55 protein-coding genes and 1 pseudogene (2 of these 56 only partly in view) are annotated in these 56,841 nt (G+C 60.2%); 29 read left to right on the top strand and 27 right to left on the bottom strand.

Features of this window, described 5'->3' with window-relative positions:
* Positions 1–323, bottom strand: the 5' portion of a protein-coding gene (locus ALII_RS0115160; RefSeq protein ID WP_152529644.1) for a hypothetical protein. 181 nt of this gene lie to the left of the window's left edge; the window shows 323 of its 504 coding nt (coding positions 1–323); it begins with the start codon at positions 321–323; its stop codon lies off the left edge, out of view.
* A 606-nt stretch (positions 324–929) separates the two neighbouring features.
* On the opposite strand from ALII_RS0115160, the gene ALII_RS0115155 reads away from it, so the two are divergent.
* On the top strand, positions 930–6,491 hold the full coding sequence (locus ALII_RS0115155; protein ID WP_024588082.1) for a DUF3320 domain-containing protein: 5,562 nt from the start codon (positions 930–932) through the stop codon (positions 6,489–6,491).
* A 94-nt stretch (positions 6,492–6,585) separates the two neighbouring features.
* Here ALII_RS0115155 and ALII_RS0115150 read toward each other — a convergent pair whose 3' ends face one another.
* Together ALII_RS0115150 and ALII_RS0115140 are read right to left on the bottom strand one after the other, a co-directional pair.
* On the bottom strand, positions 6,586–8,532 hold the full coding sequence (locus ALII_RS0115150) for an AAA family ATPase (RefSeq protein WP_024588081.1): 1,947 nt from the start codon (positions 8,530–8,532) through the stop codon (positions 6,586–6,588).
* A gap of 334 nt (positions 8,533–8,866) precedes the next feature.
* Positions 8,867–9,445 (bottom strand): PIN domain-containing protein, encoded by a 579-nt coding sequence (locus ALII_RS0115140; RefSeq protein WP_024588079.1) that lies wholly within the window; start codon positions 9,443–9,445, stop codon positions 8,867–8,869.
* Between ALII_RS0115140 and ALII_RS0115135 the strand changes: the two genes are divergently transcribed.
* Positions 9,444–9,674, top strand: coding sequence for a hypothetical protein (locus ALII_RS0115135; RefSeq protein WP_024588078.1), 231 nt, complete (start codon positions 9,444–9,446; stop codon positions 9,672–9,674). The genes ALII_RS0115140 and ALII_RS0115135 overlap by 2 nt on opposite strands.
* Positions 9,675–10,108: 434 nt before the next feature.
* Here the strand turns inward: ALII_RS0115135 and ALII_RS22725 are convergent, their stop codons facing one another.
* Genes ALII_RS22725 through ALII_RS23310 form a run of 7 tightly spaced genes read right to left on the bottom strand, consistent with a single transcriptional unit; the run spans position 10,109 to position 14,595 of the window.
* Positions 10,109–10,279: a hypothetical protein gene (locus ALII_RS22725; protein ID WP_161632270.1), complete on the bottom strand. Its 171-nt coding sequence runs from the start codon at positions 10,277–10,279 to the stop codon at positions 10,109–10,111.
* Between the two features lie 26 nt (positions 10,280–10,305).
* A complete protein-coding gene (sulP, locus tag ALII_RS0115125; protein WP_024588077.1) occupies positions 10,306–12,021 on the bottom strand; it encodes a sulfate permease in 1,716 nt (571 codons plus the stop codon).
* Between the two features lie 28 nt (positions 12,022–12,049).
* Entirely contained in the window at positions 12,050–12,481 is a 432-nt protein-coding gene (locus tag ALII_RS0115120) for a DUF6691 family protein (protein WP_024588076.1), read from the bottom strand.
* A 4-nt stretch (positions 12,482–12,485) separates the two neighbouring features.
* Positions 12,486–12,914 (bottom strand): YeeE/YedE family protein, encoded by a 429-nt coding sequence (locus ALII_RS0115115; RefSeq protein WP_024588075.1) that lies wholly within the window; start codon positions 12,912–12,914, stop codon positions 12,486–12,488.
* Positions 12,911–13,246 carry a metalloregulator ArsR/SmtB family transcription factor gene (locus tag ALII_RS0115110; RefSeq protein ID WP_024588074.1) on the bottom strand — a complete coding sequence of 112 codons (336 nt, stop codon included), beginning with the start codon at positions 13,244–13,246 and terminating at the stop codon, positions 12,911–12,913. Before ALII_RS0115110 ends, ALII_RS0115115 begins: the two co-directional genes overlap by 4 nt.
* A gap of 5 nt (positions 13,247–13,251) precedes the next feature.
* The gene (locus tag ALII_RS0115105) at positions 13,252–14,133 is read right to left on the bottom strand and encodes an MBL fold metallo-hydrolase (protein ID WP_024588073.1); all 882 of its coding nucleotides are present in this window, start codon (positions 14,131–14,133) and stop codon (positions 13,252–13,254) included.
* 39 nt (positions 14,134–14,172) lie between these two features.
* Positions 14,173–14,595 (bottom strand): TIGR01244 family sulfur transferase, encoded by a 423-nt coding sequence (locus ALII_RS23310; RefSeq protein WP_024588072.1) that lies wholly within the window; start codon positions 14,593–14,595, stop codon positions 14,173–14,175.
* A gap of 133 nt (positions 14,596–14,728) precedes the next feature.
* Between ALII_RS23310 and ALII_RS0115095 the strand changes: the two genes are divergently transcribed.
* Complete coding sequence (locus ALII_RS0115095) at positions 14,729–15,985, top strand: MFS transporter (protein WP_029660593.1); 1,257 nt, start codon at positions 14,729–14,731, stop codon at positions 15,983–15,985.
* Between the two features lie 124 nt (positions 15,986–16,109).
* Here ALII_RS0115095 and ALII_RS0115090 read toward each other — a convergent pair whose 3' ends face one another.
* Complete coding sequence (locus ALII_RS0115090; protein WP_029660592.1) at positions 16,110–16,847, bottom strand: L,D-transpeptidase; 738 nt, start codon at positions 16,845–16,847, stop codon at positions 16,110–16,112.
* Between the two features lie 109 nt (positions 16,848–16,956).
* Between ALII_RS0115090 and ALII_RS0115085 the strand changes: the two genes are divergently transcribed.
* The gene (locus ALII_RS0115085) at positions 16,957–17,634 is read left to right on the top strand and encodes a DsbA family protein (protein WP_024588070.1); all 678 of its coding nucleotides are present in this window, start codon (positions 16,957–16,959) and stop codon (positions 17,632–17,634) included.
* Positions 17,635–17,639: 5 nt separating this feature from the next.
* Here ALII_RS0115085 and ALII_RS0115080 read toward each other — a convergent pair whose 3' ends face one another.
* Positions 17,640–18,992: a sensor histidine kinase gene (locus ALII_RS0115080; RefSeq protein WP_024588069.1), complete on the bottom strand. Its 1,353-nt coding sequence runs from the start codon at positions 18,990–18,992 to the stop codon at positions 17,640–17,642.
* A complete protein-coding gene (locus ALII_RS0115075) occupies positions 18,989–19,654 on the bottom strand; it encodes a response regulator (protein WP_024588068.1) in 666 nt (221 codons plus the stop codon). The genes ALII_RS0115080 and ALII_RS0115075 overlap by 4 nt, the downstream gene beginning before the upstream one ends.
* Before the next feature lie 115 nt (positions 19,655–19,769).
* On the opposite strand from ALII_RS0115075, the gene dsbD reads away from it, so the two are divergent.
* Positions 19,770–21,515, top strand: a complete 1,746-nt coding sequence (dsbD, locus tag ALII_RS0115070) for a protein-disulfide reductase DsbD (protein WP_024588067.1) — start codon at positions 19,770–19,772, stop codon at positions 21,513–21,515.
* On the top strand, positions 21,512–22,303 hold the full coding sequence (locus tag ALII_RS0115065; RefSeq protein WP_024588066.1) for a TlpA disulfide reductase family protein: 792 nt from the start codon (positions 21,512–21,514) through the stop codon (positions 22,301–22,303). The genes dsbD and ALII_RS0115065 overlap by 4 nt, the downstream gene beginning before the upstream one ends.
* Before the next feature lie 352 nt (positions 22,304–22,655).
* Here ALII_RS0115065 and ALII_RS0115060 read toward each other — a convergent pair whose 3' ends face one another.
* Both ALII_RS0115060 and ALII_RS0115055 read right to left on the bottom strand, forming a co-directional pair.
* On the bottom strand, positions 22,656–23,105 hold the full coding sequence (locus ALII_RS0115060) for a pseudoazurin (protein ID WP_024588065.1): 450 nt from the start codon (positions 23,103–23,105) through the stop codon (positions 22,656–22,658).
* A gap of 88 nt (positions 23,106–23,193) precedes the next feature.
* Positions 23,194–23,646, bottom strand: coding sequence for a hypothetical protein (locus ALII_RS0115055; protein ID WP_024588064.1), 453 nt, complete (start codon positions 23,644–23,646; stop codon positions 23,194–23,196).
* 87 nt (positions 23,647–23,733) lie between these two features.
* Between ALII_RS0115055 and ALII_RS0115050 the strand changes: the two genes are divergently transcribed.
* Positions 23,734–24,651, top strand: a complete 918-nt coding sequence (locus ALII_RS0115050; RefSeq protein ID WP_024588063.1) for an MBL fold metallo-hydrolase — start codon at positions 23,734–23,736, stop codon at positions 24,649–24,651.
* On the opposite strand, the gene ALII_RS0115045 is transcribed toward ALII_RS0115050, so the two are convergent.
* The 3 genes from ALII_RS0115045 to ALII_RS0115035 all read right to left on the bottom strand — a co-directional run bounded on the left by ALII_RS0115045 (position 24,652) and on the right by ALII_RS0115035 (position 26,568).
* Positions 24,652–25,746, bottom strand: coding sequence for a YeeE/YedE family protein (locus ALII_RS0115045; RefSeq protein ID WP_024588062.1), 1,095 nt, complete (start codon positions 25,744–25,746; stop codon positions 24,652–24,654).
* 65 nt (positions 25,747–25,811) lie between these two features.
* Positions 25,812–26,159 carry a metalloregulator ArsR/SmtB family transcription factor gene (locus ALII_RS0115040; protein WP_024588061.1) on the bottom strand — a complete coding sequence of 116 codons (348 nt, stop codon included), beginning with the start codon at positions 26,157–26,159 and terminating at the stop codon, positions 25,812–25,814.
* Between the two features lie 49 nt (positions 26,160–26,208).
* Positions 26,209–26,568 carry a regulatory protein SoxS gene (locus tag ALII_RS0115035; RefSeq protein WP_024588060.1) on the bottom strand — a complete coding sequence of 120 codons (360 nt, stop codon included), beginning with the start codon at positions 26,566–26,568 and terminating at the stop codon, positions 26,209–26,211.
* Between the two features lie 109 nt (positions 26,569–26,677).
* Between ALII_RS0115035 and ALII_RS0115030 the strand changes: the two genes are divergently transcribed.
* The 13 genes from ALII_RS0115030 to ALII_RS0114970 all read left to right on the top strand — a co-directional run bounded on the left by ALII_RS0115030 (position 26,678) and on the right by ALII_RS0114970 (position 38,355).
* Complete coding sequence (locus ALII_RS0115030; RefSeq protein WP_024588059.1) at positions 26,678–27,412, top strand: cytochrome c biogenesis protein CcdA; 735 nt, start codon at positions 26,678–26,680, stop codon at positions 27,410–27,412.
* Positions 27,413–27,421: 9 nt separating this feature from the next.
* On the top strand, positions 27,422–28,012 hold the full coding sequence (locus ALII_RS0115025) for a thioredoxin family protein (protein ID WP_024588058.1): 591 nt from the start codon (positions 27,422–27,424) through the stop codon (positions 28,010–28,012).
* Positions 28,013–28,190: 178 nt separating this feature from the next.
* The gene (gene soxX, locus ALII_RS0115020; protein ID WP_244437451.1) at positions 28,191–28,607 is read left to right on the top strand and encodes a sulfur oxidation c-type cytochrome SoxX; all 417 of its coding nucleotides are present in this window, start codon (positions 28,191–28,193) and stop codon (positions 28,605–28,607) included.
* A gap of 24 nt (positions 28,608–28,631) precedes the next feature.
* Complete coding sequence (soxY, locus tag ALII_RS0115015; protein ID WP_024588056.1) at positions 28,632–29,087, top strand: thiosulfate oxidation carrier protein SoxY; 456 nt, start codon at positions 28,632–28,634, stop codon at positions 29,085–29,087.
* Between the two features lie 24 nt (positions 29,088–29,111).
* Positions 29,112–29,441 carry a thiosulfate oxidation carrier complex protein SoxZ gene (soxZ, locus tag ALII_RS0115010; RefSeq protein ID WP_024588055.1) on the top strand — a complete coding sequence of 110 codons (330 nt, stop codon included), beginning with the start codon at positions 29,112–29,114 and terminating at the stop codon, positions 29,439–29,441.
* A 94-nt stretch (positions 29,442–29,535) separates the two neighbouring features.
* Positions 29,536–30,357 carry a sulfur oxidation c-type cytochrome SoxA gene (gene soxA, locus ALII_RS0115005; protein WP_244437450.1) on the top strand — a complete coding sequence of 274 codons (822 nt, stop codon included), beginning with the start codon at positions 29,536–29,538 and terminating at the stop codon, positions 30,355–30,357.
* Between the two features lie 145 nt (positions 30,358–30,502).
* Positions 30,503–32,203 carry a thiosulfohydrolase SoxB gene (gene soxB / locus ALII_RS0115000; protein ID WP_024588053.1) on the top strand — a complete coding sequence of 567 codons (1,701 nt, stop codon included), beginning with the start codon at positions 30,503–30,505 and terminating at the stop codon, positions 32,201–32,203.
* 85 nt (positions 32,204–32,288) lie between these two features.
* On the top strand, positions 32,289–33,569 hold the full coding sequence (soxC, locus tag ALII_RS0114995; protein ID WP_152529643.1) for a sulfite dehydrogenase: 1,281 nt from the start codon (positions 32,289–32,291) through the stop codon (positions 33,567–33,569).
* On the top strand, positions 33,553–34,317 hold the full coding sequence (locus ALII_RS0114990; protein ID WP_024588051.1) for a cytochrome c: 765 nt from the start codon (positions 33,553–33,555) through the stop codon (positions 34,315–34,317). The genes soxC and ALII_RS0114990 overlap by 17 nt, the downstream gene beginning before the upstream one ends.
* A 31-nt stretch (positions 34,318–34,348) precedes the next feature.
* Positions 34,349–34,747, top strand: coding sequence for a c-type cytochrome (locus ALII_RS21690; protein WP_161632269.1), 399 nt, complete (start codon positions 34,349–34,351; stop codon positions 34,745–34,747).
* Positions 34,748–34,792: 45 nt separating this feature from the next.
* Positions 34,793–36,067, top strand: coding sequence for an NAD(P)/FAD-dependent oxidoreductase (locus ALII_RS0114980; RefSeq protein ID WP_024588049.1), 1,275 nt, complete (start codon positions 34,793–34,795; stop codon positions 36,065–36,067).
* Between the two features lie 13 nt (positions 36,068–36,080).
* A complete protein-coding gene (locus ALII_RS0114975) occupies positions 36,081–36,623 on the top strand; it encodes a DsrE family protein (protein WP_024588048.1) in 543 nt (180 codons plus the stop codon).
* Between the two features lie 409 nt (positions 36,624–37,032).
* Positions 37,033–38,355 carry a DUF3422 family protein gene (locus ALII_RS0114970; RefSeq protein WP_024588047.1) on the top strand — a complete coding sequence of 441 codons (1,323 nt, stop codon included), beginning with the start codon at positions 37,033–37,035 and terminating at the stop codon, positions 38,353–38,355.
* 270 nt (positions 38,356–38,625) lie between these two features.
* Here the strand turns inward: ALII_RS0114970 and ALII_RS0114965 are convergent, their stop codons facing one another.
* Positions 38,626–40,086 (bottom strand): caspase family protein, encoded by a 1,461-nt coding sequence (locus tag ALII_RS0114965; RefSeq protein ID WP_024588046.1) that lies wholly within the window; start codon positions 40,084–40,086, stop codon positions 38,626–38,628.
* A gap of 554 nt (positions 40,087–40,640) precedes the next feature.
* Between ALII_RS0114965 and ALII_RS0114960 the strand changes: the two genes are divergently transcribed.
* Entirely contained in the window at positions 40,641–41,798 is a 1,158-nt protein-coding gene (locus ALII_RS0114960) for a dsDNA nuclease domain-containing protein (RefSeq protein ID WP_024588045.1), read from the top strand.
* A gap of 33 nt (positions 41,799–41,831) precedes the next feature.
* Complete coding sequence (locus tag ALII_RS0114955; RefSeq protein WP_024588044.1) at positions 41,832–43,556, top strand: hypothetical protein; 1,725 nt, start codon at positions 41,832–41,834, stop codon at positions 43,554–43,556.
* A gap of 163 nt (positions 43,557–43,719) precedes the next feature.
* Here ALII_RS0114955 and ALII_RS0114950 read toward each other — a convergent pair whose 3' ends face one another.
* A complete protein-coding gene (locus ALII_RS0114950) occupies positions 43,720–44,997 on the bottom strand; it encodes a Y-family DNA polymerase (RefSeq protein ID WP_024588043.1) in 1,278 nt (425 codons plus the stop codon).
* A gap of 3 nt (positions 44,998–45,000) precedes the next feature.
* Positions 45,001–45,432, bottom strand: coding sequence for a S24 family peptidase (locus tag ALII_RS0114945; RefSeq protein WP_024588042.1), 432 nt, complete (start codon positions 45,430–45,432; stop codon positions 45,001–45,003).
* Positions 45,433–45,512: 80 nt separating this feature from the next.
* On the opposite strand from ALII_RS0114945, the pseudogene ALII_RS23165 reads away from it, so the two are divergent.
* The 7 genes and pseudogenes from ALII_RS23165 to ALII_RS0114920 form a co-directional block, all read left to right on the top strand.
* Positions 45,513–45,668: pseudogene (locus ALII_RS23165) on the top strand (hypothetical protein); the annotation flags it as partial.
* Between the two features lie 57 nt (positions 45,669–45,725).
* Positions 45,726–46,442, top strand: a complete 717-nt coding sequence (locus ALII_RS0114940) for an SOS response-associated peptidase (protein WP_029660584.1) — start codon at positions 45,726–45,728, stop codon at positions 46,440–46,442.
* Complete coding sequence (locus ALII_RS0114935; RefSeq protein ID WP_029660583.1) at positions 46,439–46,732, top strand: hypothetical protein; 294 nt, start codon at positions 46,439–46,441, stop codon at positions 46,730–46,732. The genes ALII_RS0114940 and ALII_RS0114935 overlap by 4 nt, the downstream gene beginning before the upstream one ends.
* Positions 46,725–46,991, top strand: coding sequence for a hypothetical protein (locus tag ALII_RS21325; protein ID WP_348265985.1), 267 nt, complete (start codon positions 46,725–46,727; stop codon positions 46,989–46,991). The genes ALII_RS0114935 and ALII_RS21325 overlap by 8 nt, the downstream gene beginning before the upstream one ends.
* A 135-nt stretch (positions 46,992–47,126) precedes the next feature.
* Positions 47,127–47,549: an antitoxin Xre/MbcA/ParS toxin-binding domain-containing protein gene (locus tag ALII_RS0114930; protein ID WP_081719006.1), complete on the top strand. Its 423-nt coding sequence runs from the start codon at positions 47,127–47,129 to the stop codon at positions 47,547–47,549.
* Positions 47,550–48,217: 668 nt separating this feature from the next.
* Positions 48,218–49,579 carry a site-specific integrase gene (locus ALII_RS0114925; protein ID WP_024588040.1) on the top strand — a complete coding sequence of 454 codons (1,362 nt, stop codon included), beginning with the start codon at positions 48,218–48,220 and terminating at the stop codon, positions 49,577–49,579.
* Positions 49,580–49,694: 115 nt separating this feature from the next.
* Positions 49,695–50,267, top strand: coding sequence for a DUF6088 family protein (locus tag ALII_RS0114920; RefSeq protein ID WP_024588039.1), 573 nt, complete (start codon positions 49,695–49,697; stop codon positions 50,265–50,267).
* Here ALII_RS0114920 and ALII_RS0114915 read toward each other — a convergent pair whose 3' ends face one another.
* The 6 genes in view from ALII_RS0114915 to ALII_RS22060 are tightly spaced (at most 5 nt apart) and all read right to left on the bottom strand, a layout consistent with a single transcriptional unit that may run on beyond the window.
* Entirely contained in the window at positions 50,268–51,398 is a 1,131-nt protein-coding gene (locus tag ALII_RS0114915) for a PIN-like domain-containing protein (protein WP_024588038.1), read from the bottom strand.
* Between the two features lie 5 nt (positions 51,399–51,403).
* Positions 51,404–51,931, bottom strand: a complete 528-nt coding sequence (locus ALII_RS0114910) for a hypothetical protein (protein WP_024588037.1) — start codon at positions 51,929–51,931, stop codon at positions 51,404–51,406.
* Positions 51,928–53,601 (bottom strand): DEAD/DEAH box helicase family protein, encoded by a 1,674-nt coding sequence (locus ALII_RS0114905; protein ID WP_024588036.1) that lies wholly within the window; start codon positions 53,599–53,601, stop codon positions 51,928–51,930. The genes ALII_RS0114910 and ALII_RS0114905 overlap by 4 nt, the downstream gene beginning before the upstream one ends.
* Positions 53,601–55,922, bottom strand: a complete 2,322-nt coding sequence (locus tag ALII_RS0114900; protein WP_024588035.1) for an ATP-binding protein — start codon at positions 55,920–55,922, stop codon at positions 53,601–53,603. Before ALII_RS0114900 ends, ALII_RS0114905 begins: the two co-directional genes overlap by 1 nt.
* Positions 55,919–56,374, bottom strand: a complete 456-nt coding sequence (locus ALII_RS0114895) for a very short patch repair endonuclease (protein WP_279331687.1) — start codon at positions 56,372–56,374, stop codon at positions 55,919–55,921. Before ALII_RS0114895 ends, ALII_RS0114900 begins: the two co-directional genes overlap by 4 nt.
* Positions 56,358–56,841, bottom strand: partial view of an Eco29kI family restriction endonuclease gene (locus ALII_RS22060; RefSeq protein ID WP_139139294.1) — the 3' portion only. 464 nt of this gene lie beyond the right edge of the window; only the last 484 of its 948 coding nucleotides appear in the window; the start codon falls outside the window, past its right edge; its stop codon occupies positions 56,358–56,360. Before ALII_RS22060 ends, ALII_RS0114895 begins: the two co-directional genes overlap by 17 nt.

The following is a 56,841-nucleotide window of genomic DNA, read 5'->3' as shown; positions in this document are numbered from 1 at the left end:
GCTTCGAGAACAATGCGCCACGCAGGCTTCGCGCCCACGTCGACAGGCCGGCCTAAGACGCTTTCCTTGACCGTAGCCGATGCGTCCGACTGCGCGCGCGCCGAATTTTCGAGATTTGCGAGCAATGTATTCGAGGGGCGCTCTACAGTTTCCTCGCCCGAGGCAATGAGGCCCGCGATGAGTTCAAGCGCGCCGAGCTCCGACAGCGCTTCGTTGACGGCGGCGGTCTTCTTGTACGTTGCTTCGGCGTCAATATCGCGGAGACGCTGTTTCAAACGCTGCGCCGCTTTTATGTTTGCGTGAAGCTTGTCATCGAGTTCCAAAGCGGGCTCTCCATGCGCCATGATTCTACGTAGACCGGCCGAATCACGAAGTCGAGACTGGTCCTTCCGTTTCCATGTCGGTTCGAGCGTTGTCCACAGCTTCCCTTTCGGCATGCGGGACCAGGCGGCATCGGTCGGTCCGGGCGGACAAAGACCGTTGACGTCGATCTGCGGACGGCGTCTCGCGGAACAGCATTCATCGCATTATTTCGCTCAAAGGCGGTCCGCGAAGTTCCCCTAGTCCGTGGCAAAGAAGCGAAGGCAGTCCTGTCCCGTGATCCTCGTTGCGTCAGATATGTCCTCGCGTCCGGGGTGCTCGTCTCAACGCAGACTTCCAGCGGCACTGTGCAAGGTGGAGCGGGAGCATATGCGTTGTATGAGTCATGAGGTTCCGCAGTTAGGTAGCAGGCGACCTGTCAGTCACCTGCCCAATAGCGCAGAGCCTCAACCAAAAGGGAGACGGCGGGTGCCGGCCTGCGCATCAGCATGCCAACCGCATGCCGCGTCCTCGCTCGATCGGTGTCAGGCAGTGTATAAGGCACAGTCCAAGGTTGAATCGCAGCATCGCGTACGATTAGATCGGTCAACTTCCCGCGGGGCCGATAAATGTCAGAAGCCGAAACATCGATCTACCAGAGCAACCTGCCAATCGACGCGAAGCTCGACCGAGCCCGGGCGGAACTACTCGACTTGTCTGCTCGCAATCGATTGCTCAATGTTCCGCGATTCTCGAAATCGGCAAAGACCATAGACGTCGTCGACGAGCGCTCCGACGAGATTTACCGACTTCTGGTCTCGGATGCGAAGGCCCTGACCTTCTCGGCGGGCCGGCCCGACCGCGCGAACGGCGAAGACGTCGGCGACGACGAAGACCTTCCGGCGGTCGACATCGCGTTGCCGGAAGACGCGGACCAGGACTACGACGAGCGGGGTGTCGCCAAGCGTCATGCCGACACAAAACTCCAGACGCGGATGACGCCGCAAGGGCTCCAGAAGCGCTTGCTGGATCTCTATCACGACGCGCGTACTCTCGAGGAAGAGCAGGGCGTCAACATCCTCTTTCTTGCGCTCGGCATGCTCCGGTGGATCGATCCCAACAACAAGGAGAACGTCCGGCACGCGCCGCTCGTCCTCATACCCGTCCGACTGGAGCGGGGAACAGCCGGTGAACGCTTCCGGTTGCGTGCAAGATCTGAGGACATGAGTTCCAATTTGTCGTTGGAGGCTTACCTCGACCGCGTCCACGCTCTGCGGCTGCCTGCCTTTGATTCCGGCGACGAGTTGGATGTCGGGGTGTATTTCGACAACGTCGCGGACGCGGTCTCCACGAAGGAAGACTGGGCGGTTCTCCGCGACGATATCGTTCTCGGGTTCTTCTCCTTCTCCAAATTCCTGATGTACCGCGATCTCGACCCCGGGAACTGGCCCGAAGGCTTCCGGATCACCGAACAGGAAAACATCCGTGCCCTCCTGTCCGACGGTTTCGAAGCGGGAGCGCCGCTGCTCTCCGAGGATGCGGCGATCGACGAACACATCTCACCCGCGGAGATGCTGCACATCGTGGACAGCGACGGATCCCAGACCCTCGCCGTGCATGACGTCAGACGCGGCAGGGACATCGTCATCCAAGGACCGCCCGGAACCGGAAAGTCGCAGACCATCGCCAACGTGATCGCCTCCGCGGTAGCAGACGGCAAGACGGTGCTTTTCGTCGCGGAGAAGATGGCGGCGCTGGAAGTCGTGAAGCGCCGCTTGGACCAAGCGGGCGTTGGCGACGCGTGCCTCGAGTTGCACAGCAACAAGGCAAACAAGCGTATGCTGCTCGAGGAGCTGCGTCGGACTTGGGAACTTGGGTCCCCGCGCGGCGACTTCCCTGCGAACTTGGCGGTGAAGCTTAATGACGCGCGCGACACCTTAAATCTACATGTCGCGCGAATCCATGAAGTGCAGCAACCATCGGGACTGACGCCCTACCGATTGTTCGGAGAGTTGACGAGACTTCGGCAGCAAGGCCAACGTCCGGTAGACCTCGAACTGGACCGCGCGACGCAATGGACGCCGGACGACGTCTCCGATCGCAGGAAGCTTTTGGCCGAACTGGTGCAGCGCGTCGACGAGATCGGACTGCCAAGCCACCATCCATGGCGAGGCGTTGGCCTGGGTATGGTGCTTCCCACGACCATGGAAAGGTTGGTTCCCCGACTCGCAGACCTTCGGACCAAGGTAGCCGCCGTTAGTGATGAAGTGGATCGCGTTTCGAACGATCTCGAACTCGAACGGAAACCCGTGGCATTTTCGGACGTAGCCGCCCTGCGCGAGCGCGCCGAAATTCTCGAGCGAGCTCCGAGCCTTTCCCGCGAGGCGATGGTTGCTGACCATTGGCATTCGCGGGTCGACGAGATTTTGGCCCTCGTTGACGCGGGATTGGACTTTGAGAAGAGGTTCGCGGAGGTGGGCGGTCTCCTGACCTCCGACGCGATCGACACGCCCTTGGAGGATGTCGAGAGCCACCTTAGGTCGCTGCCGCAGGGGTTTGGCCCAGATGCGTTTCTCCGAGCCAGGCGACTGGTTGAGATCGTGCCGGCGCTCAAAGAAGCCTCCGCCCGCCTCGCTTCCGAACTGGGCTCGACGATTGAAGGCCGCAGTCTCGCCGAGATCTATCGCTTGGTTTCTACGGGCGACAGGGTGGCGGCTGCGCCCGATGCCAGCCCTGACGCGTTTGCAGCGACCGTATGGGACAACGGAGTAGAGAAAGCAGCCGATCTCGCCGAGGCGGTCCAGACGCTCGAGCGAGCCCGGACCGCGATCGGTGATAGGTTATCGGACGCCGCGTGGACCGCTGAGGTCGCAGGCGCACGGCAGGCATTGGCGACGAATACCGGCCTTTTCAAAGTGTTCAGTGGCGACTACCGCAGGGCCGTGGCCCTGGCTAGATCGCTACTTCGCGCCCCGACGACGCCGACTGCCGAGATCATCGAATTGTTCGACCAGCTTATGAGGGGCCAGGCTGCGGCAGCGAGGCTCCGGGAAGGAGATGCGCTTGGCCGGGCCGCGTTCGGCTCCGACTGGCGGGGCGAACGATCGACCGCAGAACCGTTGCTGGCGTTGGCCGCTTGGATGCGCACCCTCAAGGGTCTCGGCGCTGAACCGCGCTTGATCGCGGGGCGTTTGGCGGACCGAGCTGCCGTCGGAGCGCGCGCGGCACAAGTTCTGCGGCTTGCAGACGACGTCAAGGGAACGTTGGAGGCTTTCTGGCACGATCTCGGTCCGACCGCAGCGAGCCTGTTCGAGGATGTCGCTTCTCCGGAACGGGCTACGCTTTTGCTCGTGGAGGCCCGCGCTCGCAACATCGTTTGGGCCGACGATGTCTGTAAGTCGGTGATCCGGCACGTGCCTGCGTCGCTGGAGGATAGGATCACCCTACTGAACAAGCTTGCGGCATTGCAGGCTGCCGCATCGGTTCTGAGGGACCGCGACGAGTTGGGGCGGACTGTCTTCGCTCCCCTCTGGGCCGGTCCTGAGACGCAATGGAGTTCGTTAGTGACGGCCGTTGGCTGGATGCAGGAATATGGAGAATTCCGGTATCTGGCCAGCCGTTTGGTTGACCGCCGGGCGCTGGCGGACAAGGCGAGAGGGATCGAGCAGGAAGCTGCCGCCGCAGTCAAGGCACTGCACGACATCGCGGACTCGCTGAATTCCAACGTATCGGGTCTGTTCGAAGTCGCCGATGCGCACGACGTTCCAATCAGCGCCTGCTCCTCCCGGCTCGATGAATGGATTGCAAATACCGAACAACTATCAAAATGGGTATCTTACAGAGATCGCGCAGACAGGGCTCACGCTGCCGGGCTGTCCGCATTTGTCGACGCCCTTTCGGACGGGACACTGTCGACGAACAGCGCCGCCCCGGCCTTCGAAATGGCATACCACGAGGCCTTGCTCGCGGCGTTCGTTGCGGCGGAGCCGGAACTCGGCAGGTTCGACGGAAACCTTCACAGCCAACATGTCCGGGAGTTCGCGAACCTCGACCGCGAACGGATCAAGGCCTCGAGCCTCGAGGTCGTGCGGGCGCACCATCGTCGTATACCATCACGGAACGGCGGGGTCGGACCTGTCGGTATCCTGAGAGGGGAGATGGCGAAACGTAGCCGGCACATGCCGATACGCCAGCTAATGCAACGAGCCGGACCCGCCATCCAGGCCATGAAGCCGGTCATGATGATGAGCCCGCTGTCGGTCGCGCAGTTTCTGACGCCGGGCAAGATGACCTTCGACTTGTTGGTAATGGACGAAGCTTCCCAGATCCAACCCGTCGACGCGCTGGGTGCCATCGCGCGGGCGAAGCAGATCGTCGTCGTCGGCGACGAGAGGCAGCTGCCGCCGACCAAGTTCTTCGCCAAGATGACTGGAGCGCAGGACGACGATGACGAAGACGACGGCGCGAGGGTGGCCGACATCGAAAGTATTCTCGGCCTTTGCAGCGCGCGCGGCCTGCCGCAACGCATGCTCCGATGGCATTACCGCAGCCGCCACCAATCCTTGATCGCGGTATCGAACTCGCAGTTCTACCAGAACAAGCTCTTCATCGTTCCCAGCCCCTATACGGCGGAAGCCGGAATGGGGCTGCGGTTCCACCACGTTCCGGACGGCGTATTCGATTCCGGCAAGACGTACGTCAACGCCGTGGAGGCCCGCACCGTAGCGGAAGCGATCATCCGACACGCGAAGACGCATCCGCAGCTCTCCCTTGGCGTGGCGACGTTCTCGGTTTCGCAACGTCGTGCGATCCAAGACGAATTGGAACTCCTGCGGCGTCTGAATCCCGATACCGAGGATTTCTTCCATTCCCATCCTGCTGAGCCGTTCTTCGTCAAGAACCTCGAAAACGTCCAGGGAGACGAGCGCGACGTCATCATCATATCTGTAGGCTACGCCAAGAACTCCCATGGTTACATGGCGATGCGGTTCGGACCGTTGGGCGCGGAAGGAGGCGAACGCCGCCTGAATGTCCTGATCAGCCGCGCCAAACGCCGGTGCGAGGTTTTTGCCTCTATAACGGATGAGGACATTGACCTGGAGCGGGGGAAAGGGAAAGGCATCTTCGCTTTCAAGCTCTTCTTGCACTACGCCCGCACCGGCCGGCTGTCCATCGCCCAAGCGACCGACCGCGACCCGGACAGCATCTTCGAGGAACAGGTGGCGCAAGCTCTCCGCGGCAGGGGATACGATGTACATCCACAAGTCGGCATTGCCGGGTTCTTCGTGGATCTCGCTGTGGCGGATGCAGAGCGTCCGGGCCGCTACCTCTTGGGTGTCGAATGCGATGGCGCTGCGTACCATTCCGCCAGGTCTGCCCGGGATCGAGACCGTTTGCGCCAAGCGGTCCTCGAGGATCACGGGTGGATCATGCACCGCATTTGGAGCACCGACTGGTTTCAGCGACCGCAAGAACAGCTAGACCGGCTTGTCAAAGCGGTGGAGGCCGCCAAGCTCGAACTTGACGAGCGTGCCGAAGTGGGAGCGATTAATTCGCGCGCTGTCCCCGTAGAAATCGTCACGGTCGACAGGGGGGATGTGACCGAGATCGGGCTCTTCGACGTGGGTGACGCCATCTCCGGAGATCTGGTCGACACTGCCTATATTGAGGCAACGATATCCCGGCCGGGACCTTACGAACTCCACGAGACACCTGTCGGCCGCCTAGCCGACCTGGTCGCCCAGGTGGTGCAGGTAGAGTCTCCCGTACATTCCGACGAGGTGGTGGCGCGGATACGCGATGCCTATGGACTGCAACGTGCCGGTGGTCGGATACAGGCGGCCGTCGAGCAGGCTATCGACCGCGCCGTAGCCCACAGGGGCATCGTCCGCGACGGACGGTTCCTGTCTATAGAGGGATCGCAACCGCAAGTCCGTGACCGCAGCAGCGTGTCGTCGCCGGGATTGCGAAAGCCGGAGAACTTGCCACCCTCTGAGTTGGAGGTTGGGATCGAGCGCGTCGTAACGGAAAACCTCGGCGCTGCGGAGGGCGAAATCGTGTCCACTTTGGCACGGCATCTCGGGTTCAAATCGACGAGCGCCCAGTTGCGTGCAATCATCATCGACGTCGTTTCCGACATGATCGATCGTGGTCGCTTCGTGAAATCCGACGGGCTTATCGTTCATCCATGATGGCGGCGCGAGCTGGACGCGTGCGGATGAGAAGTTCGCGCGCGGCGCTCGCGCTTTCGCTATCTGGACAAGCAACTGGCGATACCTGACCGCGTTATTCAGCCGCCGAACGTCTTGCTCCCCGCCTTGCCCTCGGTCGCACGACGGGTTGCTTTTCAGGGGGCACAATCGCCGCAACTCGAACTCCCGTCATTGTGCCTTCAGCGAGCAGTTCCTGCGCGAGAGCCTCGATCGCCTCGCGCCGATCTCGCACCATGCGAAGAGCTCGCTCGAAACAAGAAGCAGTTAGTTCAGAAACCCATCTGTGAGCAGCGGGATCGAAAGCGAGTCCAGCCGTGCTCGCAGACGTTTCTTCCATAAAGGTGAGCCGATCGCCCAATCCCCACGACCGGTAAGCGGCCGTCGCCAATGCAGTGGCGCGGTGGAGGTCAGATCCCGCCTTCCCGCCGACTCCCGCTGAATGGTCACCGAACAACATCCTCTCGGCCGCCGCCCCCGCCATTAACGTGGTGATTTCTTGCTCGATCCTGGCAAGAGTTCTGCATTCGCTTCGAACGATCTCAAATTCGACAGCGCCTTCCACCTGCGCCTCCACATCCGCTTCGAACCACTCCGGAATTCGAACCTGGCGGATAGCGCCGTAGCCGAGCTGGAGGCCGATGACGGCATGGCCGGCCTCGTGGACCGCGATCCGCCAGCGATAGTCCTTTGGCATGGCAATCCTCTCCGGAAGGGAAGCTTCCAGATCGGCAATGACGGGGAATCTAGACTGTCGCCGTGCCCTTCTGATGGCCTCGCGCGCCAGACGCCCCAGGTCCGCGCCCGAGCGATTTGGCAGCCGCGCGGCGATCGACTCCAGGTCGGGACGGTCGATCTGGTTTCCGAGAAGTCGATGAAGGATCTCCGCGCGGCCTTCCCGGTCCGGAAGCGAAACGCGCACGTGCCGGTCCAAACGGCCCGACCGGGTGATTGCGGCGTCGAGCCTAGCCGGATGGTTGGCCGCTCCGACGACGATCACGCCCTCGCGGCTGTCTACTCCATCCAAGCATTCGAGCAATCCCGCGACTACTTCGGTGCAATATTGCTCGTTGTGGCCGTTGAATTTCGCTCGATCGCCGAACGCGTCGATCTCGTCGATGAAAAGAATCGACGGCGCTTTCTCCTTCGCCGTGGCAAAGGCTTCGCGCATGGATTTCAGAAGGCTGTTTAGATAGCCTGCCGCCTGCCACCGCGCCAAGGATCCTGAAACGAGCTCGACGCCGCACGTGTTGGCCAGGGCTTTCGCGAAGGTGGTCTTGCCGCAGCCTGGCGGTCCGGACAGAAGGATGCCGCGGTCCACGGCCGACCACGGGATCCGGCCTTCCTTCCAGTCTGCTAAGTCTAAGGCCAGTTCCCGGCCCCACTCTTCGGCTTCGCCCATACCCACCAAGTCGTCGAGATATGGTCCGCTTGCCGCCTTCACGGCACCAGCCTCGAACTCGGCAACACATTTACCGGCCTCGGTGACGCGGGAGACGATATCTGCGGCGGAACGTCCGGTTCGCGCGGCGGCATCTAGAATCGGGAAAGGAATCTTCAGTAGCAGTTCGGCCTCTCCGCGCGTAATCGGACCGCGCGAACCCATCTTCCACGCTCCGACGATGTCGCCGGGTTTAACGGGGTCCAGTTCGATTACCGCGTCGGCCGCAAGGGCGACTGCAAGCGGAACAACGTCGCCATGCCCGCATAATGCGACCACCTTATCGGTATAGCTCAGCCAGTCAGTGACATCCTTCGGCCAGCTGTCGTTCTTTTTGTCCCCGATCACGACGACGAAGGGATCTGACCGGCGTCGGGAACCCTGCGGGACTTCGACGTATGCTTCAGCGGCTACTCGATAATGAGTGGCAGTTGCATCCGGAGGTAGCTTAAGGACGACGAGGCCGGCAGAGAAGTGGTTGAAGCGGTGCTGGTTACGCATCGCGCGAGCGACCGCGCAATAGGCAATTGCGGTCGGCAGCGAGGCAGCCAGCCTCGCGATGGCATTTTTAGGCTTTTTCATGGAAACGGTCCTTGCGTGGGCATCGTGCCCGACAGGAAAATGAGCAAGGCAGATCGCGCCTGCAGCTCCGTCAGCTGCGTATTATCCGACCGTAACAAATGGCGGCGCGCGAAGGGCCCATGGGACCGGTCTCCTCTGATACGGAACAAATAAAGAACAAAAATTGACGTGTCAATCCGCAATCGTTTGATACGGTCGCCTCGATAGGCGAGGGACGGCCCGCTTACCTCGGGCTGCTGGACCGGAACGGCGAGACAGGTGGGTCTGGCCCGCTTGGCGAATTCCGGAAGAGTGTTGTCCAACTTGGGATCGAGCTGGGTGGGGAAGTAGGGGGTCAAGAGGATGGCGTCAGCGTCCATTCCCGCACAGGGTTCACGATCCAGTCTCTGAGTCCTGGATGAAACAGGCCGGGCAACGGAAACAACTGGTGGATCGACAAAAAATCCTTAGAATTGAGCGTCGCGATAGGGATGCTTTCGACGATGGATTGCGATGCTATCATGAGATCGAGTCCCATCTTCGGTGCCTTCATCCGAGGGTCCGAAATCCATAGGTGCTTTAGAGCTCTACACCCTGTCATGCGACCATATAATCTAGCGGCGGCGGTGCATAGAAACGGTGTGTGCACGTCCGACGCCAACAACGTCTGCAACCACTCGTCGAGTTGCGCGGCTCTGATTGGGTTGTCGGGTCGTAGCAATTCGATGCCCCGTGACACCTCGACGATGGAGGCTGTCGGCAGTGCAAGCGAGAAATCCTGCAGGGCGGTCAGCCATTCCACGATGCGTAGGTCCGGCCGCTTTTTGGCCAGTTCGCTCACTACGCTGGTATCGAGCAGAAACCTTTGCGCGTCCACACTGCAGGTATCCAGCCTTGCCCCCAAATTGATGCTAGGCGAGGAGGTTTGACGCATGGTTAACGAATCTCCGGACATCCACGCCGCCAAGCTCCAGCGTATCGGTAACGATCAATGGACGTGCGATTCCGGAATCCGGCAGATCGACGATCTACTCGAGGCCGCGCGTGAACGGGAACAATTCGTCGCGCTGAACGGGAAGGTTTACGGCGTAAGGCTTGTCGAGCTTGAGCGAAGGGAGTCTGCACGGACGGTACTCAGTCGAGGCGGGCCGTTGGAAGATTAACCCGTCGCTTGATCGGCGCTGAGCTAGTTTCCGCTTGCAGGTGGCGGGGAACGATCGTTTGACAATGCTCTACCCCATCGGCGAAAACCAAGTTCAACGACGGTGCCAGGGGCTGCTGATATCCCGGGGACCGGCTGTCAATCAGCCGGGGGCTACGGGAAGGTCGCGCCACCCGCCTATTGCAGCCTCGCAGCTCGAGTTGCGCCGTATAGCACTGCCGGAAATGCCGACATAGAATGACGCGTTCAGCCCTGACCGACGCGGCAGTTGACTGGACGCATTTACAGGAAATCCAATCGGCGATGCCGTGAGGCGGGATTGAGGAGCCTCCGGTGAGACCGTAAATGCCCGGATGGGCAAACACCTCATGCCTTGATTGCACAAAGGCCGACGCACGCGCGGGCCTTTGTGCCGTTCACAATGAGCGGTGCTGCTTAGTCGGGGGAATGCGGTGCAAGCTCTTCCAAATAGCCGTTGATCTCCTCGACGAGTTCGGGGTCCGTCTGAACCGTCTGCTGGAGGCTGGGTCTGGTGAGCGAAGCGGGAACGGGGGCGAAGGAAACGGAAACAGCGCCAATCAGGGCGAATGGAATAGTCCTCAGCATTGGAAATCCTTTGCTTTGGAGGGGGTTTAACGAGACCGATCCATACTCTTCACCGCCTCGTACTGGCTGAGGAAGACGTTGCCTGTCAGTTCGGCGAGGAAGTCCGTGCGATTCAGGCGGTCCATGACCGGACCCTTCACCTCAGAAAGGTGCAGGGTGATGCCGGCATCCTTTAGGCGGTGGTTGATCTCCTCGAGGCTTTCGAGCGCGGAGGCGTCGATCATGTTCACGGCCGAGCACATCAAGATGACGTGTTTGAGCTCCGGCCGCTCGGCGACGAGAGCGGAGATGCGGTCTTCGAGGTACCGCGTATTGGCGAAGTAGAGACTTTCGTCGACTCGCAGTGACAGGATTTGCGGCGAGGTTTCCACCTCATGGCGATCGACGTTGCGGAAGTGCTCGGTGCCGGGCACTTGGCCGACAACGGCCATGTGCGGGCGCGACGTCCGGTGGAGGTGGAGGAGCAGCGACAGCGCCACGCCCATGACGACGCCGATCTCGACGCCGAGGAAGAGCGTGCCGAGGATCGTCGCGGCCATGGCCGAGAAATCGACCTTGGAATAGGTCCAGACGCGCTGAATGAGGGCGACATTTACCAGAGACAGGACGGCGACGATGATGGTCGCCGCGAGCGTTGCCTGCGGCAGGTTGGCAAGAAGCGGGGTCAGGAACAGCGTGGCGAGCGCGATGCCGATGGCCGTGTAGATGCCGGCGGCCGGCGTCTCGGCTCCGGCGTCGAAATTGACAACCGAGCGCGCAAAGCCGCCGGTGACGGGATAGCCCGACGAGATCGCCGAGGCGATGTTGGCCGCACCGAGGCCGATCAGTTCCTGGTCCGGGATGATGCGCTGGCGGCGCTTGGCGGCGAGCGTCTGCGCGACCGAAACCGATTCCACGAATCCGATCAGCGAGATCAGGAGTGCTGGGACGGCGAGCATGCGGATGAGCTCGAAATCGAACGCGGGGAGGGCCGGTACGGGCAGGCCTTGGGGAATGGCACCGACGAGGGCGACGCCTTGCGTGCCGAGGTCGAGCATCGTCACGGCGAGGATCGTCGCGGCAACGGCTGCGACTGGCCCGGCCTTCGTTGTGATATCGGCCGTCCGCGGTGATAGGCCGACCGCGACGAGCACTCGCTTCAGGCGCAGTCGCACGAAATAGAGGAAAGCCAGCACCGATGCGCCGAGGATGAGGGTCGGCAAATTAACAGAGCCGATGTTCTCGACGATGCCTATTACGATCTGCGGCAAAGTGTGCCCGCTGGCCGGAATGCCGAGCAAATATTTGAGCTGGCCGGCCGCAATCAGCAGGCCTGAAGCTGTGATGAAGCCGGAAATGACTGGGTGGCTGAGAAAGTTCGCGACGAAGCCGAGCCGGAAGAGGCCCATGGCGATCAGCATCGCGCCCGACAGGAAGGCGAGCAGCATGGCGGCGGCGAGATAGGCGGGTGTGCCCTGCGCAGCGATCTCGCCGATGGCCGAGGCGGTCATCAGCGAGACAACCGCGACGGGACCGACGGCGAGCGTGCGGCTGGTGCCAAACACGGCATAGGCGACCAGCGGCAGGATCGACGCGTAGAGCCCGATCTCCCCCGGCAGGCCTGCCAGCATTGCATAGGCGAGCGATTGCGGGATCAGCATGATGGTGACGATGATCGCCGCGACCATGTCGTTGGTCAGGGTCGCGCGGGAGTAGTGCCTACCCCAGTGAAGGATCGGCAGGTAATCTGCCAGCCGGTTCATTGTCGTGGTCTTTCGGGTGTTGCCCGCGTCAGGCGGTGCGTGGTGCGGCGGTCCCCTCGGCCACCAGGCGCGCAGCCCACATGCCGAGGATCATGGCGGGAATGAAGGCGAGCGTCCCGGTCGCGCCGAGGCCGAGCGCGGTCAGTGCTGGGCCGGGGCAGAACCCGCCAAGCCCCCAGCCGATGCCGAAGATTGCGGGGCCGGCGACGATCCTGGCGTCGATGTCGCTGCGCGTCGGCAGGTGGAATCGATCGCCGACGATAGGCTCGGCGCGCGTCAGCACCAGACGATAACCGACGAAGGCCACCATCACTGCGCCGCCCATGACGAAGGCAAGCGAGGGGTCCCAGGTTCCGAACAGATCGAGGAAGTTAAGGACCTTCGCCGGGTCCGACATGCCGGAGACGACCAGGCCTGCGCCGAAGAGGAGACCGAGCGCGAGATTGACGAGGAAGGACATGGGATCAGGCTCCGATGACGTGGCGGACGAGGAAGACGGTGACGATGGCCGTCGCCATAAAGACGCCTGTGGCGACGATGGAGCGAGCCGACAGCCGCGACAGACCGCAAACGCCATGGCCCGACGTGCAGCCATTGCCCCAGACCGAGCCGAAGCCGACGAGAAGGCCGGCGGCGATCATCAGCGGAATGTTCGACGAGACCGTCTGGCTCACCTCGATGCCGCTGATGGCGATCATGGCAAGCGGTGCGGCGACGAGCCCGACGACGAAGCCGAAGCGCGACAGGAACGCGCCATCGCGATAAGGCGGCAGGAGGCGGCCGGCGATGCCGGAAATGCCCGCGATACGGCCTTCCCACAACATCAGAAGGACGGCCGACAGGCCGATCATCATGCCGCCGACAAGCGAGGCGAGGGGTGTGAACTCGGTCATGGGTTCGATCCTTTGGCCGGCGTCGCGCAGAACATGGCGTGCATCATCGATATGAACTCGGATACGCGGCCGTCTTCGAGCCGGTAGTACATGTGCTTGGATTCCTTGCGGCCGGTAATGAAGCCGGCCTCGCGCAGTTCGGCGATTTGTTGCGACAGGCCCGGCTGGCGGATGCCGAGCGTGTCTTCGAGGTCGCGCACCGAGCGTTCGCCATCGACGAGCGCGCAGACGATCATCAGCCGCGAGGGGTGGGCGAGCTTCTTCAGGAAATCCGCCGCCTCGCTGGCATTGTCCACCATCTCGGCGGTCTCTTGCGACAATTCGCGGGTCATGACGGTCAGTCCCATGCCGCGCCCTCCAGAACGTCGAGGGGGAATTTGAGGTACCGCTGGCCGTTGGCCTCCGGCGCGGGCAGGCGGCCGCCATTCATGTTGACCTGCAACGCGTGCAGGATCAGCTTGGGCATCGGCAAGGTCGCGTCGCGCTTCTCGCGGACGGTGACGAACTCGTCCTTCGAGCGGCACTTCGACATGTGCGTGTTCGCCGCCTTCTGTTCGCCGACCGTCGACTCCCACCGCGGCTCGCGCCCGTCCGGCTGATAGTCATGGCCGACGAAGATGCGCGTCGCGTCAGGCAGGGCAAGAATCTGCTGGATCGAATCCCACAGCCGCGATGCGCTGCCGCCGGGAAAGTCGGCCCGCGCGGTTCCCGAATCCGGCATGAACAGCGTGTCGTGGACGAAGGCCGCATCGCCGATCACGTAGGTGATCGAGGCCAGCGTGTGGCCGGGCGAGAACAGCACCTTGGCATCGATCTCACCGACCTTGAATGTCTCGCCTTCGGCAAAGAGCTTGTCCCACTGCGAGCCGTCGGCGGGGAAGTCGGGCCAGTTGTAGAAGCCCTTCCACAGCCTCTGCACCTCGACCACCTTCTCGCCGATCGCGGTCGGCGCGCCGGTCTTTTCCTTGAGATAGCGCGCGGCGGAGAAGTGGTCCGCATGGGGATGGGTGTCGAGAATCCACTCGACCTCCAGACCGGCTGACCTGACGTAGTCGAGGATCGCATCGGCATTGATCGTCGCCGTCGCGCCGGACTTTTCGTCGAAGTCCAGTACGGGGTCGATGATGGCGCACTTGTGCGTGGCAGGATCGGAAACGACGTACTGCACCGAAAAGGTGCGCTTGTCGAAGAACGCCTTGACATCTGGTCTGTTGCTCATCGTGGCACTCGGTCCGTAATTTGCGTGTTGCGATTTCGTCTATTGATTGTTGGCGTCAAGCCATTTGACCGCGCCCGAAAGGTCGACGCCGAGACGCTGTCCAAGCGGCATGACGTCGTCCTTTGCCATCCGGCCGTCGAGCACTTCGCCGATCGCGTACAGCGTCGCAGAGCGCGTTCCGGTCTTGCAATGGGCGAGGACAGGGCCATCGGCCCGGGCAAGCGCGGCCTGGAAGTCGGTCACGTGACCCAGTGTGATCTGGCCCGGAACGACGGGAACATGCGTGTAGCCGAGCCCTTCGGTTTGCGCGATGCGGCGGTTCTCCGACGATGTGGGCTGGCTTGGCTCTTCGCCGTCCGGGCGGTTGTTGACGATGGCCGCGATGCCCTTGGCCTTGGCCGCAAGGATATCGCCGGCTGTCAGTTGCGGGGCGATGAAGAGCTTATCGGAAACCTGTTTCATGCGTCTCTCCTGGGGGAAGCGGCCGAGCCGTTTGTTTGATGAACCGCATATAAAATCGATTGCAAAAAAACGCAATAGACAATACGAACTTTTTGTTGCGCACATATCCGTACGAGCACGCAGGACCTGAAGCATGATCGAACCGCAAATCGGGATCGTCGCCAACCGCAACCAGTTTGCGCATCAGCTCTTGCAAGTGCTGCTTGTGGGCCTGACGCTCGGCATGGTTCGAACCGTGGTTCCAGCCTTGGCCGAGAGCGAGTTCGAGGTCCCACGCGGTTCGATCCTGCTCTTGTCGTCGTTCGTCGTTGCCTTCGGCCTTGTGAAAGGCGTTTTGAATTTTGTCGCTGGCCGCCTGTCCGAGCGGGTCGGTCGCAGGCCCGTGCTGCTCGCCGGTTGGGTCGCCGCGTTTCCAGTTCCCTTTCTAATCTATTTCGCGCCGAGCTGGTCCTGGATTGTCGCCGCGACCGTTCTTCTCGGCGTCAATCAGGGTCTTTGCTGGTCGATGAGCCAGACAGCAAAGCTCGACTTCACCCGGCCCGACCAACGCGGTCTCACTCTTGGTCTCAACGAATTTGCCGGTTATGCAGGTGTGGCCGCCGCAGGTATCGCCACCGCTTATCTGACCGAAGGCCTTGGAATGCGCACCGGCCTTCTGGTCTTTGGCATCGCCATCATCGCCGCCGGCACTTTACTGACCGTGTTTGGTGTCCGCGAGACGCTGCAGTTCATCCGTCCTTCCGCTGATCGGAATCGGAGTCCTGGCCAGGACGAGCCGCCGCCCGGCACATGGGCGGTGTTCGCACTGATGTCATGGCGGGACCGCCGTTTGGCGGCGTTGTCGCAGGCGGGCCTGGTAGAAAAATTCGTCGATGCGCTTGTTTGGGTTGTTCTGCCCGTCCACCTTTTTGCAAAGGGCGTTCCGCTGCCGCAGATCGGATGGGTCGCGGGAACCTATGGCGTCGTCTGGGGTCTTGCCCAACTCATAACCGGGCCGCTTTCCGACCGGATCGGCCGGCATATTCTCAATGTCGGAGGCATGTGGGTCTGCGCCATCGGAACCGCTCTTATGGTGTTGCTCGAGGGGTTTGCGGGGTGGACCGCTTCTGCTGCCCTCACCGGGTTTGGCATGGCGATGCTCTATCCGAACCTGTCGGCCGCCGTCGCCGATATCGCCGATCCAACATGGCGCGGCTCGGCGATCGGCATCTACCGCTTCTGGCGCGATCTGGGCTACGCGATTGGGGCGCTAGGGTTCGGCCTCGCAGCAAGCCTTGTCGGGACGCTCGATGCGGCGTTCTGGTTCGTCGCAGGCTCCATGCTCGCATCTGGAGCGCTGCTGGCACTGTGGGGCAGGGAATCGCATCCGGGTTTTGCTGCCCCTCGCTGACAGCTGCAGTTCACTTCGGATCCTTGACTTAAGTGCCCGCGTAGCGCCGGCGCGCCATGCGGGCAGCTCGTCCGCCGCCTACGAGTCGCGTCCCAATTATGCAACCCAGAATTTTGGTACCGCCCTAGACCAGCAGGTGCGACATTGTCGGGTCAGGGATCACTACCAAGGGACTTCCGTCGCGCACCGTGTCGTAGAGGTGGGCGACATCTTGATTGACCAGTCGAATACATCCCGACGAGACGGCATTGCCGATTGAGGATGCTTCGGGTGTTCCGTGGAGCCGATAGAGCGTGTCGCGTCCGCCTTCGTGAATGTAGAGCGCTCGCGCGCCGAGCGGGTTATCGAGACCAGGTCCCATGCCACCATTAGCGATTGAATAGGGTTCTAGCTCCGGCTGGCGGGCAACCATGGTGTCGGGCGGCGTCCAGCGCGGCCATTTGCGCTTGTAGGCAACTATCGCCCTGCCAGCCCAGGCAAATCCGTCGCGACCAACGCCGATACCGTAGCGTGTCGCTCGTCCGCCTGGCAGCACATGGTAGAGATATTTGCCGGGGGTATCCACGATGAGCGTGCCCGCGGGTTCGTCTGTCGGATAATCGATTTCCTGACGCCAGAACCGCGGATCGAGCTTCGTCGTGTCGACTGCCGGAATGAGAAACTCCTCGTTCAGCATGGCGGCATACATCAAAGGCGTGGGAGGCGGCGGCGGTGGTGGCGCGGCAACGAGTGCAGACTCGGGTGCTGTCGGCAGCGCCGTTGTGCAGCCGCCCAGGAAAAGCGCGCCCGCGCCGACGAGTAATGCGCGCCTTGGAACGCCAACTCGCTTCAGCAAAGGTGAACAGTCGACAGGGAGTCTCATGCTGGCCTCGATGTTTCTTGATTTTCGAAGCCGTGAGGCCTGCGTCAGCTTAAGCCTGCCTTAAGGGCCATCGTCAGGCTGCGGCACATCGACAACAGGCAGGACAATCATGGACCAACGACGCAACCACGCATGGACAGCACCGCTTCTCGACCGCCCGGCATCCCGCCGCCAGCTCCTTCTCGGCATGGGTGCTGCGGGACTTCTCCTGGCCCTCGGCATCCTTCGCGACCGAGCCTTCGCGCAGGATCTCGATCCAGAGATGGTGCTGAACGATCCGGCTTCGCCTTTGGGCGGCAACCCGAAGGGCTCGCTCAACATCGTCACCTTTTTCGACTACAATTGCCCCTTCTGCCGCCAAGCCAGCAAGCCGCTGGGTGACGTCGTGCAGGCCGACGGAGATATCCGCCTCGTCTACAAGGAATGGCCCATCTTGACGGATGCATCGAGGGACGGCGCTGTGCTCGCGCTGGCCGCGCAGCGGCAGGGCAAGTATGAGACTGCGCACGCCGCGCTGATGGCACAGGAGGGGCGCGCCGACTCGGCTGCGATGCGAAGCGTGGTGGAAGCAACCGATATCGACATGACCCGGCTAGACGCCGACCGTGCGGCGCAGTCAAACGAAATCAATGCACATCTCGACCGTAACCTGGCGATTGCCGAGGCGCTCGGTCTGCGGGGAACACCGGCTTACCTCGTCGGGCCGTACCTCGTCGCATCGGCGCTCGACACGGCCGGCTTCGAACAGGTGATCAAGGATGCGCGGGCGCGCGGAAAGGACGGCTGAGCGGCTTAGCCCTTTTGAAAGTGGAGGGTGGCGCGGAAGCCGCCACGCTTTTCGTTCGCCAGCGTTAAGCGTCCGCCGACGCGCCTCATGATCGTATCCACAATCGCAAGGCCAAGGCCGGAACCGACCCCGTCGCGACTTGCACCGCGCCAGAAGCGCTCGCGGGCGTGCGCCAGATCATAGTCACTCATACCGGGTCCCGCATCGATGACCTCGAAGCGGGATTCCTGACTGGATGACGAAATGACGATCCGCACCCTCCCGCCGGCCGGCGAGTGAAGAACAGCGTTCTCGACGATGTTTCGAAGTGCCGTCGTCGCGAGTGCCCGGTCGCAGGAAACGGTCCGGTCATGAGCGCCCTCCAAATCGATGGTGACGCCAAGGCGCGCAGCAAGGCTTTCCACCGACTGTACGCTATCGCGGACGATTGCCCCGGGATCGGCGGGTGAAATCGTCTCCCGCTCCTCATTCGCGTCGACGGCCGCCAGATCAAGCAGTTGTCGGACCAGCCGCGACGAGCGGTCGACCCCTCCTGCAATCTGTTCGAGGGCGTGTCGGCGGATCTCCGGATCATCCGATGCCAGCGCGATCTGCGCCTGTGTCTTCAGGCCGGCGAGCGGCGTCTTCAGCTCGTGGGCGGCGAAGGCCGTGAAACTCTTCTCCCGCTCCCGAGCACCCGCGACGCGGCCGAATAGACCATTGATAGCATCCAGGGCAGGCCGCAGCTCACCGGGCGCATCGGGTAGATCAACCGGCCGCAGATCGGCGGCGTGTCGCTGGCCCAGCAGACCTGCCATGCGGTCGAGCGGACGCATGCCGCGCTGAACCGACAGCCAGGTCAGGAGGCCTGCGATCGGCAAGACAACCGTCATGGGCAGCAGTGTGCCGGTCATGACATCATTCACCAGCGACTGGCGAACCTGCAGGTTGTCGCCGACCATAACTTGAACACCACGGTCGGAGTTCAGGACCGTGTAGACGCGCCAGGTCTCGCCTTTGATTGTCGTCTGCGAAAAGCCATCATCATTTGATGCCAGGCGTTCACGGGGTGCGGCTTCAGATCGGCCAACAAGCGTTCCAGCCAAGGACCATATCTGGCAGGAGAGCTGATGGCTGTAGGGCTCGTCGGTCATCGTCTCGACTTCGAGCCCTTCAATCGCGCCGGCTGCCGTTGCGATTTCGATCCGATGATCGGTGATCAGGGAATCCACCATGCGGGCGGCTTCGCGCAGCCGGGCATCCAGCACCTGCTCGACACGCGCCTGGGTGCTCCAGTAAATCCACGCCGCCGCGGACAGCCAAACGGCCCCGGTCGTGAGCAGAAGGATCAGCAGCAGTCTGGTGCGCATCGACTTCATGGCTGCTCTGCGCCCACACGATAGCCGATGCCGCGCACGGTCTGGATGACGCCCGCGCCGAGCTTTGCCCTGAGATTGTGGATGTGGACCTCGACCGCATTGCTCTCCACCCCTTCCTGCCAGCCGTAGATCGCCTCCTCCAGCGCCGTCCTGGCAATGACTGCGCCGGGGCGTTCCAAGAGCAGGCGCAAAATGGTGAACTCACGTCGTGTGAGAGAGACGGGCTTGTCGTCGCGCGTGACTGACAGCATGGCGGGATCGAGAACGACATCCTGCCAGGACAAGGTCGCACACGCCCGGCCAGAGCTACGCCGCTGGATCGCGCGCAGGCGGGCGGCCAGTTCGTCAAGATCGAAGGGCTTGCCGAGGTAATCGTCGGCACCCGCGTCGAGCCCGGCAATTCGCTCGCCGACCCGGTCCCGCGCAGTGAGCAGCAGGATCGGCGTTGTGTCGCGCTCGCGTCGTCGTTGTGCCAGCAGGTCGATGCCGGACCCGTCGGGCAGCATGATGTCGAGGACGACCGCCTCGTAGTCGCTCGCGCGCAGGGCTGCATCGGCATCAGCACAAGTCGAAACCGCATCAGGACTGAAGCCGGCGAGCTTCAGTCCGACCGTCAGGCCGTCCAGCAGGATGGGATCGTCCTCGACGATGAGAATGCGCATCGCTTGCGGCGGCTCCTTCCGATTGCAGGGACCGTCTCGACGTGTCTGCTTAAGGCTGCCTTAAGTTGCCCCGCCGAGACGGCACTCCTTCGCAACGAAAGAAGGCTTGATCAAGATGCGGTTCATCCTCTCGGCTCTGATTGCCCTGATCCTCTCAGTGGGCGCTGCCCTTGCGCAGCCGGCTGCGCCGCTCGATGTCGACGAGGCCTTCGCGCTTTCAGTGGCGAGAGACGGGGAAACGTTGATGCTCCGATGGACGATTGCGTCCGGCTACTATCTCTACCGCGACAATGTCCGGATCATTCAAGGCGCGGACGCACTACCGGTCACGATCTCGAAGGGCGTCACCAAGGAAGACCCCGGCTTCGGCACTGTAGAGGTCATCTTCGACGAAGCCGTGGCAACTGTCACGCCAAAGAGCGGCGAACCTCTTCGTGTGGACTATCAGGGCTGCCAGGACGGCGGCATCTGCTATCGGCCAGAGGCGCGTATGATCGCGCCGGACACGCTCGAGGTCACAAACGCCGTCAGCGGCTTCGGCGCGCCGGCGATTGCCGACGATTCGTTGGCTGCAGCAGGCATCGCAATCGCGGACGACGGCGGGGAAGCATCCTCAATCCTTGAAAGCAGCAGTGTCTTCTGGGTCACGCTCAGCTTTCTTGGCTTCGGTCTGTTGCTGGCCTTCACTCCTTGCGTCTTCCCGATCTATCCGATCGTCATCGGCATGCTCGGCCGCCAAGGCGAACGGACAAATGCCCGCCGCGGCTTTGTCCTGTCCACCACATACGTCTTCGGTCTGGCGCTTGCCTTCGCGATCGTCGGTGCCGTCGTCGGCTGGAGCGGCCAGAACATCCAGTTCGCCCTGCAGTCGCCGCTAACCACCGTGGCAGTCGCCGTGCTGTTCCTCATCCTCGCCAGTTCCATGTTCGGTGCCTTCGAGCTTCAGCTGCCGAGCGCGTTCACCTCCCGATTCGCGGGACGAAGCGGCGGCGGCTCGCTCGGATCGGCTGGCGCATTGGGATTCACCTCGGCGCTGATTGTCGGGCCTTGCGTGACCGCGCCGCTGGCCGGCGCGCTGGTCTACATCGCACAGGACGGCGACTGGCGGCTCGGCGCGCTGGCGCTGTTCGCGCTGGGCTTCGGCAAGGGCCTGCCCCTCATCGTCATGGCTACTTTCGGTGCCGGGCTGCTGCCGCGCGCCGGACGGTGGATGGAGGAGATCAAGCGTCTGTTCGGCTTCGGCTTCATTGCCATGGCGATTTGGGTTGCGACGCCGCTACTGCCCTTGGCGATGGATCTGTCGCTCTATGCGCTGCTCTTGATGGTCGCCTCGGTAGACCTCGTGCTGCGGATCTCGTCGCGTCGGGCAAAGATGGCCGGCATGGGCCTCACCCTCGTTGCATGCGTACTGGTTCTCGGCGCGCTCGATGGCAGCGGCAAGCCCATGCAGGCCCTGGCGAGGATTGCGCTTCGCTCCACGCCGCCTGTCCAGTCGGACCTCGCCTTCACGACGACGGCATCGCGGGAAGGCCTTCTTCATGCTTTCCAAGTAGCCGGCGAGAGGGCGCAGCCGATGATGCTCTACATCACGGCCGACTGGTGCGTGATCTGCCGTACGATCGAGCGGAAGGTGTTCCCGGGCGAAGGGGTCGCCGCAGCGTTGGAGGGCGTTCATCTCGTAAAATTCGATGTCACCGAATTCGACGCGGCCGCGCAGTCTGTTCTGGACGAACTGAACGTCGCCGGTCCGCCGACCATGATGTTCTTCGATCCCGCCCGGCGGGAACGGCAAGGGACGCGGCTTATCGGAAGCATGGGGCCATCCGACCTCATCGACTCCGCGACGGCACTCAAGCGATGAATGCCGTCACGATCGGACCGTTCATGCTGTCGGTCGACCGGCTCGTCGCGCTCGCGGGCATACTCGTCTTCATCGTTGTCGCGTCGGTCGCAGCGCGCAAGGCCGGCCCCGGCGTCGCCCAATGGTCGACGAGGGGGCTGGTCATCGGCATCATCGCAGCGCGGATCGCTCATGTCGCCTTCAACTGGAGCACGTTCGCGAAAGACCCTTGGCGTGCCGTGGCCGTCTGGCAGGGCGGGTTCTACTGGCCCGCCGGCGTTCTCGCCGCGATCGTCCTTCTGCTGGTCGAGGTCAGGGACACGCGTGGACGAATCGCAGGTCTTGCCGGCGTGGCCGTTGGTCTCTTCGTATGGAATGCCGCCTCGGTCCTGACGTCAGGCGTCGATCCGGTGCCGCTGCCAGGCAACCCGCTACAGTCCCTCGGTGGAGAAGCCGTCTCGCTTCCCGAACTCACCGGAAAACCCATGGTGATCAACCTGTGGGCGACATGGTGCCCGCCCTGCCGTCGCGAGATGCCCATGATGGCCGAAGTCGCGGCGTCGACTAATGACGTCACTTTCGTATTCGCGAACCAAGGCGAGGACGCGCCCCGCATCCGCCGCTACCTCTCGCACGAGCGTCTGCTGTTGCCTAACGTCCTGATGGACGGCCTCGGCGAACTTGGCCGGCACTACGGTGCGCCGGGGCTGCCTGCGACGCTGTTCGTCGGTGCAGATGGCAGGCTGGTCGACATTCATCTAGGAGAGATATCGCACGAGGCGATGCTCCGGAAGGTGGATGACCTTTGACGACAAGATTTGGAGTGTTGGACGTGCGGGTCAGCATCCAGTCGTATCGTCGGGTTTCGTCCGAGCCTGTCGCCGCCAGACATATCAGTGGCTAGCACCCTCAGCTAACTGTAAGTCGATTGTAAGCGGCCATCCTCCCTCAGGCAGCATGTACGCTGAATTGGCAGAGGCCGAGCTTGCATGTGGGATGGCAAGGGGGCGCAAAGTCGCTGACAGCCGTGACGGCCTGAACCAAGGACGGAAATCGATTTCCGACTTAGCCTGAAGTTGCTCATCTCGATGGCGATCCGGCAACTGCGCAATGAAAAAGGCGGCACGAATGCCGCCTCGTATTGCAATATGGTGCAAGGATTCAGCTTCCAGCCTCGATTTCGGCGAAGATCTTTTCAGCCACCTGCTTGGCCTTGCCCGGATATCGCAGTTTCTTGACGTCTTCGAGATTGGTCGGCTCGCCTACGACCACCGCTCCGATCATGCCCATGCCGAAATGCGGCGTGCACTGATACATGTAAACGCCTTCAGCGTTGACAGTCACCGTAATCTCTTCGTTGACCTTGCCCTTCCACTCTTCAGCACCTTCCGGTACGCCGTCCTTGATCGTTGCCGAGTTGTGGCTCTTGTCGGTGGGTATGAACTTGATCGTGTCGCCCGGCTCAGCCATTACGACAAGCGGTTCGAAGACCATCATGGTCCCGTCGGAACCCTTGTTGAGCATCTTCACCTCGTGCTCCGCGGCATTGGCCACCACAGGCATGGCGAACGCCAGAGCGAGGCCGATCGCATAGACAGATTTCAATTTCATTCCTCCCAATTGCCGCGCAACGCATATGCGTTGCTTCGGATAGAAACATTGCAATAATAGCATGTATGGTCAACCCGCGACGCCCGATTTAGAAGCCTTCGGCTGCTTCCTGGGCGATTTCATCGAGCAAGGCATTTACTTCGTCGCGGCCCGGACCAGCTGGCAAAGGGCGGTATCCGACGACAATTTCACTTGGCTTTTCCTCTGCTTCGTAGACGAAGAGCACGTACGGGCAGAAGGCGATGTTCGACAAATCCTCTTCCATCGTCTTGCGCGAGACGACGGCCGAACAGAATTGGATGAACTCCGCGTTCGAATAGAGAGGCTTTTCGGCACCCACGTCCCCGGCTGTCCGCGTCAGCATGTCCCCAATCTGTCCGTGATAATCGACGACGTAGCCTCGATTGACGACAGCGTCTTCGAGGCTTGCCGCGACGTCCTCGTAGGGCTGATCGCTGGTGTAGGTTTTCGCAGCGTCCTTTGCGTGGGCACCTACGAGGCCAGCAAGCAAGCCGGCGATTGCGATAAGATGGATACGCATCTCTGAACCTTCCGATCGTTGGACAAGCTTAAGGCTAGCGCGGCCAACTCAAATATGCAAAAAATTAAATATGTAGGGAGGACTGGGATGCGACTGACACGCAGGAATGTGGTGACGGGCTTGGCAACGACAGGCTTGTGGACGATGACTCCCGCGCTAGCAGGTCGCGCGCAAGCGCAGCTTCTGACCGTTGGCGACGGGGAGTTGATGACCATCAGCGACGGGAAGCTACAGTTGCCGATCGCCTTTTCGTTCCCTGAGGCCCCGCAGGACGAACTTGTCTCCTTGCTCGCGGCCAACGGCATGCCGGAAGACATGCTGCAACCCGACTGCAACGTGACCCTCCTGCGATCTGGCGATCGATTGGCGATTTTCGACGTCGGCGCTGGCACGAACTTTATGCCCACGGCTGGAGAACTACTCGCCAATCTGGAAACCAAGGGTATCGACCCCACCGACATCACCGACGTCGTCTTCACCCATGCCCACCCCGATCATCTGTGGGGATTGACGGACGACTTCGACGAACTCGTTTTCCCCGAAGCCAGCTACCACATTGGGCGGGCAGAGTGGGACTATTGGTCTGCAGAGGATACGCTGGAGAAAGTACCGGAAAACATGCAGGCTCTTGTCGTCGGTGCGCAAAACCGATTCGAGGTCGTCGCCGATCGTATCAATTTCATAGCACCCGGTGACGAAGTCTTGCCGGGCGTGGAGGCCATGGACACGAGCGGGCACACGCCGGGCCATCTATCCTTCATCGTGCATGGATCAGACCCTGTCATCATCTTGGGCGATGCGCTGTCCAATTCCATCATTTCCGTGCAGCAGCCGGACTGGCCGGCAGGAATGGATCAGGACCCGCAGAAGGCGATCGAGATGCGCAATGTGCTGCTCGACCGACTGGCAACGGACCGAATCCAGCTGATCGGATATCACTTCCCTCACCCAGGCGCGGGGCGAATCGAGAAATCGCAGACAGGTTTCATATACGTCGAGGCATGACTATTCCGCTGGTTCGACGCCGTGCAATCGGAACGCAGAAAACGGTGAGCCCTCGAGAAGGTAAGAGAGGCCGAGCCGCGCACCGATCGCGATCGACAGCAAGACGAAGGGCGCTGATACAGCCAGTGTCGAAACGGCCGAGATGCCTTGCCCGATCGTACATCCCATGGCGAACACGCCGCCGATGCCCATGAGAGTGCCGCCGAGTAGATGGCGACTGAGTTCACGTGCATCGTCACACGCTTCCCAGCGGATGTCACGCCTCAGGAACGCGCAAACAGCCGCGCCGACCGCGACCCCGATGACCAGCCCGACCCCGTAGTCGGGATAAATACCCGTGAATGCGATCGCCTGGAGGAGGGCGTCTGCAACGGGGACGACGAACGAGCCGGATTCAAGCTGAACGATATCGAAGGAGTGCTGCGAGGCAAATGTTGTCGCCCACCAGCCGAACGTGATGACCAAGCCAATGACGGTCCCTGTGATCATCGATCCAGCTTTTCGTCTGTATCGCGGGTCGGCCAGGATCCACGACAGCATGGCGATGAAGACGATCGCGGCGACGATGAGATTCACGTCGCGGCCGGCAAGCGTGCTGAGGATCGCACCAAGCGACTGGCCACCTACCGAGGACAAATCGTAGGCATTCTGGTCTGAGGCCACGACGCGAAACTGCGCCAAAAGTCCCTTCTGAGTGCTGAGCGCTGCGAGGCCCAAGACGATAAGCACGATCAGTGACCTGAGACTGCCACCGCCCAATCGCACCAGTGCACCGAAGCCGCATGTTCCCACCAGTGCCATTCCGACCCCGAAGGCAAGGCCTCCAGCAATTGCACCGACGAGCGCCAGGTCCGACCGAACGTAAAAGCTCGACGACGCGTCGACATATCCAGCGGCCTGAAGAACCTGCGTCGAGATCAAAGCTATGGCGGCAGCGAGCGCCCAGGTGCGCAGGCCCGAGCTGTCCCCCGCATACCAATGGCGTTCGAATGCCGACATGGTGCAAAAATGGTTGCGCCTTGCCGAGAAGCCCATGATGCCTCCGCCGAGGATACCGGCCAAGACGAGAAACCACGGCGATGATGCCAATTCCATGCAATCCTCCCTAGGCCGCGGGGCCGTTCGACTTAACCGCGCCCCTGCAAGCGCGATCCGTCCCGTCAGTTCGCCGATCGCACCGGCGCGCAAAACAGGTCGTACAAAGTGGAAATGACTGACGACACTTCTGTGCTTGCGATGGAGTAGTAGATTGTCCGCCCATCGCGGCGCGTGTTGACCAGGCGGTCGAAGCGCAGCCGTGCGAGTTGCTGCGACACGGCAGCTTGGGGCATCCTCATGATGTCTTCCAACTCGGAAACGGATTTCTCACCCTCCGCGAGCAGGCAGAGAATGAGCAGCCGGTTCTCGTGGGCCAGTGCTTTAAGAAGTTCGCTTGCTTTACGCGCCTGATCGAGAAGTTTCTCGAACTCCTCGGGCGTCTGGTCGGCACTCAGCTTGGGCAGGCTCATCAAGTCGTTCCGCAAATATGCAATTTCGGGCATCGAAGTGCTCCTGCCGTCAGTTGCCATCGGGCAAGAGAGCAATCATCTCGCCGATACGGTACCAGAAAAACTCGTCACCCACATAGCCTCGAAGCCGGGCTATTTCCTTCCCGTTTGCCATGAGCACGAAGGTCGGCGTGAACCGTTCCTTTTGCACACCCGCCAGATCCTCGGGCCAGGGTTCGGTTATGTCGACGCGGCGCAGCGGAGCGCGTTTGCCTTCATCGGTTTTTGGCCAGGCCGGCGCTATTTCGGCATCGAACTGCGCGCACCAGACACAGCCAGGCTGCTCCAGCATCAAAAGCTCCGCGGCACGAAGGGGAGCTATGTGAAGCATGATTGCTGCGAGCAATACGCTGGTCCAGATCAGGCGCATGACGGACTCCAGTTCAGATATGGATTGCCATATATATTGTTTATTGCATACTTGGCTTCAGGTCGAGAGGAGCGGAGGCACCTGATGTCTTCGACGACCGAGGAGTCAAATGCTCGATATCAGCCTTGGCGGCGCGCTCGTTGCCGGTCTTCTGTCATTCGTTTCGCCGTGCGTATTGCCGCTGGTGCCGCCTTATCTCGCTTGGCTTGCCGGCGTGAGCTTCGACGAGTTGCGTACCGAAGAGCCTGGTAGCGCACAGCGGCGGCGCATCGTAATGTCGGCACTGGCCTTCGTCCTTGGATTCTCTACGGTTTTCATCGCGCTGGGCGCAACCGCGAGCGTTGTCGGCCAGACGATCGCGCAGCATTTTGATACGCTGGCCATGATCGCAGGCGCTTTGATACTGATCATGGGCCTTCATTTTCTGGGGGTCTTCCGAATCGCGTTTCTCTATCGCGAGGCCAGGGTGCAGGTTGCGCGCAAACCGGCCGGGCTCGCCGGCGCGTACCTTATCGGGCTTGCGTTCGCTTTTGGATGGACGCCCTGCGTTGGCCCTGTCCTCGCCGCCATTCTTTTCGTCGCTGGCAGTGAAGGAACCGCGGCGCGGGGGGCTCTGCTGCTTGCGGTCTATTCCTTGGGAATTGGCATTCCGTTTCTTCTGGCGGCCGCATTTGCCAGCCGCTTCTTGAATTGGGCAGCGAAATTCAAGCGACACATGGAAACGGTCGAGAAGGCGATGGGTGGATTGCTGGTCATGACCGGCATCCTCTTCATGACCGGGCAGATGTCGGTCATCTCATTTTGGCTTCTGGAGACCTTCCCGGTCTTTCAAACCATCGGATAGGAGGTTCGCATGCTGAAATCGACGATCGGCCTGGCTTTGGTGGCATTCTTCGCCATTTCGCCTGCCTTCGCGAGCGAGGTCGGGGAGGACGGCCTGCACAAGCAATCGTGGTTTTCCATGACCTTTCGCGACATCGCCGAGGATATCGAGCAGGCGCGGTCGGAGGGCAAGCGTCTGGTGATCACGTTCGAGCAGCGCGGCTGCATATACTGCGCCAAGATGCACGACGAAATCCTGTCCGACGCCGAAGTTCGGAATTACCTCGAAGAGAACTTCATGATCGTCCAATATAACATGTTCGGTGACGAGGAGGTGACTGACCTTGACGGCGAGACGTTGACCGAGAAGACCGCATCCCGAAAATGGGGATACGTCTTCACGCCGACCATCGTGTTCCTTCCGGAGGAGCCGCCTTCAGACGGCACGACTGTTCGCGACGCCGCAGTCGCTACCATGCCCGGAGCCTTCGGGAAATGGACGTTCCTCAACATGTTTCGCTGGGTCAACGAAAAGGGCTACGAAAGCGACGAGCATTTCCAGACCTACCACGCGCGGATCATCCAGGAACTGCGCTCCGAAGGTCGGCTAGATGCGGAATAATGGTGCGATCAGCCAAGACACATTCAAGAATTCATATTTTTCGATTGATTGGTCGGAGCCACGTCGCTATCGTTCCAAGCGGAGGATCGGGCGCTCGTCGTCCGAGGTTGATGGAGGAGCCTGCATGCTGAGTGAATTGGCAAAGCCCCTGATGGCGGCCGTGTTCGTGTTTGCTGCCATGGCTGCGCAGGCATCGGCACAGGAAGTCGCTCCAGCCGACGTCAAGATCGCCGACTACGCTATCAGCGACCCATTGACAGGCTCAGCCGGCGATGCCGCCGCAGGTGCCAAGACGTTCGCCGACAGGGGGCTGGGAAATTGCCTTGCCTGTCACGCTGTGTCGGCGCTCGAAACGGAACAGTTCCATGGCAATGTCGGTCCTGCTCTCGACGGCGTCGCCGACAGGTGGAATGCCGAGGAACTGCGGGCAATCGTCGTGGATGCCAAGCAGATCTTCTCCGAAGAAACCGTGATGCCAGCGTTCTACTCGCTCGATTACGGCATCACGCCGCGCAAGGATTTGGTCGGCAAGACCATTTTGACGGCACAACAGGTCGAAGACGTTGTCGCTTATCTGGCGACGTTGAAAGAATAATTTGAGATGCGAAAGGAGACTCAAATGATGATGACCCGACGCCGCGTGCTGGCGCTTGCAGCCGGAGCGGCAGCACTGCCAGTGCTACAGCTATTGCCGACATCGGCTTTCGCTTCGGTTGAAGAGACACAGAAGATGATCGACGACTTCGCCGGCGGTCAAGAGTTGCAGAGTGGCAAGCTCACCTTGACTGCGCCGGAGATCGCCGAGAACGGCAATACCGTGCCGATCACTGTCGAAGTCGAGAGCGCAATGGAAGGGGACGACTTGGTCCAGTCGGTTATGATACTCGCCGAAGACAATCCCCGACCGGAGGTTGCAACGTTTAATTTCACCGCCATGAGCGGTACGGCGGCCGCCACGACGCGGATGCGTCTTGCGAAGACGCAGAATGTCGTTGCCCTCGCCAAGATGGCCGACGGCACCGTCTACATGGACAAGAAAGAAGTGAAGGTCACGATCGGCGGCTGCGGCGGCTGATCGGCATCACGGAGGATAGTAAAAATGTCAAATGCACCCAGGCCCCGCGTCAAGGTTCCGAAGACGGCTTCGGCAGGCGAAGTTATCGCCATCAAGACGCTGATCAGCCACGAAATGGAATCGGGACAGCGCAAGGACAAGGATGGAAACGTCATCCCGCGCAAGATCATCAACAAGTTCTCCTGCGCGTTCAATGACCAGGAAGTTTTTTCCTGCGATCTCGATCCCGCTATCTCGGCCAATCCCTACTTTGAGTTCAACGCGAAAGTGCCCGAGAGCGGCACGTTCAAGTTTACTTGGGTCGATGATGACGGTTCGGTTTACGAAGACGAGCAGAAAATCGAAGTGAGCTGACCATCATCGCGCGGCCAATGGGCCGCGCGTCTGGTCCTCAAAGGGAGGAGTTCGCTTGGAAAAGCTCGCGCTTGCCGCCGGGACGGCGTTGTGTCTGGCAATCACTGGATTCGTCATCGTTACGGCGTCGGCGGACCCAGTCGATGATACGCTGGAGATCGACGGTGCCGAGATGATCACCCGAGCGCCCGCCCCGGAAGGCCATCCCTTCGACGAGGTCTTGTCCGGCTGGTTGTTCCGCGAAGCAGAGACGCGTGCCACGCAGGAAGATTCCTTCGAAAATCCGGGAATGCTGGCTGTCGAACGCGGCGCGGAAATTTGGGAAACGGTCGAGGGAACCGCGGGCCAGTCCTGTGCATCCTGTCATGAGGATGCGTCAGTCACGATGGCGGATGTTGGTTCAACCTATCCGAAGTGGGACGCCGATAGCGGCAAGCCAATCAATGTCGAAGGTCAGATCAACAAGTGCCGCGTCGAGAACATGGGAGCGGAGCCCTATGCGTTTGACGCTGAACCGCAGTTGTCCTTGACGGCGTTCATCAAGCATCAGTCTCTCGGCAAACCCGTAGCGATTGATCTGTCTGAAGGCGAGATGCAGGAGTGGTGGGAGAAGGGTAAGGAGTTCTACTACACCCGCACCGGCCAGCTCGATTTTTCGTGCTCGTCCTGCCACGAAGCGTCCATGGGCAAGTACATCCGCGCCGACCATTTGAGCCAGGGACAAGTTAACGGCTTTCCCACATATCGGTTCAATACCGGCGGCATGGTTTCATTGCACAACCGATTCCGCGGCTGCATCCGTGATACCCGTGCGGAGATGCCCGCAGCGTTTTCCGACGAGTTGATGGCGCTTGAGACCTACGTCACCTGGCGCGGGACCGGACTGTCAGTCGAAACGCCGGCTGTCAGGCAATAGATTCGCCGCCGGGGGCGCGCTCCCGGCCAATTTCCGAAGATTGTCGATCGGGAGAACGCTTACGCTTGTTCGCGTATGCGCGGCTCTCTCTCATTTCAAGTCGCCATTATGGACCTTTTCCAAAAGAGGTCCGAGGAGTTATGCGATGGCCTATTCCCGCCGTGATTTCCTGCAGTTTTCCGTAAGTGCCTCGATGGCGCTCGCAGCAGCCGGCCACTTGGGCAACCCGACGCGCGCAATTGCGCAACAACGCCTGACGCAGGATGATCTACTGCGTTTCGACAGCAAGGGTCAGGTGACCCTGCTGCACTTTACCGATGTCCACGCTCAGCTTGCGCCCGTCTATTTCCGGCCGCCCGACACCAATATCGGCGTCGGCGACTATGCCGGCATTCCGCCGCACCTCGTCGGCGAGGAGTTCTTGAAGGAGTTTGGCATCGAGCGCGGCACCCCCTTGGCGTATGCGCATACCTTCGTGGACTATGTCGATCTTGCGCGCAGCTATGGCCGGCTGGGAGGTCTCGACCGGACGGCGACGCTCGTCAAGGCCATTCGCGCCGATCGTGGAGACGACAAAGTCCTCTTCCTCGATGGCGGCGACACATGGCAGGGCTCGTTCACGTCCCTAAAGACCAACGGTCAGGACATGATCGAGTGCATGAAACTTCTCAAGCCCGACGCCATGACGGGCCATTGGGAATTCACCTTCGGCTCCGAACGCTTTCTCGAGATGGTCGAGGCGATGGGATACCCCTTCCTTGCCTCGAACGTCTTCGACAGCGAATGGGACGAGCCGGCCTTCGACAACACCGCTTATTTCGAAAAAGGCGGGGTCAGCGTGGCCGTGATAGGCCAGGCGATGCCCTACACGCCGATCGCCAACCCTCGATGGATGTTTCCCGAATGGTCCTTCGGCATCAGGCCCGAAGTGCTGCAGCAGAACATCGACGCCGCACGCGAGCAAGGTGCCGAGGTCGTGGTCCTGCTGTCTCACAATGGCTTCGATGTCGACCGCAAGCTTGCCGGCATTTTGAGCGGCGTCGACGTCATCCTGACCGGACATACCCATGATGCCGTTCCGGTCGCGCTCGAGGTCGACGGCACCCTCATCATGGCGTCGGGCTCTCACGGTAAGTTTCTCGGTCGGATCGACCTTGAAGTCGCGAACGGCAAGGTGACTGGCTACAGCTCGTCGCTCATTCCCGTCTTCTCTGACGTGCTCGAGCCGGATGCGGAGATGGCTGCCAAAATTGCCGAGTTCCGCGACCCCCACAAGGCCGAACTTGAACGCGTTCTGGCCCGCACGGATTCGCTTCTTTACCGTCGCGGCAATTTCAACGGGACGTGGGACGACCTGATCTGCCAGGGCATTATCGAAGAACGCGACACCCAGATCTCGCTTTCGCCCGGCTTCCGGTGGGGAACGACGCTTCTCCCCGGTGACGATATCACCATGGACGATCTCTACACCGAAACGGCGATGAGCTACCCCCAGGTTTACCGGAACGAGATGACCGGAGCGCAGCTCAAGGAGATCCTTGAAGACGTCTGCGACAATCTCTTCAACAAGGATCCCTTCTTCCAGCAGGGTGGCGACATGGTTCGAGTCGGCGGCATGTCCTACACCTGCGCCGTCAACGAAACGATCGGCAACCGAATTTCGGATTTGCGTCTGACAGCGACCGGCGAGCCGCTGGACGCCTCGTCGACCTATGTCGTCGGCGGATGGGCTTCGGTCAATCAGGGCGTCGAAGGCCCGGCGATCTACGACCTCATGGAATCCTATCTGACGCGCCTCGGTACGGTGAATGTGCCGGACGAACGATCCGTAAAGGTCGTCGTCTGAACGGACGATGTCTGATCTTGACGGGCTCGGCATTACATATACAAATTCATATGTAAGAATGGATCACATGACTCGGGAGGAGCCGATGGACGGTCCCGCAAGCACCAAGAGCGCATCGCGGCGCAATTTTCTCAAGGGCGCTCTGACTGGCGGCGCGGCTATTGCAGCCAGCACGGCTCTCGTCGGCAGAGCCGGCGCGCAGAGTGATCCGCTGGTCACCGATGTCCAGGACTGGAACCGATATCTGGGCGAGGGGGTCGACGCGCGCCCCTACGGTACGCCTTCGCAGTTCGAGGAGCATGTGGTTCGGCGCAACGTCGCTTGGCTGACGTCCGACCCCATCTCGTCGGTGAACTTCACGCCGCTTCATGAACTCGAAGGAATTATCACGCCGAACGGACTATGCTTCGAACGTCACCACGCGGGCATCGCCGAAATCGCGCCTGCCGACCATCGGCTGATGATCAACGGCCTCGTCGATCAGCCGCTGATCTTCACGATGGACGACCTGAGGCGGTTTCCGCGTGAGAACAAGGTCTACTTCCTCGAATGCGCTGCCAACTCCGGCATGGAATGGCGCGGCGCGCAGCTCAACGGCTGCCAGTACACCCACGGCATGGTCCACTGCGTGATGTATACCGGTGTCAGCTTGCGCACGATCCTTGAGGAAGCCGGCGTCAAGGCAAACGGAAACTGGGTGCTCGCCGAGGGCGCGGACGCATCTGCTATGACGCGGTCGATCCCCATCGAGAAGGCGTTGGACGATTGCATGGTAGCCTTCGCCATGAACGGGGAGGCGCTGCGCCCCGAGCAGGGTTACCCGCTGCGGCTTGTCGTCCCCGGCTGGGAAGGCAATATGTGGGTCAAGTGGCTCCGCCGCCTCGAGATCGGTGACCAGCCCTGGCATCATCGCGAAGAAACTTCGAAATACACGGACCTCCTGTCGAACGGGAAGGCACGCAGGTTCACCTGGGTGATGGAAGTCAAATCCGTCATCACCAATCCCAGCCCGCAGGCTCCGATCAAGCACGGACGCGGGCATACGGTTCTGTCCGGCCTCGCCTGGTCGGGCAACGGCACGATCAAGCGGGTCGATGTCACGACCGACGGCGGGCGCAACTGGCACGAGGCCAGAATCGACGGCCCGAGCCTGCCAATGGCGCTGCATCGCTTCTACTACGAGTTCGACTGGGATGGCTCGGAGCTCTTCCTGCAGTCGCGGGCGATCGACGACAAGGGCTTCGTGCAGCCGACGAAGGATGAACTTCGGTCGGCGCGCGGGCCAAACTCGATCTACCACAACAACGGCATCCAGACCTGGCATGTCGACAGCGACGGAGTGATCGAAAATGTCGAAATTTCGTAATCTACTCGTCGTCGGCGGCATCGTTCTTGGAACGGCCGCTGCATTTGCCCAGGCGACGGAAACTGCGGACGAGCCTGCGGCAGAACAGTCGTCGACAGAGGCTCACGAAAACGCGACCGACGTCATGGCTAGCGGCGCTGGAAGGAACTTCGAGCTCGGACGTGTTGCGACTGACGACGAAGTCGCCGCATGGGATATCGACGTGCGTCCGGACGGTCAGGGATTGCCGGTCGGGCGCGGAACCGTGGAGGAAGGCATTACCGTCTATGACGAGCAGTGTGCCGCATGCCACGGGGATTTCGGCGAGGCAATCGGCCGCTGGCCGGTGCTGGCGGGTGGGCAGGGAACGCTCGAAGACGACCGCCCGGAAAAGACCGTCGGCTCCTACTGGCCGTATCTGTCGACCGTCTACGACTACGTCAAGCGCGCGATGCCCTTCGGCAATGCAAGGTCTTTGTCCGACGACGAAGTCTATGCGCTGACTGCGTACATCCTCTACCTGAACGACATCGTCGATGACGAGGTGTTCGAACTCTCCAACGAGAACTTCGCCGATATGCGACTGCCAAACGAGGACAATTTCATCGATGACGACCGGCTGTCCGAGCCGCATTACGCCGAGAATCGCGAGCCGTGCATGCAGGACTGCATCGAGGGTAAGGCCGAGATCACCATGCATGCAGCTGTGCTCGACGTGACGCCGGATGCTGGCGACGGCGAGGAGGCCCCAGCAGCGGGTATCGATTGATGCAGCCGCTGTTCGGCTTTGGGAGGAGCGGGTGAAACTCTCGTCATTGAAAAACCTGGCAAAGGGCAGCGGTGCGGCGACCGCTGCCCTTTTTTGCATCGTGATGACCCCTGTGCCCGCCCTTGCCGACGAGGAAGCCGCGCGCCTGCTCGAAGCAGAGCACCAGGTCACACGCATTCTCTCAACAGCCGGCGACCCTGCTTTCGGGGCGTACCTGGGAGGGGAGTGCGCCACCTGCCATCAGCAATCGGGAAGTGGTTCCGGCATTCCACCCATTACCGGGCTGCCGGCCGACTACACCGTCCAGGCACTGGTCGAATATCGACTTGGAATCCGAACCAACGAAGTCATGCAGTTGATGGCAAAGCGGCTTGCCGACGAAGAGATCGCTGCCTTGGCGGCCTATTTCGCGCAGGAGGAAGCGCAGTAGCCAAGCGGTCGACGGAACATTCTAGCTCACCATGGGAGGTTTGAGATGAGCAGACTGACGAGACGGCAATTTGGATTGATTTTGGGAGCGTCCACGGCGACGCTCGCACTACCAGCCTACCTGCGCGCGCAGGAAAAGCCGAAGGTCGTGGTCATCGGCGGCGGGGCGGGCGGGGCGACGGCGGCAAAGTATCTCGCCAAGGATTCTAACGGCGCGCTCGACGTGACGCTGATCGAGGAGAATGACGAATTCACGACCTGCTTCTTCTCCAACCTTTATCTCGGCGATTTCCGCGACTGGGATTCGATTACCCACTCCTACGATGAACTCGTGTCCAGGTACGGCATCAAGAAGGTCACGGATCGCGCGACGGCGATTGACCGCGAGGCCAAGACCGTGTCGCTCGGCGACGGTTCGACCGTCCCCTATGATCGTCTCGTCGTCTCACCCGGCATCGACATCATCTACGATTCTGTGCCGGGCTACTCCGAGGCTGCTGCCGAAATCGCGCCGCACGCGTGGAAGGCCGGTCCGCAAACCCGCCTTCTCAAGGAGAAGCTGGACGCACTGGAAGAGGGGCAAAACATCGTCATGCTTGCTCCCCCAAATCCCTACCGCTGCCCGCCCGGTCCCTATGAGCGCGTATCCATGATGGCACATGTCCTGAAGGAAAAGGGTCTGACCGGGTCGAAAATCTTCGTCATCGACCCGAAGGAGAGCTTCTCAAAGCAGGCGCTGTTCCAAGAGGGCTGGGAGAAACACTATCCCGGAATGGTCGAATGGTACGGCCCGGACGTGCATGGAGGTGTCGTCGGTGTTGATGTCGAGGCCGGAACGGTGGAAACGGACCTCGACACCTTCGAAGGCACACTGCTTAATATCGTCCCCGCCCAGCGCGCCGGCACGATCGCGATCGATGCTGGCCTTGCGGGCGAAAATGGGTTCTGCCCGATCGACGCCGCGTCGATGCGCTCGACCATGGACGAGGCTGTTTTTGTCATCGGCGACGCATCGATTGCAGGCGACATGCCGAAGTCGGGGTTCTCGGCCAACAGCCAGGCAAAGGTCGCAGCGCTTCACATCCGTGCAGACTTGACGCAGTCGCAGACGTTTCCGGCCCGCTATTCCAATACGTGCTGGTCGCTGATCGAGACGGATGACGGCATCAAGGTCGGCGCGAATTACGAACCGAAAGACGGCAAGATCACGTCGATCGAAGGGTTTGTCAGCCAATCGGGGGAGGATGCCGAGCTCCGCAAGTCGACCTATGAGGAGTCGATTGGCTGGTACGAAGGCATCGTTGCGGACATGTTCACCTGAAGGAGTTGAGCGAATGAAGCGAGTAGCAATGGTGATGCTGGGCATCTGCTTTGCCGGCATTGGAGCGGTTTCCGCGATGGCGGGCCCGGACGACCCGTCATCTTTCGATCCGGTGAAGTACGAGGCGCAAAAAGTTCTTTACGACTGGAACTACGACGCGCCCGAAGATGGGATCAGGGCCCTCGGTTTCATACGCAACCACCTGAAGGCTATGGACGAGTATGGCGACCGCGAGAATTCCAAGGTCGTTATGGTCGCACATGGCAACGAACTTCATGCCTTCTCCCGCCTCAACAGGGAGGCGTATCCGGAAGCTTACGATGCATTGAAAGAAATCGCCGATGCTGGCGTCGAAATCCATGTCTGTGCAAATGCTGCACGGGGGCGGGGCTATGCGCCCGAGGACTTTTACGACGTGATCACCGTCGTCCCAGCTGCCGTGATCGACATCGCAAAATACCAAAATGAGGGATACAGCTATATGTATCCTCAACTCACTTCGAAGATGACAAGGGACGATGTCGTAGCAAAGCATCCCGAGCTATCGATGCAGTAAAAGTCTGCAGGCCCCGCGCGGCAATGCAGCGCGGGGCCTGTGATTTTGATGCCCGCGCACGGCAAAGGTTTTCGGATCGGCGCGAGCTGTGACGGCGCGCCACTTTCAATCGGGGCAACGAGAGAGGCTCACGCGGTCTACCGCAGGACAGATCATTGGAAATGTGCGTGACCGCAAAGCTGATTTGACCGTTGTCACATGGCCGATTTGCCAGTTTCGATCGGCAGAGTGAGTGCCTGCATGAGCGATCGAAGGCATCGACCAGCGAAGCCGCGACTGATGCCGAGCCATAAACATTTCCGGTTTGGGCATCAAAAGCGTGAATGAGGAATAGCCCCCGGTGTCATGCCTGCAATTTCCGGCTGGTGAGACGTGCGGGTACCCGGTCTTGTAGGGAGGCGTTGACACCATGAACCGCGTTTTCGCTGATACCGTACGGAGCGACCGTTCGGAAACTCTTGTTGCAGGCTTTAACCCGCATCCCGGTCGATCGGCCGCGGTCGGAGAAGTGCACTCTCGCCCACACCCGTTGCTTCCTGCTCCACGAACACTGGTGCAGTTGGCATTTGCGACTGAGGGCGGCGCTGTCGTGGATACCGCGGTGGTCGCCCAGTTGTGCCGCAAAGAAAATCTGTCGCCGCCAGAAAGGACGGCAAGGCACCGCACGTTTATGCTGAAAAAGGGGAACCTCCACTGGGAAAGGCACAGTGAATTTTCGACTTATCTTTGGGACGCGCCGCCGCTGGGTGTCAACGATTGGAAAACCGGGTCACCATTTGATACAGGCTTCAATCCACCAGGAACCGTGATGTCCGGTGTGCGATTGGAGATCTTAGCGCTCGAAGGGAACGAGCCGCTACCCCCCCTGGATATCGATCCGGAGAGCATTTGCCACGCGCTCGTCGAGGACGGCAATGCCGAAATACTGACTGATTTTCGACAGGATGCAGACGGTCTCACGCGCCTCTTCATGATTGATAGGGGATTGAACGAAAGCAGACGAGGTGCATTGGCGCAGCGTCTTATCGAGATCGAGACATATCGCGTCTTCTGTATGCTGGGACTGTCGCTTGCCCAGTCACTTTCCAGTCAACTGCGACGTCTAGAGGCAGACGTCGCGCAGTTGACGAATGAAATCCGACAGGGCGGACGCCACGACAGCGAACGCTTGCTTGGCCGACTTACCGATCTGGCGGCCGAGCTTGAGGCGCAGGCAGCCTCCAGCCTGTTCCGATTTGGAGCCAGCCGCGCCTACTATGAGATCGTTCTTGAGCGGCTGGATGCACTAAGAGAAACTCCGATTGACGGGGCGGCAAGCTGGTCGCAATTTCTGGCGCGACGTGTAGCACCCGCGATGCGCACGTGTCGATCAGTGGAAGAGCGTCAAGCCAATCTATCGAGAAAAGTTTCGCGAACCACGCAACTGCTGAGAACATGGGTTGACGTGGAAGTCGAACGGCAGAACCGCGACCTGCTCGCTTCGATGAACGACCGCGCACGACAGCAACTCAGGCTTCAGCAAACTGTAGAAGGGTTATCGGTCGCCGCCATATCATATTATGTGATCGGACTGATTGGCTACCTTTTGGAGGGATTGCCGCTTTTTTTCGGCACGGGTTTGCCCAAGTCCGCTGTTGGGCTGGCGGTTCCGGTTATCGTCCTCGTAATTTGGATTTTTGTCCGACGAATTCAGAAAGGTCATGCCGACATTGGATCACGAGGAATTGCGTGACCCGTATGTCCTTATGGACGCGACCGGTTGAGGAAACTTTTTTTGCGCATAGTTCGGAAGGTGCCCCTGCGCCAAATCAAGGGTAGTTTTCAAGATCGCTGGCATATGGGTGGCGGGCCGAAAAACTCCGGTCGAAGAACGAATCTAAATGACGGCTTCCGGACCCCAAAGTCGGACGCTCAGCCAACTCTCCGCAATGGTGAAAAGCGGACGTTCGTCATCAAGCGCTTCCGCAATAGGAAGGGATACCTTACCGACGCGACCGGAGCGTTAGGCCTTCCTGACGGTATATCCGAGCGGAACCTTGATCTCGCCCGCCGCCGCCTCAGGCGGCGTGTAGGTAATCTTTAGCGAGCGACTAGGGACAACCAACTCTTGGGAGAGCTGTTCCTTAAGGTCGGCCGCCGTCTTGCGGGAGTAGAGTCTCCCTTCCTCGTCGTCGGTCGCCCACTCCTCGCCTTCGGGACGAAGAACATCGGTGCCATCGACATAGACGGCATCGACCCGATAGGTATCCTTTACCTTCGTCGTCGCGACCGTGACCGCCAACTCGTGGCCGCGGCCGGGTAGCACGTAGAACTCACCACGCGACGCGACAAGCGTCTCAGCGAGGAACTCGAAGCTTTCTCGCAGGGCCGTGTGCCTACGCAGCTCGAACAGATCATTGAACAGATTGGCCTTGATCTTTGGCCTGAGCTTCGCCTGCGGATCGAAAAACACTTCGAACAGCATACCGTCAAGGAGCGCCTTGCGCTTCTCCTTCGGGTATCCGGATGTCATCTCAAAAAACGACCCGACATAGGCGATGGCCGAGTTCGACCCTCCGCACGCGGCTTGGTAGATGTTGCGCCCCAGCACGAATAGATTGTTGTCGGCCATCTTCTTCACACTCTTGTCGCTGAGGCGACCGAGAGCGTCGTTCTGCGTGTACCAATTGTGACTCTTGAGGCCCTTGATTATCTTGTGCGACGGCTTGGTTTCATCGACCACGAACAAAGCGTCGGCGAGCGAAGTCTCACTGTAGGTCGTCACCACCTTTCCAAGGCTCAGGTTGAAGAAAAAGTTTCCCGAGAGCGATGTGTGTTCCCAGGAGGTCTGCTTGCCCCGGGTTTCTGCCGCGACTGTGTTCCGGACCTGCTTGAACATCGTTTCGATCGTGCAGTCCGGCTCGTCGATGTGCTGGAGAAGTGCCGCGGTATAGGTGCCGTTGCGCCCCTTGCCATCTGACGCTAACTCACCGGGCGAGGTCGCGAAGCCAATGATCGTGCCCTTCGGCGCGTAGACTGAGGCCAAGCCGCGCGTCGCCGCCGTTCGGTTCCAAGCCCGCTCCCACGGATTGTCTCTGCAGGCATCAAGGATGATGATCTTGGTGGATGCGGGCGATTTCTCCATTACCTCGATCACCTTGTCGAGCGCGAGCGAGCTGTGCTTCGCCTCGGTCTCGTCAGCATTATCGGTATCGGTTGCGAGCAGGTAGTTTCGTCCGTCAATTTGCATTCCATGACCCGCAAAAAAGAACAGACCCACCTCATTGTCTTCAAGAAGTTTCTTGAATTCTTTGAGACTTTTGTCCATTTCCTTATGCGTTGCATCTTTGGTTTCGATGGTATGAAAGCCATATGATTTTAGCTTGGCAGCAATGTCGACGGCGTCATTTGCGGGGTTCTTGAGAACGCTACCTTTGATGTAGTTGGCATTACCGATAACCAAAGCCGCCATGTTCCGTTTCATTACTTGCCCGCCAATTTTCTTGCCACACGCGAAGCAAATCTAGCTGAAGTTGACGCCAAGGGAAACGCCATCCAGCCTGCCGTTTGGCTAAACTCAGTGTTGGCCCCGGAATAATTTGAGACGAATGCAGTCCCTCTGAATCGTCAAGCGCGAGGCGCTTGGCCGGCCCGGAGACCTCCCGACGCTTCTGCGGGCAATAACGACCAGCGCTTCGGCAACGCCACCGTGAGCCGCACGTCGCCTAACCGCGTAGGTGCGCTACGAAGCAGACTGGCAGCTTCGCACCCCGTGCAGGTCATTCAGGCGCACGCGGCGCACGCGGCGCACCGTGCCCGGGGACTGGCGGGTAACGACCCCATTGCGGACGTTTACCTCGTCCCTGACGCCTCCCGAAACTTGCCTTCCCTTTAGCTCGCGACAACCGCTCGAGCGAGTTCGAACGTGGTCTGGTCACTAGCGTTGACATCCCACTTCTAGCATTTGGCAAGGAGTTTCTTGACCCACGGCAGAGTGTGGACATAGGTTGCATTGAATATGCGGAGGGGGCGTTTTAGTTGAGCACTGCGTTAGACGAAGTCGTGCTGGCCATAGGCGATCCCGACACCGCAGAAAGTGGCGGCGCTCACAATCAGAAGGGAATTGAATTTCAGAAGAACTGGGCGATCGTGAAAATGTTCGCTTTGAAGGAAAAGGGCGCGATCGACTTCCTGTTTCTATTTGAGGCCGTCCAAGACGTCGCCATACTAAACTCTTCTTCTGCCCCGACGAGCATAGAAGTCTTTCAAGTTAAAAAGAAGGATCGCATGGAATGGACGTGGGCTTCGCTCACCAACCTGCATGTCCCCAACGATCCTTCAAAGAAGGCGAAGAGCAAGGTCAGGAAAACGAAGCCTCTTGATGGGGTCGCCGACAGTCCACTCGGAAAGCTCTTTGCCTCACTCGCCAGTTTCAAGACCTTGGAAAATTCGGGAAGTTTTATTTCCAACGCGGGATGCAATCTTGTGCTCTCTTCGGGCGGCAACGTCGCAACGTCCCTCCCTGTCGCGCTTTCCGAACTCCCCTCGCATTTCACCGATCTGCTGCAGGCCGCGCTCGACACCGTGCACAAGTCAGGCAGTGCGAAAGCTGACTTGTCGAAGGTTTTGCTCGAAAAGGTCGACGTACCTGTGGACGACGCGCAGACCTATACAATAGGCATCGTGCACCAGTACCTGGACAAGGTGAGCCCCTTGCATGCCGGACAGGCTCGGTCTTTCGTCGAAAGCCTGCTGGCCAAGCTCGGCCCGCTTGGAGCGAAGACGGCGAAGGCCACGACAATAGAGGAAATGAAGTCGAGGCACGGCTATAGCTTGGAACAGCTGAACGCCGCGCTGGGGGACCTCCAGCAAACCCCCGACATAGAATTCCATCTTAAGCAATGGCTGGACCAGCTCGCGAAGGAAGGGCTTGTATTCTGGGAGATTTCGCAGATACGTGCGGCGGCCACTGCGATATTCAGCCGGAAGCTGTTCGGGAGCCCACTGCCTGCCGACGTCGAAATTTCAGCCTGCTGCGATGCGTGGCTAGGGATCAACAAGATCGGCACGAATCTCATGCCTGTTTTCGAAAGCGGGACGAGCCATCTCCGAGCGGAATTTCCCTCGGCCAAGAAGGCCGAACTTCAAGCTCATTTTTTGCTGAAAGCGATCGTGCAATGCGTGGACCTGAGCTAGCGCGCCTCGTCAGGAGCCTACGGACAAAATCATATGAAAAACTTCAGATTCAAAAGCATATGGTTGCTCTCAGAAAGCGAGCAGCGGGCAAGGTCGGAGAGCTTCAGTCCGAAAAAGACGTTGTTGGTGGGGATGAACCACACCGGCAAATCGAGCCTGATTAAGTCACTCTTCACTGCCCTCGGAGCCTTTCCCACCGGCGAACTTGATCGATGGAGCAAGGACGCGGCCGTTCTGGTTGAATTTTCCATTGACGACGTGGGCTATTATGTCGTCCAGCAACACAATCACCGCGGACTTTTCGACGCTGACGGAAATCTGGATTTCGCTTCCGCTAATGCGACCGACTGGGGTCGTAGATTTGCTGACCTCGTTGGGTTCAACTTGGTTCTTACGGACCAGCAACTAAAGTCGGTGACGGGGGATGCGAGAACATTCTTCCTGCCCTTCTACATCAACCAGGATGGAAGCTGGCTCGCTACCTGGTCGACGTTTGCCAACTTGCAGCAGTATAGAAAGCCGGTCGACTCCGTGCTTGAGTATTTCACGGGCATCAAACCACCGGCCTATTATGAGCTCAATTCGCAGAAGGTGGTCCGCCAGAAGGAACTCGCCGAGCTTAGAGGCGAAGAGAAGGTCATCAAAAGCATCAAGGAGCGGTTCGGCAAGACCGTGCCCTTCGATGGTCCGAAGACGATACCGGACGTCTTCGACCAAGACATCGCGCGGCTAACAGAAGAGATCACGGCGCTGAACGCCGAGCAGGAGCAACTCAGGAACACGCTCGTACGGGAGAAGGAAACCGCCGAAAGCCTTAACCTCCAAGTCAAAATGGCGGAGCAGGCTCTAGCTCAATACGACAGTGATGCCGCGTATCTGAAAACAGAGTCCCACGAGGTGCTGGTCTGCCCTGTCTGTCATGCCGAGCATGACAAGACCTTCATGGACATCCTGCGCTATTCCGAGGATGCTCGCATCCTTCGAAGTCTCGCTGTTCAATTGAAAGAGGATTCTCGAAAGGCAAACGATAACCTGCAGAAATCAAAGGCTCGTCTCAGGATACTCGACGACAACTACAATCGGATTTCGGCCATTCTCGAGACGCGACGCGGCGATCTGCGGCTGGACGATATTGTCCGAGCCATGGGTGCCGAATCTGCGTTTGCTGCCTTCGAGGCCGAACTGGTTGAGCTCGAAGCGAAGATCAATCCCTTGGTGATCGCGATCGACAGCTTAATCGCGCAGCTCGGCGAACTGACCAGCACAAAGAGGTCCAAGGATATCCTTTCTATTTTCCGGACGTCTTATGCGGCTGCGTTGCAGACGCTCAATATGCCGCCCGTTGAGACCAAGAGAATGAAGCTGACCAGTCGCCCAAAGCTTTCCGGGAGCGGCGGGCCGAGGTCCATATTGGCGTACTACGCAGCTCTCTGGCACACTTCACGAAGTGAATACGGTTCGTTTTCCATGCCTGCGGTCATAGACTCACCCCAGCAACAAGGACAGGACGCAACGAACTTACCGGTCATGATCAACTATATCGCCACGAAATTGCCGGCTGACATGCAGGTCATACTGGCTGTGGAAGCGCCGACGACGTTCCGTTTCGATAAGGTGATCGAACTCGATGAGGCCTATCACCTTCTGAAAGCAGATCAGTACGGCCAGATCTATGAGTTTATGCGCCCTTTCACGGACGCCATGTACGATAATTTGCTTGGTAGTGAAGACCCGGGCGAAGAGGAGCCAGCTTCGTAGTAAGCGTTATATCCGTGAGCAGCTAACTCATCGCGTGAATGACCGCTTTCCTGGCTTTGTCTTCCAGAAGCAGTCGGGCAGAAAACCACCCCGAGTGAGACGTCACGGCAGTATCAATCGGAAATCGGTTTCCAGCTCATTTTAGGCTCGGTAGCGGACGTTCTTACGACGCTACTATAACTGGCAGGTCCGCCAACCGCGTCGTGTATCGCGGCGTTCGCATTTCAGCCTTAAGGTGCCAGCTCTTGTCGCGAAACCCTTCGCTGGCCAGCACGAGCGATTTCATACCGAAGCGATCATTGACCTGATCAAGCGCATCCATCAGGCGGCCGTCACGTGGCCGGGCAGGTGCAAACAGCATCTGCGGAGCGTCGTCTGGCCGCAGCAGATCGTCGAGGATGACGCCTGCCTTGGTGAAGCCAAAGGGCCGATCGGTGCGCCATGACGCTCGCAAGCATCGCATCGCCGTTTCGACCAGATCGAACGTGTCCGCCGACATCGGTTTGAGCGCCATCGACTTGCTGGCATGGCGCTGCGGGCGGTCCGGCCGATGCGGGTTGGTGTGGTAGAAGACGGTAAGGGTTCCGGCGACCAGACCATGACGGCGCAGCTTCTCGGCAGCACGCGTGGCGTGAGCGGTGATCACCCGGCCCATCGTGTCGATGTCCGTGATCGGCGTTCCGGGCGAGCGCGTGACGGCCATGCCTTTGCGCTGTGGTTCGACCTCTTCAACGTCGAGACATCGCACGCCGTTCAGCTCGGCGACCGTTCGCTCCAGGACGACCGTGCCGACCTTGCGCGCAAGTGCCATTGGCATGTCCCGCAGATCGGCGACGGTATTGACGCCCTGTGCAAGCAGCTTGGCCTCGGTGCGACGACCGACGCCCCAGACTTCGCCAACCGCAATGTGAGGCAAGCAGACCGCTCGGATCGTGGCGTCCATCATGTCGCAGACGCCGGCGAAGACAGGGTTCTTCTTCGCGACATGGTTGGCGAGCTTGGCGAGTGTCTTGGTCGGGCCGATGCCGACGCAGGTCGGAATGCCTGTCAGTTGCCGCACGGACTGACGCATGTCGCGCGCCTGACCCACCATACGGCCGCCGAAGCCGGACAGATCAACGAAGGTCTCGTCAATCGAATAGACCTCCAGCGATGGCGAGAAGGCATGGAGCGCGCCGACCACCCGACGGCTCATGTCTCCATAGAGCGTGTAGTTGGACGACAGCACCTTGATGCCGTTGCGCTCGACCTTGTCGCGGAAGAGGTGCAGCGGCTCGCCCATCTTGATTCCGAGGGCTTTGGCCTCGTCGGATCGGGCAACGGCGCAGCCGTCGTTATTGGAAAGCACCACCACGGGCACGCCGACCAGCCCCTGGTCAAACACGCGCTCGCAGGAGACGTAGAAGTTGTTGCAGTCGATCAGGGCCAGCGGATCGGCCATGATTCATTCGACCGGGTAGCGCCGCACGACCCCGGCGACAACGCCCCAGATCTCGCAGTCCTCGGTCATGCGGATCGGTGCATAGTTCTGCTTGCGCGAGCGCGGCATCAGCCACAGTTCGCCGTCGCGCCGCTCAATCACTTTGACCGTGACCCCACCCTCCACCACCGCCAGCACGATGCGGCCCGGCCGTGCCTTGCCCGCCTTGTCCACCGCGATCAGGTCACCGTCGAAGATGCCCTCATCGACAAGGCTGTCGCCCGACACCCGCCACCAGAACGTTGCGCTCTCGTGCCGAACGACCCACGCGAAGGGATCGACCGTATCTTCCTGATCGTCGGCAGCAGGCGATGGAAACCCGGCCGCGACATTGATGCTGACCAGCCGATAAGACCGGCGGTCGATGATGTTGGGAATGCGGACGGGGCTGAGCATGAATGCGAACATAACGCGAACAAACTTGCACGACTAGCCATCCTGTGTCTTACCTTGCGTCGAAGCGAAGGAAGCTGTCGATGATTGCCGATGAACCACAGGCCGTCCCATACCTGCCACAGACGCCAGCAGGCATCTTCGAGCATTGGTGCACCCATCCCGGGTGCTCGCGCTGGGGGAGCTTTGGCTTTTCGACCGGGCGCGCGGAGCCACGGTGGTATTGTGGCGAGCATCGCGCGCTTGGCGAGACCGTCCCGATGCAGCTGGCCAACGGCTGACGGGAGGGACGTGCCTTGTGCAATCTCTACAATATCACCATTGGCCCGCAGGCGATTCTCGAACTGACGCGCGCGATGACGAACCGCGTCGGCAACCTCGAGCCGCAAGATATCTATCCCGACTATCCAGCCCCCATCGTGCGGCAAGGTATGGATGGTGAGCGTGAGTTGGTTCGTGCGCGCTGGGGAATGCCGTCGTCGAAGAAGGCGATCTTTGACGCGACCGTGAAGCGGGTCGAGAAGATGAGGGCCAAAGGCAAGGACATCGACGACGAGGAGATTAAGCGCCTGCTGGCGTTGGAACCAGACATCGGCACGACCAATGTGCGTAACCTGACCTCACCGCACTGGCGACCGTGGCAAGGGGTCGAAAGCCGATGCGTCGTGCCTGCGACCTCATTCTCGGAATACAGCACCTTGCGCGGACCGGACGGCAGACTTCCGCTGCACTGGTTCGCCATCGATCAGATGAAGCCGCTTTTCGTCTTTGCGGGCATGTGGACTAATTGGACGGGTGTGCGCAAGGCGAAGGAAGGCACGGTGACAGCCGACATCTTTGCGTTTCTCACGACCGAGCCGAACGCAGTCGTCGCTCCGATCCACCCCAAGGCCATGCCGGTAATTCTCAAGACCGCAGAGGAGATCGACATTTGGCTACGCGCGCCATGGGACGAAGCAAAGGCGCTGCAACGGCCGCTGCCAGACGATCAGCTCGTTGAGGTCGCTGCATGAAGATCAAGCCGCCCAGTCGATCCGTGCTTGATCCCGAGCGGTTTCATGACTGTGCGGACGCGCTGGACCCATATGTTTACGCGCTGCTTCGTATGGCCGACAATCAGCGCGCGCATGCATCCGAGCCAAACTTTCGCCAAGTCCGCGAAGCGGCGCGTGCTGCCGGTTGGGACGACGTGGCGATTTCGGCTGCCATCGACTATCTCACCGCCGCCTTCGCCATGTCCGGAGAGCCTCTCCGCGCGGCCGATGAAGCGCGTGGGCTGCGGAAGGACCGAAGGGATGAGTGAAACGAAACTCCCGAGACTCATCGTGGTGATGGCCTTCGATCCCGACGATACAGGCGAGCTTCAAACCGTATTCGGACCGCAAGATTATCAGTCAGAGGACCGTGCCGTCAGACAGGCAAAGCTCCTCGCCGATCAGCACGCGGGCGTCATTGCTTGGAGCCGCGAAGCGAATGTCGACGTCGGCGAGTATGGCGAGCCGGTCACGTTGTTCCGAGCGGGGGTATCCCGGACATGGAGTAGTCGGCGCAACGCTCGATGATCTCGTCCAAGCCTGCGTGCGCATTCTGGCCGTTTCGGGCTACTATCGCTCTAAATTGCTAGGCGATCATGCGCAGATCCTCCGGCTTGCAAGCCGGGTTCGGATCAGATCTTGAATGCCTACTTGAAGCTTTGCATGTGCGATCAGCGACAGAAAGGGTTCATAGGATTGGTTAGTCTCTCCGCAAACGAGGATAGCCTTTTGATCACCGATGACGAGGCCCTCGCTCTGGCCCGTGCGACAGTGAACCTGGCCAAGGTCTGGCAACTGACCGACTTTGAAGCCTGCGCACTGTTGGGCGGCATGCCGCCACACACTTGGGCGCGTTGGAAGAACGGCTCCCATGGTCGGGTTCACCGAGATCTTCGGGCGAGAATGGCCGACCTGATGGGAATCCATGGAAGTTTGCGATACCTGTTCAAAACTCCTTCCCAGGGTTACAAGTGGATTCGAAAGCCGAACGCTGCCTTCAACGGTATTTCAGCGCTTCAGATTATGCTGCGCGGGGAGATTTCTGACCTCGCGATGATCCGCAAATGGCTCGAAGCTCAAGGGTAATCGCCGAGAGGTGTCAGGTGTAGGCTCAACGCCTAAGCGAAGAGCGCCTCTGACTGAGCCCGGAATCTGGGCGATGCCGGACGAGGTAGCGAACTACGAAGTTCCCGATTACGTCGAGTTCTTTTGATTGAAGCATGAGGACCATGTCCTCGCGAGTGCGGCTAGCGAGCTTCACCGCCTTGAAGTATTTGGCATCATTGGTCGCAGAAGCGGGATTATCCGAATGCGTCATCCCGAATGAAACTCGGAGCCCTCAACATCGCCTACGGCAAGCGGCGCTGTAGAACGGACAAAGCGCCCGCACAAAAAGCTATATGCCGGTTCAGCCAATCGAACAGCCCATGGGTCATTTTGATGAGGTGATTGAGTGCACACTATGGCGTTAAATGCCAAACTACGGGGTGCCCTACACGACTCCGGACGACTGACCTGATTGGAAGAAATGGCGCACCCGACAGGATTCGAACCTGTGACCTTCGCCTTCGGAGGGAATATGGCTAGCTCCGCCAAAAAGCGCAAGGAGCCGCCAATGTCCGCCTATCTCCCTGTAAACGCTAAACAATTTGAATTTCTTCTCCGCCGAAGCTACTCTTCTCCCCGCCACAGTTTTCGCCCGCATGCTTACGTGGTGCTTACGCGAGAGGAAACGGTAGGGTCGGAGGAAGCCCATGCCTAAGCTCACTAAACGGGTCGTCGACGCCACACATAGTCGCGAAAAAGATTACGTCATTTGGGACGACGAGCTGCCCGGTTTCGGCCTCAGAGTGTTCGCCTCCGGCAAGCGCAGCTACGTCATTCAGTATCGGCTCGGCAAGCGATCGAGACGCTTCACGATTGGCCTGCACGGCGTCTGGACGCCCGAGCGGGCCCGCCAGGAAGCGAAGGTGCAACTGGGGCGTATCGCTAAAGGCGAAGACCCGGCAGAAGAGAAGCAGCTCGACAACAGGGCGATCACGGTCAAAGAGCTGTGCGACCTCTACCTCGCCGACCTGAACGCCGGCCTCATTCTCGGAAAAGGCGGGCGCCCCAAGAAGCCAGGCACGATCGCCTCGGACATTGGCCGAATCCACCGGCACATCGTCCCCTTGCTCGGTTCCCGACGGGTGAAGGATCTGACCAAGGCCGAAGTCAACAAGGCCATGAAGGACATCATGGCGGGCAAGACGCGACTCGTTGCCAAGACGAAGAAGCTGCGAGGAAAATCGATCGTCAAGGGCGGAGCCGGGACGGCTACCCGTACGATCGGCTTGTTCGGCGGAATTCTCACCTACGCCGTGGATGCTGGCATTATCGAAGTGAACCCTGCACACGGTGTGCGGCGACCGAAGGACAGCGTCCGCGCTCGGAGGCTCAGCGAGACCGAATATCGCGTGCTTGGCCAGTTGCTCGCTAAGGCGGTCGAGAACGAGAAATATGAGGTTTCGGTCGATTTGATCCGCCAACTTGCGCTCACGGGCTGCCGCCGAACCGAAATGGTCACTCTGACTTGGGCCGAAGCCGATACCGATTCAAGCTGCCTGCGACTGACGGACAGCAAAGAGGGGAGATCTATCCGCCCAATCGGCCTGCCCGTCGTGGAGTATCTCGAGAAGCGCCGGAAAACGAGAGCAGGCACCTACGTCTTCCCGGGACAAGGAGATGATAACGCTTTCGGAAGCTTGCCGAACCATTGGGAGCAGATATTCGACGGTACGCCGCTCGCCGACATCACGCCTCATGTCCTGCGACATAGCTTCGCCAGCATCGCAAATGATCTTGGTTTTACGGAGGTCACCATCGCTGCTCTGGTTGGACATTCGAAGGGTTCCGTCACCAGCAACTACATACACACGCTCGACACGGCACTGATCATGGCCGCCGACACCATCTCTGGCTACATCCAGGGCCTCCTGGACGGCATTGAATTCAAGCAGACGGCATATGCCGTAGATCGGGAGTCGCGCCGCGCAGCGCTCGCACGCTTCTTACAGCAGGCTACGGCAGCGGACGCCGTCGGCACGGCGAATGACGAACAGCGAGCCGCTGCATAACGCTCAGCAAGTGGCGGTGGAATTCTGCCGGGAATGCCGCTACTTGCATGTCAGAAAAACTTGCCTCATTTTCTGACAGGTGAAGACGCTAAACGCCTCAGTCCCCGAGCGGGTTATGAAGCGCGTCCGCGCTAGCGGACGTGGCAGCGTCTTCACGCCTAGCGACTTCCTCACAGTTGCCACCCGCTCCTCTGTTGATCAAGCACTCTCCCGGTTAGTGACGGCCGGACAGCTCCGCCGGCTTGCGCGTGGGCTCTACGACTTTCCGAAGCTACACCCGAAACTCGGGGCGTTGTCACCCGCACCCGACGAGGTTGCACTCGCTCTTGCGCGAGAGACCGGCTTGCGGGTGCAGATCGCCGGAGCGCGTGCGGCGAACGCGCTCGGCCTTTCAACCCAAGTCCCGGCACAAAGCACTTATCTGACCGACGGCCCATCGCGTCGCGTGGTCCTAGGAACGCGCGTCGTGGATCTTCGCCACGCCTCGCCCAAACATCTTATCGCGCCAGGCAGCCCCGCCGGGACGGTGATCCAGGCGCTTCGGCATGTCGGCCCCCTCCGAGCGGCGGACGTCGCGAGCGTCGCGGCGAGCCGGCTTTCGGCACCCGATAAGAAGACACTGGCCTATGCGGCGATCCAGGCACCAGCGTGGATGAGGACAACGCTCGCTGCCATCGCGCTTCTTTAATCAAGGCTTATGCACTGTGTCACCGCCAAGGTCTCCGTCGACGTCCTGACCGTTTTGTAATGCCACTTCGGACATCGACTTGATTTGTCTATTCAGTTCGTCAAGCCGTGCCCTCATCGCCGCGCGATCACCTGACACAGTCCCGATGCCGCCCGGAGCCCCTGACAGTATACCCACGATGTGGTCACGCTCATCTTCGAAGGTGCGCAGTGTCGCGTCACGTTCCAGCGCCGCTGCTGCGTCATCCTGCCGCCGGCGAGCCTTCTCGTCGGCGAGAATGCTTTCCTCGACCCGCGCGACGTTGGGCTTGATATCGGGGAACCGATCAGCTGCGAAACGCAGGAACTGACTGAACTCATAAATGTGAAAATCCTCGCCGGCCTGCGAGCGAAACTCCTCAATCAGCTCCGGGCGAGCACCCATTTTCCGCCCGCGGTGTATCCACCACCAGTCCTCCTTCGCGTCATCGGAAATGAAGATCACAGGCCGATTGTCGGCTTTCGCCTTGGCGATCATGTCCTTCCAGATGATGAGATCGCCGAATTTGTCGTATTCTCCCGCGTCCTTCTTCTGGTCCTTGTAACCCGGCGGTATTTTCTTGGAGTAACGATCTTCGCCCTCCTTCTTCAGCGCAGCAAGTCTCTCCGACGGCCACTTATCTCCAATCCGATGCCCAAGGAGCGAGGTCAGTTTCTCTAAGACTCCTTCGGCCCCAACAGAGGGATGGGCATCACGTGCAGCCTCCATGCGCCCCTTGAAGTCCGATACAAACATATCGAGCGCGGCCAGTTCCTTCTGCACGTCTATCGTCGGATGCGCGCGCAGTTGGCGGAGACGTTCGCGCGCTTTGTCGATGTTCGCCTCTTGATCTTTGATCAGCGCGTCATAGGCATCCAGGGCGCCGAACTCGACGTCCAGGCGATTGCGATGAAATTCGAGGCCGACTTGATATGGGATCCACAAAGCGTCGCCGAGCGCTTCGAAAAGACGTAGCAGTTCATCTCGCACGACGGTCGTGTGCCGGAGGCAATGAAGGAGGACGTTCGCGTCGGGAACGAACACTGCGGTATCCCAGAGCTTCGCGATGTGCTCCGGCGTCTTTGGGTACCATCCTGGAAAATTGTCACGCATATGATTCAGTCCAACCAGGCGAGTTTCTCGACCCCGAGGCGGGTGGCGGCATCTCTGACGAGATTGCGTGTCGCTTCGTCCGGCGTCTTTCCTGTCTCCAGAAGCACCGCGCCAAACGGCTTGCCCTCATGACGAGATTTTCCTCGCTCGAAGACGGCCATGATGACGAGTTTCCAATCCCGGCTCTTGCCCCAGCAGATGACGCGACCATCTTCTAAGCGGCAGCCGTGTGGCTTGATGAATGTTTCTGCCGCCTCGGTCGGCGCCGTCATGTCGAGCGCGCGCCAGATCTCGGGTTCGCTCGCGAGCAGCCGCGCACGCTCATATGGCTTGATCAGGGAATCCTTGATGTAGACCCGTACTTTTCTCGGGTCCATGAAGTGCGCCAACTGCCCGCCAATGGTCGGATCCTTGGTCCACTTTTCATAAAACCGAGACCGCTCCGCATCGTTGAGCGAGGCCCAGCCCAAATCATCCGCCGCGCCCCACAGCTTGTCCCGCAGGCCATCTCGTATGTCCTCGGGCATCATCATTGCACGGTTCCCCGGTTATGCGGTTGGGGAAAGTCAAAGGCCGGCAACTCCAACGTGGGATCGCCCTCGCGCATGAACAGGTCGGCCTGGTCCCGCATCCACTCAAGCATGAAACTCCCAGCGCCCTCGTCACGGAAGTGCACCATGCCCGGCAGGCGAAGACGCTCGAGGTCACCCCGCGCGGCCTTCTCAAGCTCCACGACCTCTGCGATGCGCCGCAAGTCGCTCACGAAATCGAGTACAACCACTTTAGTTTTCTTGGGGCTGATCCTTAGGCCGCGCCCAAGTTGCTGCACGAAGATTCGACGGCTGTGGGTCACGCGCATGAACGCGATCATGTCGACGTCAGGCACATCGACGCCCTCGTTGAAGAGATCGCGCGTCGTTACGACGTCAAGGCTTCCTTTGCGAAAGGCCGCCATCACTTTATCACGCTCGCGGGCGCTCATCTCACCGGTGATGGGCTCAGCCCGGAAACCGAACAAGCGCAACGTGGCCGCGAAACTGTTGGCATGATGCACCGAAGAGCAGAACACGATGGCCGACCGCCGGCGCTCAGCATCGAACGTCTCACGGATAGCGCGCGCCGCCTCCTCATCGCGTGTAGGAAGCAGCAACAGGCGATTCAGTTGACTGAGTGAGTAGCGGTTGCGCGATTGGGAGCGAACGAGTTCCCAGTCGATGTTATCAGCGAGGAGCCTGTAGTCTGCCTCGCATAGAAATCCTCGTTTCAAGCCCTCGGCGATCCCAATTTTCAACACCGGAGGTCCAAGGAGTTCGTCGATATCGTATCCGTCCCCGCGCCATGGCGTGGCCGTAACACCGCCAATCATCGCTTCGGAGAGATGGTCCGTGACGCGTCGGAAGGTCTCCGAGCCAACATGATGAGCCTCGTCGATAAGCACCAAGCCGAAGTCAGGGAGTTCCTCAAGCCTCGACACAGCGGACTGGATGGTCGCGAAGGTGATACCAGCCCAATGGCTTGGGCTCTCACCGCCCATTAGACGATGTGTCCTGATCCACTTCGGAAGTTGATCCCAGAACGAGCGTTGTAGCTGATCGACGAGTTCACGTGTGCCTGCGAGCACCAGCGCTCGCCCCGTAGGAATCGCCTCATCTCGAAACAGTTGCGCGACGCTTTCCGCCAAAACGACGGTCTTTCCCAGGCCTGTGGCCAAGACAACCTGAGCTCGGCCGGTCTCGCGGAGCGACGCCACGAAATTCTCGACTGCCTCGTCCTGATAGTCGCGCAGCTCTCTTCGATGCACCGAGTACTCAGGACTTTTCCGAGCGAGCTCAAGAAGCATCGCTGGTTCTAGGACCCCAATCTCAATCCCGAGCGCCTTCCAGCGCTTAATGGCATCGTGTGTGGCGGGACCGGCTCTCCTGCTGGACGCTACATAGATGCGGTCCGCTTTATAGAACCGCGCGGCCTCTCCGACCTCGTTCACCGCGCTCGCCGACGGGTAGCCGCCGGTGGTAAACTTGCACTGGATTACCCAAAGCTCTCCATTCTTGACACCGAGCACGTCCGCGCCGTGATCGCCGGAACCCGCGACCAGCCGCACATCCTCGAACCCGTTGCAAACAAGGAGCCTTGCAACGTCCCGCTCAAAGGCTTGCCACGGCCCCTTTAACAATCGCTCCGCGTCGAGGAAGGGCTCGCGCATCAGTCGGACACGTCGGATTTTAACAGCCTCACGGAGCAGCTCGCTCGGATCACCGCATCTCGGCTCGCACGCTCAATATCGGCCGGCGATTGATTGGCGAGCCACACGGCATCGCTGAGATACGCGTCGTATCGTGAGCGCACCGCCGAACGGGCTTGTTCGGAGATCACGTCACTGCCGAAATCTAAGCTCCCGTAAGCGTCGTCCCAATACTTGCCGTCCAGGAACAGCTCAGGGTGTCTGGCAAAAAGTTCTCTCAGGGATTCCGGGTCCGCATAATCCCAGAAACGCCCATCCGCGATTAAGGCCTTATGATCAGGTACGCCTCGATTGGCCATTCGGCGGGCGACGGCATCGCGTTCAGCGCTCTCGAGTTCATTGAACATTGCCTCGCCCTGTCCGTCCGCGACAAGGGTGGGGATAGCGCGTGCCATGTCGCTGAGGACGGACGTCGCCAGCGTGATGATCTCCTGAGGATCGAGTCGGCTATTTAGGCAATACAGCTTACGAAAATCGGCGAGTACGCCAGCGACTGAGGGATCTTGCGCCTGCCCCTTTAGGAACTCGACCGTACGATGAGTGAGCTCGGTGAGAAGTCCGTCAAGCGGGGTCATCGTGGTAGAACGAAAGACATCATGGCTCACGTCGACCAAAAAACCGTAAGTCCTGGTTGCGACGTCATCAAGTTTTAGAACCCAAGGGAGACCGGCCGGAAGATCAGGGTCATTGCTGGCGACCCCATAGGCTTGAATCTCATACTCGACCCTAAAAGTCGGATGCACATACTTACGGGATAGCTCGTGGATTTGCCGACGCGGCGGCGCTGGCGGCTCGGGTTGCGGCGGGGGCGGTGCGGTCGTTGTGGTGTCTTCCGGATCACCCGCAGGCGGCTCATCTACGAAGCCCGGCGGCAAGAGCGCATCGCCTCCCTCGGCCGGTTTCTCACCCAAGACTTCTTTATCCTGCTCAAGTACGAGCTGCCACCAGCGCTCGTCTGTCAGATAGTCAGGATCATCCTCCTCGAAGAGGTTTGCCATCTGCTGGGCACGGTCGTTATCCTTCACGACCAAGACACGTGACCACAGCCCGTTTTTTCCTTGAGGGCTAGACCGACGGAAAGTCTGGTAGAGCTTGTAAAGCGGGCTGTCGTTGCCAGCATAACCCCGTTGCTTGGCGACGATAGGCCGGAGCGGCCCGTCACCACGAACGACGCGCAACATTTCACTCCATGCGGGATCGTCCCGCTCGAAGCGGTCTTTGGTGTAACTTACGCGGCAGTGATCAATATGTATCTCGCCAACAAACCGACCGCGTCCTCGCTGATCGTCGGTGGGATATTCCACTTCAGCCGTGTCGCCGTCGCTCCATTCGAACAAATCCTTATTCGCGATCTCGATCTTGCGCCCGTTTCGGATGAAATCCAGACCGAACTCAGTGTTGTGAAGATAGCGTTGGAGGCCGATCCAACCGTGGACCCGGCGCTCAGCCTCGACCACCTCGCAGCTCGGGCTCCCCGTCGGGCAGGTTTCCTCGGCCGCCGCGAGCGTTCTCATGCAGTGGATGCAGTAACGACGCGGCGCGAGCTTGAAGTCAATGTGCTCCACCGCCCGGGCGACGGTGCCATCTGGAAACGAAACCGTGCGATCCTCACCCCAAACGCAGTGACGCCTCGGCGCCAAGCGCGTGCTTCCCACCATCAGGCGGATCTTGCCGGCCTCTGATTGACCGAGCAGCGAGGAGTACGCTCGCGCGACGTGCTTGCGCACCGTTTTCTGATTGTTGCCTCGCGCCAAGTATGCACGCTGATCCGGCTTCAACCGGCTTATTACAATCGTTGTCCCATGCGCGTTGTGATCCGGCTTGGCGCGTGTCTGGCGGGGGACCTTGAAGCTACGGGTCGTGCGCAGCTCATCAAGGTCGATACGCACGCCGACCTCCTCGGGATCGCCGGCGCGACTAGTCCAAACCTCGGTCACTAGGCCCAGCCGAGCCGTCGCGATGTTGAAGCCCATTCCAAAGAGGCCGAGATTCGACAATGGATCGTTGCCAGACCAGCCAGCTCGAACGGCGTTTTCCAAAGACTCAAACGACATCCCCGGGCCATTGTCCCTGACAGTGACGCGCGCGTTCTCGTTATCGGCGGTCGGTAGCGCGACGCTAATCTCTGGCGCGTCGATGGGGTCACCAGATCGCGTCGCGTGGACGAACCCGTCGATAGAGTTGTCGATTAGCTCCGCGAGGCACCGCCATTGAGGAAGGTTGATCTCACCCAGCATCTGCAGGACGCGGGGGTCCGGCGTCAGATCGAATTCCTGGCTCATTCTATCTCGTTCCCCCTTCGTAGCGGCAACGCGCTCTGCGCGCTCTTTATCTTGCTCGCCAGAGCGTCCAAATCATCGGCACCCGTCCGGCATTCCCAAACCTCCAGGACATACCAGCCACGCGCCTCCAGCTCGCCGCGCGTTCTCAAATCCCGTTCGCGATTGCCCACTAGTTTAGGCCTCCAAAAGTCAAGCTTTGACTTTGGCATTCGCGCTAGCTTGCAGGCGGGATCCGGATGTTGGTGCCAAAAACAGCCATGCACGAAAACCGCGATACGCCGTGAACGAAACACCAAATCAGGCCGGCCAGGTAAATCCTTCGCGTGAAGTCGGTAGCGTAAGCCAGCCGCATGCATCGCGCGCCGGACCTTCAGCTCAGGTTTTGTGTCCCGCGCCTTGATAAGCGCCATTTGAGCGCTTCTGGCCTTGTCTGTTTCATTCGTCTTCCGCACCACCAGCCTCGTCGGGCGCTGGCCCAGCTGCTTCCTCACCGACTGGAGGTTCCTCACTCTCTCGGCTAACTAGGTCGTCTTGGCGGAACCCTTCCAGCATCTCTTCCAAGAGCGCCGCATGATCCAACCGCGCGGGCACACGCTGCAAGGTGCTCTGGATGCGGCCTTCAATTTCGGTGGGACTGAGTGAATCGACCAGTCGTTCATCCATTGCCCAGGCGCGGCCAGGGTGGACCACGTCCCAAGGTGAGCGCTTGTTGGCGCGTGTGGACGCCGCATCGCCGTGCTTGCTCATGCCCCAGCACGCTTTCGTCTCGGCATTCCAGATCGGCCAGAACGTGCGGATCAGATGCTTTTCAGCCACGAGTTGCGCGTTCGTCGCGCATACCAAACGCCTACATCGAAAATCCGCCAGTCTGATGGGTGAGAGATGTTCTGGCAGTCGATCGGTGTAGGCCTCGGCCGTA

The organism is Aliihoeflea sp. 2WW (assembly GCF_000497755.1).
GTDB lineage: Bacteria > Pseudomonadota > Alphaproteobacteria > Rhizobiales > Rhizobiaceae > Aliihoeflea.
This window is presented reverse-complemented; position numbering and strand designations above follow the sequence as displayed.

Coding starts and splice junctions, on each gene's coding strand:
- ALII_RS0115155 (WP_024588082.1), top strand. CDS start 930: ATGTCAGAAGCCGAAACATCGATCTACCAGAGCAACCTGCCAATCGAC.
- ALII_RS0115150 (WP_024588081.1), bottom strand. CDS start 8,532: ATGAAAAAGCCTAAAAATGCCATCGCGAGGCTGGCTGCCTCGCTGCCG.
- ALII_RS0115135 (WP_024588078.1), top strand. CDS start 9,444: ATGGTTAACGAATCTCCGGACATCCACGCCGCCAAGCTCCAGCGTATC.
- ALII_RS0115140 (WP_024588079.1), bottom strand. CDS start 9,445: ATGCGTCAAACCTCCTCGCCTAGCATCAATTTGGGGGCAAGGCTGGAT.
- ALII_RS22725 (WP_161632270.1), bottom strand. CDS start 10,279: ATGCTGAGGACTATTCCATTCGCCCTGATTGGCGCTGTTTCCGTTTCC.
- sulP (WP_024588077.1), bottom strand. CDS start 12,021: ATGAACCGGCTGGCAGATTACCTGCCGATCCTTCACTGGGGTAGGCAC.
- ALII_RS0115120 (WP_024588076.1), bottom strand. CDS start 12,481: ATGTCCTTCCTCGTCAATCTCGCGCTCGGTCTCCTCTTCGGCGCAGGC.
- ALII_RS0115115 (WP_024588075.1), bottom strand. CDS start 12,914: ATGACCGAGTTCACACCCCTCGCCTCGCTTGTCGGCGGCATGATGATC.
- ALII_RS0115110 (WP_024588074.1), bottom strand. CDS start 13,246: ATGACCCGCGAATTGTCGCAAGAGACCGCCGAGATGGTGGACAATGCC.
- ALII_RS0115105 (WP_024588073.1), bottom strand. CDS start 14,133: ATGAGCAACAGACCAGATGTCAAGGCGTTCTTCGACAAGCGCACCTTT.
- ALII_RS23310 (WP_024588072.1), bottom strand. CDS start 14,595: ATGAAACAGGTTTCCGATAAGCTCTTCATCGCCCCGCAACTGACAGCC.
- ALII_RS0115095 (WP_029660593.1), top strand. CDS start 14,729: ATGATCGAACCGCAAATCGGGATCGTCGCCAACCGCAACCAGTTTGCG.
- ALII_RS0115090 (WP_029660592.1), bottom strand. CDS start 16,847: ATGAGACTCCCTGTCGACTGTTCACCTTTGCTGAAGCGAGTTGGCGTT.
- ALII_RS0115085 (WP_024588070.1), top strand. CDS start 16,957: ATGGACCAACGACGCAACCACGCATGGACAGCACCGCTTCTCGACCGC.
- ALII_RS0115080 (WP_024588069.1), bottom strand. CDS start 18,992: ATGAAGTCGATGCGCACCAGACTGCTGCTGATCCTTCTGCTCACGACC.
- ALII_RS0115075 (WP_024588068.1), bottom strand. CDS start 19,654: ATGCGCATTCTCATCGTCGAGGACGATCCCATCCTGCTGGACGGCCTG.
- dsbD (WP_024588067.1), top strand. CDS start 19,770: ATGCGGTTCATCCTCTCGGCTCTGATTGCCCTGATCCTCTCAGTGGGC.
- ALII_RS0115065 (WP_024588066.1), top strand. CDS start 21,512: ATGAATGCCGTCACGATCGGACCGTTCATGCTGTCGGTCGACCGGCTC.
- ALII_RS0115060 (WP_024588065.1), bottom strand. CDS start 23,105: ATGAAATTGAAATCTGTCTATGCGATCGGCCTCGCTCTGGCGTTCGCC.
- ALII_RS0115055 (WP_024588064.1), bottom strand. CDS start 23,646: ATGCGTATCCATCTTATCGCAATCGCCGGCTTGCTTGCTGGCCTCGTA.
- ALII_RS0115050 (WP_024588063.1), top strand. CDS start 23,734: ATGCGACTGACACGCAGGAATGTGGTGACGGGCTTGGCAACGACAGGC.
- ALII_RS0115045 (WP_024588062.1), bottom strand. CDS start 25,746: ATGGAATTGGCATCATCGCCGTGGTTTCTCGTCTTGGCCGGTATCCTC.
- ALII_RS0115040 (WP_024588061.1), bottom strand. CDS start 26,159: ATGAGCCTGCCCAAGCTGAGTGCCGACCAGACGCCCGAGGAGTTCGAG.
- ALII_RS0115035 (WP_024588060.1), bottom strand. CDS start 26,568: ATGCGCCTGATCTGGACCAGCGTATTGCTCGCAGCAATCATGCTTCAC.
- ALII_RS0115030 (WP_024588059.1), top strand. CDS start 26,678: ATGCTCGATATCAGCCTTGGCGGCGCGCTCGTTGCCGGTCTTCTGTCA.
- ALII_RS0115025 (WP_024588058.1), top strand. CDS start 27,422: ATGCTGAAATCGACGATCGGCCTGGCTTTGGTGGCATTCTTCGCCATT.
- soxX (WP_244437451.1), top strand. CDS start 28,191: ATGGCTGCGCAGGCATCGGCACAGGAAGTCGCTCCAGCCGACGTCAAG.
- soxY (WP_024588056.1), top strand. CDS start 28,632: ATGATGATGACCCGACGCCGCGTGCTGGCGCTTGCAGCCGGAGCGGCA.
- soxZ (WP_024588055.1), top strand. CDS start 29,112: ATGTCAAATGCACCCAGGCCCCGCGTCAAGGTTCCGAAGACGGCTTCG.
- soxB (WP_024588053.1), top strand. CDS start 30,503: ATGGCCTATTCCCGCCGTGATTTCCTGCAGTTTTCCGTAAGTGCCTCG.
- soxC (WP_152529643.1), top strand. CDS start 32,289: ATGGACGGTCCCGCAAGCACCAAGAGCGCATCGCGGCGCAATTTTCTC.
- ALII_RS0114990 (WP_024588051.1), top strand. CDS start 33,553: ATGTCGAAATTTCGTAATCTACTCGTCGTCGGCGGCATCGTTCTTGGA.
- ALII_RS0114980 (WP_024588049.1), top strand. CDS start 34,793: ATGAGCAGACTGACGAGACGGCAATTTGGATTGATTTTGGGAGCGTCC.
- ALII_RS0114975 (WP_024588048.1), top strand. CDS start 36,081: ATGAAGCGAGTAGCAATGGTGATGCTGGGCATCTGCTTTGCCGGCATT.
- ALII_RS0114970 (WP_024588047.1), top strand. CDS start 37,033: ATGAACCGCGTTTTCGCTGATACCGTACGGAGCGACCGTTCGGAAACT.
- ALII_RS0114965 (WP_024588046.1), bottom strand. CDS start 40,086: ATGAAACGGAACATGGCGGCTTTGGTTATCGGTAATGCCAACTACATC.
- ALII_RS0114955 (WP_024588044.1), top strand. CDS start 41,832: ATGAAAAACTTCAGATTCAAAAGCATATGGTTGCTCTCAGAAAGCGAG.
- ALII_RS0114950 (WP_024588043.1), bottom strand. CDS start 44,997: ATGGCCGATCCGCTGGCCCTGATCGACTGCAACAACTTCTACGTCTCC.
- ALII_RS0114945 (WP_024588042.1), bottom strand. CDS start 45,432: ATGCTCAGCCCCGTCCGCATTCCCAACATCATCGACCGCCGGTCTTAT.
- ALII_RS0114935 (WP_029660583.1), top strand. CDS start 46,439: ATGAAGATCAAGCCGCCCAGTCGATCCGTGCTTGATCCCGAGCGGTTT.
- ALII_RS21325 (WP_348265985.1), top strand. CDS start 46,725: ATGAGTGAAACGAAACTCCCGAGACTCATCGTGGTGATGGCCTTCGAT.
- ALII_RS0114930 (WP_081719006.1), top strand. CDS start 47,127: ATGTGCGATCAGCGACAGAAAGGGTTCATAGGATTGGTTAGTCTCTCC.
- ALII_RS0114925 (WP_024588040.1), top strand. CDS start 48,218: ATGCCTAAGCTCACTAAACGGGTCGTCGACGCCACACATAGTCGCGAA.
- ALII_RS0114920 (WP_024588039.1), top strand. CDS start 49,695: ATGAAGCGCGTCCGCGCTAGCGGACGTGGCAGCGTCTTCACGCCTAGC.
- ALII_RS0114915 (WP_024588038.1), bottom strand. CDS start 51,398: ATGCGTGACAATTTTCCAGGATGGTACCCAAAGACGCCGGAGCACATC.
- ALII_RS0114910 (WP_024588037.1), bottom strand. CDS start 51,931: ATGATGATGCCCGAGGACATACGAGATGGCCTGCGGGACAAGCTGTGG.
- ALII_RS0114905 (WP_024588036.1), bottom strand. CDS start 53,601: ATGCGCGAGCCCTTCCTCGACGCGGAGCGATTGTTAAAGGGGCCGTGG.
- ALII_RS0114900 (WP_024588035.1), bottom strand. CDS start 55,922: ATGAGCCAGGAATTCGATCTGACGCCGGACCCCCGCGTCCTGCAGATG.